At 71.4% G+C, this 42,197-nt stretch carries 45 protein-coding genes, 1 tRNA gene and 2 pseudogenes; 25 read left to right on the forward strand and 23 right to left on the reverse strand.

Going from position 1 to position 42,197, the window contains the following annotated elements; translation table 11 throughout:
* From AB0J66_RS38700 to AB0J66_RS38720, 5 genes are all read left to right on the forward strand, one after another.
* Positions 1-468, forward strand: a 468-nt coding sequence (locus AB0J66_RS38700; protein WP_364671989.1) for a cbb3-type cytochrome c oxidase subunit I, incomplete at its 5' end; no start/stop codon positions are given.
* A 100-nt stretch (positions 469-568) separates the two neighbouring features.
* Positions 569-1,162: a TetR/AcrR family transcriptional regulator gene (locus AB0J66_RS38705; RefSeq protein WP_364671990.1), complete on the forward strand. Its 594-nt coding sequence runs from the start codon at positions 569-571 to the stop codon at positions 1,160-1,162.
* Positions 1,159-1,815 (forward strand): lysophospholipid acyltransferase family protein, encoded by a 657-nt coding sequence (locus AB0J66_RS38710; protein ID WP_364671991.1) that lies wholly within the window; start codon positions 1,159-1,161, stop codon positions 1,813-1,815. Before AB0J66_RS38705 ends, AB0J66_RS38710 begins: the two co-directional genes overlap by 4 nt.
* A 321-nt stretch (positions 1,816-2,136) precedes the next feature.
* Entirely contained in the window at positions 2,137-2,670 is a 534-nt protein-coding gene (locus tag AB0J66_RS38715) for a GrpB family protein (RefSeq protein ID WP_364671993.1), read from the forward strand.
* Between the two features lie 331 nt (positions 2,671-3,001).
* The gene (locus AB0J66_RS38720; RefSeq protein WP_364671994.1) at positions 3,002-3,640 is read left to right on the forward strand and encodes a DUF4241 domain-containing protein; all 639 of its coding nucleotides are present in this window, start codon (positions 3,002-3,004) and stop codon (positions 3,638-3,640) included.
* Here AB0J66_RS38720 and AB0J66_RS38725 read toward each other — a convergent pair.
* From AB0J66_RS38725 to AB0J66_RS38745, 5 genes are all read right to left on the reverse strand, one after another.
* Positions 3,597-4,175, reverse strand: a complete 579-nt coding sequence (locus AB0J66_RS38725; RefSeq protein WP_364671996.1) for a TetR family transcriptional regulator — start codon at positions 4,173-4,175, stop codon at positions 3,597-3,599. The genes AB0J66_RS38720 and AB0J66_RS38725 overlap by 44 nt on opposite strands.
* 269 nt (positions 4,176-4,444) lie before the next feature.
* Complete coding sequence (locus tag AB0J66_RS38730) at positions 4,445-4,756, reverse strand: multidrug efflux SMR transporter (RefSeq protein WP_364671997.1); 312 nt, start codon at positions 4,754-4,756, stop codon at positions 4,445-4,447.
* A gap of 227 nt (positions 4,757-4,983) precedes the next feature.
* Positions 4,984-6,276 carry an MFS transporter gene (locus AB0J66_RS38735; RefSeq protein WP_364671999.1) on the reverse strand — a complete coding sequence of 431 codons (1,293 nt, stop codon included), beginning with the start codon at positions 6,274-6,276 and terminating at the stop codon, positions 4,984-4,986.
* Between the two features lie 61 nt (positions 6,277-6,337).
* Entirely contained in the window at positions 6,338-6,916 is a 579-nt protein-coding gene (locus AB0J66_RS38740) for a nicotinamidase (protein WP_364672000.1), read from the reverse strand.
* Positions 6,913-8,199 (reverse strand): nicotinate phosphoribosyltransferase, encoded by a 1,287-nt coding sequence (locus AB0J66_RS38745; protein ID WP_364672001.1) that lies wholly within the window; start codon positions 8,197-8,199, stop codon positions 6,913-6,915. The genes AB0J66_RS38740 and AB0J66_RS38745 overlap by 4 nt, the downstream gene beginning before the upstream one ends.
* Before the next feature lie 105 nt (positions 8,200-8,304).
* On the opposite strand from AB0J66_RS38745, the gene clpS reads away from it, so the two are divergent.
* The 5 genes and pseudogenes from clpS (at position 8,305) to AB0J66_RS38770 (ending at position 11,049) form a co-directional block, all read left to right on the forward strand.
* Positions 8,305-8,595: an ATP-dependent Clp protease adapter ClpS gene (gene clpS / locus AB0J66_RS38750; RefSeq protein ID WP_364672003.1), complete on the forward strand. Its 291-nt coding sequence runs from the start codon at positions 8,305-8,307 to the stop codon at positions 8,593-8,595.
* A 19-nt stretch (positions 8,596-8,614) separates the two neighbouring features.
* Positions 8,615-9,115 carry a DUF2017 domain-containing protein gene (locus AB0J66_RS38755; protein WP_364672004.1) on the forward strand — a complete coding sequence of 167 codons (501 nt, stop codon included), beginning with the start codon at positions 8,615-8,617 and terminating at the stop codon, positions 9,113-9,115.
* Positions 9,116-9,162: 47 nt separating this feature from the next.
* Positions 9,163-9,653, forward strand: a pseudogene (locus AB0J66_RS38760) (M67 family metallopeptidase).
* 62 nt (positions 9,654-9,715) lie between these two features.
* Positions 9,716-10,078, forward strand: coding sequence for a MoaD/ThiS family protein (locus AB0J66_RS38765; RefSeq protein WP_364672005.1), 363 nt, complete (start codon positions 9,716-9,718; stop codon positions 10,076-10,078).
* A 5-nt stretch (positions 10,079-10,083) separates the two neighbouring features.
* Entirely contained in the window at positions 10,084-11,049 is a 966-nt protein-coding gene (locus AB0J66_RS38770) for a cysteine synthase (RefSeq protein WP_364672007.1), read from the forward strand.
* 19 nt (positions 11,050-11,068) lie between these two features.
* On the opposite strand, the gene AB0J66_RS38775 is transcribed toward AB0J66_RS38770, so the two are convergent.
* A complete protein-coding gene (locus tag AB0J66_RS38775) occupies positions 11,069-11,479 on the reverse strand; it encodes a hypothetical protein (protein ID WP_364672009.1) in 411 nt (136 codons plus the stop codon).
* Positions 11,480-11,741: 262 nt separating this feature from the next.
* Between AB0J66_RS38775 and AB0J66_RS38780 the strand changes: the two genes are divergently transcribed.
* The 6 genes from AB0J66_RS38780 to AB0J66_RS38805 all read left to right on the forward strand — a co-directional run bounded on the left by AB0J66_RS38780 (position 11,742) and on the right by AB0J66_RS38805 (position 16,146).
* Entirely contained in the window at positions 11,742-12,488 is a 747-nt protein-coding gene (locus tag AB0J66_RS38780; RefSeq protein ID WP_364672011.1) for an MBL fold metallo-hydrolase, read from the forward strand.
* A gap of 69 nt (positions 12,489-12,557) precedes the next feature.
* Entirely contained in the window at positions 12,558-13,772 is a 1,215-nt protein-coding gene (locus AB0J66_RS38785) for a glycosyltransferase (protein ID WP_364672013.1), read from the forward strand.
* A gap of 126 nt (positions 13,773-13,898) precedes the next feature.
* Complete coding sequence (gene rph / locus AB0J66_RS38790; protein ID WP_364672015.1) at positions 13,899-14,627, forward strand: ribonuclease PH; 729 nt, start codon at positions 13,899-13,901, stop codon at positions 14,625-14,627.
* A complete protein-coding gene (rdgB, locus tag AB0J66_RS38795) occupies positions 14,624-15,238 on the forward strand; it encodes an RdgB/HAM1 family non-canonical purine NTP pyrophosphatase (protein ID WP_364672017.1) in 615 nt (204 codons plus the stop codon). Before rph ends, rdgB begins: the two co-directional genes overlap by 4 nt.
* Positions 15,239-15,343: 105 nt before the next feature.
* Positions 15,344-15,799 carry a hypothetical protein gene (locus tag AB0J66_RS38800; protein ID WP_364672019.1) on the forward strand — a complete coding sequence of 152 codons (456 nt, stop codon included), beginning with the start codon at positions 15,344-15,346 and terminating at the stop codon, positions 15,797-15,799.
* A complete protein-coding gene (locus AB0J66_RS38805; protein ID WP_364672021.1) occupies positions 15,751-16,146 on the forward strand; it encodes a DUF5615 family PIN-like protein in 396 nt (131 codons plus the stop codon). The genes AB0J66_RS38800 and AB0J66_RS38805 overlap by 49 nt, the downstream gene beginning before the upstream one ends.
* Before the next feature lie 20 nt (positions 16,147-16,166).
* Here the strand turns inward: AB0J66_RS38805 and hutH are convergent, their stop codons facing one another.
* The 7 genes from hutH to AB0J66_RS38840 all read right to left on the reverse strand — a co-directional run bounded on the left by hutH (position 16,167) and on the right by AB0J66_RS38840 (position 24,810).
* Positions 16,167-17,702 carry a histidine ammonia-lyase gene (gene hutH, locus AB0J66_RS38810; RefSeq protein WP_364672023.1) on the reverse strand — a complete coding sequence of 512 codons (1,536 nt, stop codon included), beginning with the start codon at positions 17,700-17,702 and terminating at the stop codon, positions 16,167-16,169.
* Positions 17,699-18,850, reverse strand: a complete 1,152-nt coding sequence (gene hutI, locus AB0J66_RS38815) for an imidazolonepropionase (protein ID WP_364672025.1) — start codon at positions 18,848-18,850, stop codon at positions 17,699-17,701. The genes hutH and hutI overlap by 4 nt, the downstream gene beginning before the upstream one ends.
* Positions 18,851-19,046: 196 nt before the next feature.
* The gene (locus tag AB0J66_RS38820; RefSeq protein WP_364672027.1) at positions 19,047-20,444 is read right to left on the reverse strand and encodes a formimidoylglutamate deiminase; all 1,398 of its coding nucleotides are present in this window, start codon (positions 20,442-20,444) and stop codon (positions 19,047-19,049) included.
* Positions 20,441-21,613, reverse strand: a complete 1,173-nt coding sequence (locus AB0J66_RS38825) for an allantoate amidohydrolase (RefSeq protein WP_364672029.1) — start codon at positions 21,611-21,613, stop codon at positions 20,441-20,443. The genes AB0J66_RS38820 and AB0J66_RS38825 overlap by 4 nt, the downstream gene beginning before the upstream one ends.
* Positions 21,610-23,250, reverse strand: a complete 1,641-nt coding sequence (gene hutU, locus AB0J66_RS38830) for a urocanate hydratase (RefSeq protein ID WP_364672031.1) — start codon at positions 23,248-23,250, stop codon at positions 21,610-21,612. Before hutU ends, AB0J66_RS38825 begins: the two co-directional genes overlap by 4 nt.
* An 11-nt stretch (positions 23,251-23,261) precedes the next feature.
* Positions 23,262-24,086, reverse strand: a complete 825-nt coding sequence (locus AB0J66_RS38835) for a MurR/RpiR family transcriptional regulator (RefSeq protein WP_364672033.1) — start codon at positions 24,084-24,086, stop codon at positions 23,262-23,264.
* A gap of 25 nt (positions 24,087-24,111) precedes the next feature.
* The gene (locus AB0J66_RS38840) at positions 24,112-24,810 is read right to left on the reverse strand and encodes a TioE family transcriptional regulator (protein ID WP_364672035.1); all 699 of its coding nucleotides are present in this window, start codon (positions 24,808-24,810) and stop codon (positions 24,112-24,114) included.
* A 59-nt stretch (positions 24,811-24,869) separates the two neighbouring features.
* On the opposite strand from AB0J66_RS38840, the gene AB0J66_RS38845 reads away from it, so the two are divergent.
* The 6 genes and pseudogenes from AB0J66_RS38845 to AB0J66_RS38870 all read left to right on the forward strand — a co-directional run bounded on the left by AB0J66_RS38845 (position 24,870) and on the right by AB0J66_RS38870 (position 30,690).
* Entirely contained in the window at positions 24,870-26,027 is a 1,158-nt protein-coding gene (locus AB0J66_RS38845; protein ID WP_364672037.1) for an erythromycin esterase family protein, read from the forward strand.
* Positions 26,028-26,056: 29 nt separating this feature from the next.
* Positions 26,057-26,521 carry a MarR family transcriptional regulator gene (locus AB0J66_RS38850; protein ID WP_364672039.1) on the forward strand — a complete coding sequence of 155 codons (465 nt, stop codon included), beginning with the start codon at positions 26,057-26,059 and terminating at the stop codon, positions 26,519-26,521.
* Between the two features lie 150 nt (positions 26,522-26,671).
* Positions 26,672-27,025, forward strand: a pseudogene (locus AB0J66_RS38855) (hypothetical protein); the annotation flags it as partial.
* Between the two features lie 595 nt (positions 27,026-27,620).
* Positions 27,621-28,796: a hypothetical protein gene (locus AB0J66_RS38860; protein ID WP_364672041.1), complete on the forward strand. Its 1,176-nt coding sequence runs from the start codon at positions 27,621-27,623 to the stop codon at positions 28,794-28,796.
* A gap of 23 nt (positions 28,797-28,819) precedes the next feature.
* Complete coding sequence (locus AB0J66_RS38865; RefSeq protein ID WP_364672043.1) at positions 28,820-29,632, forward strand: MOSC N-terminal beta barrel domain-containing protein; 813 nt, start codon at positions 28,820-28,822, stop codon at positions 29,630-29,632.
* A gap of 74 nt (positions 29,633-29,706) precedes the next feature.
* Complete coding sequence (locus tag AB0J66_RS38870) at positions 29,707-30,690, forward strand: expansin EXLX1 family cellulose-binding protein (RefSeq protein ID WP_364672045.1); 984 nt, start codon at positions 29,707-29,709, stop codon at positions 30,688-30,690.
* Position 30,691: 1 nt separating this feature from the next.
* On the opposite strand, the gene AB0J66_RS38875 is transcribed toward AB0J66_RS38870, so the two are convergent.
* Both AB0J66_RS38875 and AB0J66_RS38880 read right to left on the reverse strand, forming a co-directional pair.
* Positions 30,692-31,210 (reverse strand): GNAT family N-acetyltransferase, encoded by a 519-nt coding sequence (locus AB0J66_RS38875; RefSeq protein ID WP_364672047.1) that lies wholly within the window; start codon positions 31,208-31,210, stop codon positions 30,692-30,694.
* A 467-nt stretch (positions 31,211-31,677) separates the two neighbouring features.
* A tRNA-Leu gene (locus tag AB0J66_RS38880) sits at positions 31,678-31,761 on the reverse strand.
* A 448-nt stretch (positions 31,762-32,209) separates the two neighbouring features.
* Between AB0J66_RS38880 and AB0J66_RS38885 the strand changes: the two genes are divergently transcribed.
* Entirely contained in the window at positions 32,210-32,821 is a 612-nt protein-coding gene (locus AB0J66_RS38885; RefSeq protein ID WP_364672049.1) for a helix-turn-helix domain-containing protein, read from the forward strand.
* Positions 32,822-32,964: 143 nt separating this feature from the next.
* On the opposite strand, the gene AB0J66_RS38890 is transcribed toward AB0J66_RS38885, so the two are convergent.
* From AB0J66_RS38890 to AB0J66_RS38925, 8 genes are all read right to left on the reverse strand, one after another.
* Positions 32,965-33,903, reverse strand: a complete 939-nt coding sequence (locus tag AB0J66_RS38890) for a cobalt transporter (RefSeq protein WP_364672051.1) — start codon at positions 33,901-33,903, stop codon at positions 32,965-32,967.
* On the reverse strand, positions 33,900-34,577 hold the full coding sequence (locus AB0J66_RS38895; protein ID WP_364672053.1) for a hypothetical protein: 678 nt from the start codon (positions 34,575-34,577) through the stop codon (positions 33,900-33,902). The genes AB0J66_RS38890 and AB0J66_RS38895 overlap by 4 nt, the downstream gene beginning before the upstream one ends.
* A 105-nt stretch (positions 34,578-34,682) precedes the next feature.
* Entirely contained in the window at positions 34,683-35,321 is a 639-nt protein-coding gene (locus tag AB0J66_RS38900) for a class I SAM-dependent methyltransferase (protein ID WP_364672055.1), read from the reverse strand.
* 131 nt (positions 35,322-35,452) lie between these two features.
* Positions 35,453-35,923, reverse strand: a complete 471-nt coding sequence (gene bcp / locus AB0J66_RS38905; protein WP_364672057.1) for a thioredoxin-dependent thiol peroxidase — start codon at positions 35,921-35,923, stop codon at positions 35,453-35,455.
* Entirely contained in the window at positions 35,920-36,876 is a 957-nt protein-coding gene (locus AB0J66_RS38910; protein WP_364672059.1) for a hypothetical protein, read from the reverse strand. Before AB0J66_RS38910 ends, bcp begins: the two co-directional genes overlap by 4 nt.
* 11 nt (positions 36,877-36,887) lie before the next feature.
* Positions 36,888-37,628 carry a thioredoxin domain-containing protein gene (locus AB0J66_RS38915; protein ID WP_364672061.1) on the reverse strand — a complete coding sequence of 247 codons (741 nt, stop codon included), beginning with the start codon at positions 37,626-37,628 and terminating at the stop codon, positions 36,888-36,890.
* Complete coding sequence (locus AB0J66_RS38920; protein ID WP_364672188.1) at positions 37,625-38,122, reverse strand: MauE/DoxX family redox-associated membrane protein; 498 nt, start codon at positions 38,120-38,122, stop codon at positions 37,625-37,627. The genes AB0J66_RS38915 and AB0J66_RS38920 overlap by 4 nt, the downstream gene beginning before the upstream one ends.
* A gap of 77 nt (positions 38,123-38,199) precedes the next feature.
* A complete protein-coding gene (locus tag AB0J66_RS38925) occupies positions 38,200-38,727 on the reverse strand; it encodes a sigma-70 family RNA polymerase sigma factor (RefSeq protein ID WP_364672063.1) in 528 nt (175 codons plus the stop codon).
* Between the two features lie 118 nt (positions 38,728-38,845).
* Between AB0J66_RS38925 and AB0J66_RS38930 the strand changes: the two genes are divergently transcribed.
* Positions 38,846-40,483 carry a copper resistance protein CopC gene (locus tag AB0J66_RS38930; protein ID WP_364672190.1) on the forward strand — a complete coding sequence of 546 codons (1,638 nt, stop codon included), beginning with the start codon at positions 38,846-38,848 and terminating at the stop codon, positions 40,481-40,483.
* Positions 40,484-40,581: 98 nt separating this feature from the next.
* Positions 40,582-42,197, forward strand: a 1,616-nt coding sequence (locus AB0J66_RS38935; RefSeq protein ID WP_364672065.1) for a hypothetical protein, incomplete at its 3' end; no start/stop codon positions are given.

Genomic DNA, 42,197 nt, shown 5'->3' on the forward strand with positions numbered 1-42,197 from the left:
GTCCACTTCTGGCTGACCTTCCTGGGCTTCCACGGCACGTTCCTGGTGCAGCACTGGCTGGGCACCGAGGGCATGCCCCGGCGGTACGCGGACTATCTGCCCAGCGACGGCTTCACGTTCCTGAACACGTTCTCGACCATCGGGTCGTTCGTGCTGGGTCTGTCCACGCTGCCGTTCATCTACAACTGCTGGAAGTCCTACAAGGTCGGCCAGCTGGTCACGGTGGACGACCCGTGGGGCCACGGCAACTCGCTCGAGTGGGCCACCTCGTCGCCGCCGCCGCTGCGCAACTTCGACCGGATGCCGCGCATCCGCTCGGAGCGCCCCGCCTTCGACGCGAAGTTCCCCGAGCTGGCCGCCGGCGAGCAGTCGATCGCCGGTCCGCCCGAGGGCGGCGCTCGCCCGCTGACCAAGGAGTCCGACGGGGGAGCCACCTACTCCGAGGACACGGACAACAAGCGACACTGATTGATTCGAAGCACTGAAGAGCCCGCCTCCGGTCATCCGGGGGCGGGCTTCTTCTTGTCACGGTGTAGACAGTGTCTACGCCGTTTGGTAGACACTGTCTATGGCCGACGAGGATTTACGGGCCCGGCTCGTCCGGGTCGGCGGCGAACTGCTCGACCAGGAGGGGATCGCCGCCATCTCCCTGCGCGAGATCGCCCGGCGGGCCGGCGTCTCGCACGGGGCCCCGCGCCGGTATTTCCCCACCCACCTCGAACTGCTCTCGGCCATCGCCCGCGAGGGCTTCACCGACTTCGCCGCCCGCGCCGAGGCCGCCCTGGCCGCCGCCCCGGCCGACCCGCGGGCCAAGCTCGGCGTGTTCGCCCGCGTCTACCTCGACTTCGCCGTCGAGCGCCGCGGCCGCTACGAGCTGATGTTCCGCCACGACCTCCTCCGCAGCGGCTACCTCGGCCTGCGCGACATCAGCCTGCCCCTCTTCCACCTGCTCACCGACCTGGTCGCCCAGGCCCGCCCGTCGCCGTCGCCGCCCGCGATCGTGGCGGGGGCGCTGTGGGCCAACCTGCACGGTCTGGCCGAGCTCTGGAACTGGGGGAGCCTCACCCTGGCCACCGGCGCCACCGACCCGGACGCGCTGCTCGAGGCCACCCTCACCGCCCACCTCGGCCCACCCACCTCTCCTCCGGAGGCGACGGCATGACGAGCACCCCACCCCTCTACGGCCTGGCCCACCGCGCGATCGGTGGCTATCTCCGAACGTTCTGGCGCCCCACCGTCACCGGCCTGGAGCACCTGCCCGCCACCGGCGGCGCGATCCTCGCCCCCAACCACCTCTCGATCGGTGACCAGGTCTTCCTCGGCGCGCTCACGCCCCGGCACATCGCCTTCTGGGCCAAGGCCGAGTACTTCCGCGGCGGCGGCCTCCGCGGCGGCCTCACCAAGCAGGTCGTGACCGGCCTGGGCGCCATCCCGGTCGAGCGCGGCGGCGGCCGGGCCGTCCTGACCGCATTCGACGCCGCCATCCCCGTTCTCGAGGCGGGCGGCCTGGTCGCCGTCTTCCCCGAGGGCACCCGCTCACCCGACGGCCGCCTCTACCGCGGCCGCTCCGGCGCCGTCCGCCTGGCCCAGCAGGCCGGCGTCCCGATCATCCCGGTCGGCATCCGCGGCACCGACCACCTGCGCCCACCCGGCCACCGCTTCCCCCGCCGCCACCCGGTCAGCGTCACCTTCGGCCCACCCCTACCCGTACGCGTCGAGGCCAGAACCGACGTCCGCCGCCTGACCGACACCCTCATGGCCACGATCCAGTCCATGACCGACCAGGAGTACGTCCCCCGCTACGCCCGCCCATGACCACACCCCACCCGCCCGCCTCACCTCGCGGCTCCCCGCAGCCGCGACCTCGCCGACCTGTCCGGCCCGCGGCTCCACGCACCCGCGACCCCGCCGACCTGTCTGGCCCGCGGCTCCCGCAGCCGCGACCTCGCCGATCTGACCGGCCCTGGGCTTACGCAGCGCGACCCCGCCGACGTGACCGGCCCGAAGCTCACGCAGTGAGACCCCGCCGACCTGACCGACCCGCGGCCCACGCAGCGCGACCCCGCTGGCCCGGCCCGCCGCTCATGCACCCATGACCGCGATAGCCTGGCCAGCCCGGGCTGTGGAGCTCATTCCATGATCAAAATCGTTGACTACGATCCGGCCTGGCCGATTCAGGCCGCCGCCGCGATCGCTGAGTTCGCGCCGGCGCTGTCCGGGGTGGTCGCGGAGATCGAGCACATCGGGTCCACGGCCGTTCCGGGCCTGGCGGCCAAGCCCACGATCGACCTCATGGCGGCCGCTCCGCTCCTCGGGCCGGTGGCCGCTCGGGCCGAACGGCTGGCTGCGCTCGGCTACCACCCGCACGACAACGGCATGCGGGATCGGCTGCTGTATGTCCGCTTCGACGGGCCGTCTCGAAGCCACATTCTGCACGTGGTCACCCTGGCCTCCTGGCCCACGCGCAACCAGCGCCTGCTCCGCGACTACCTGCGCTGCCACCCCGCCGAGGCCGAGCGCTACGGCCGGCTCAAAAAGGAGCTGGCCGCGGCCGGAACCCATCCGGCCGACTATGCCGCTGCCAAGACCGGCCTGATCCAGGAGCTCACCGACCGGGCCCGCGCCGAGGCCGGCCTGCCATCAATACCCGTCTGGGAAAAAGGTGCCTGACCCGATCATGGGCTCGGGCGGTCGGTTCGGCGTTCTGGGGGATGGGTGTCTGACCCGTCCATCGGCTCGGGCGGTCGGTTCGGCGTTCTGGGGGATGGGTGTCTGACCCGTCCATCGGCTCGGGCGGTCGGTTCGGTGTTGTGGGGGAAGGGCGCCTGACCCGTCCCTCTCGGCCCGGGTGGCCTGCTCGGTGTTGTGGGGGAAGGGCGCCTGACCCGTCCCCCTCGGCCCGGGCGGTCGGTTCGGCGTTCTGGGGGATGGGTGTCTGACCCGTCCACCGGCCCGGGCGTCGGCTCGGCGTTGGAGGTTGGGTGTCCAGTAGCGTCGCGGAGTGGCCTATCTCCCTGATCTGAACGCGCTCATGGTGGAGGGCGCGCGTTTTGAGGGCGCCGGCTCGGCGTACCTCCTGCAAGCCGTTGATCTGGAGCCTGTCGTTCTGCCCAGCGGGCGGGTGGTCGGTTGCGACCCGCTGGTCGGGGCGGACAGTGCGGAGCCGTTCACGGTGGGTGTGCCGCCGGGGACCTATGGGTTGCGGGCCTGGGTGGCGACCGTCAGCTCGGTTCGGGGGCGGCCTCAGACCCGTACGGCCGCCTTGCAGTTGATCGTCGACGAACGGCCGGCCGTGCGCTGGGAGATGGCGTTGATCGACGGGCAGGAGGTGACGGGGCTGGCGGACGACGGCTACCTCGGTTATCCGGTCGACGCCGGGGCCGGCGCGCTGGCCGACGAGGTCGCGGTCCGGGCGGTGAGCGACTGGGGCTACGACGAGGTGGAGGAGCTTTTCATCCCCGACGAGCTTCCGCCGCCGCCGAGCGCGCTGGGCGGCGTGGTCGACAAGCCCACCGGCGCCAACATCGTCTCGGTCAGCACCGGCTGGGGCGACGGCGTCTACCCCACCTATATCGGCTACGCCGCCGACGGCGCGATCACCGGCTTCGTGACCGACTTCCTCGTCGTTCCCCTGGATTGATGCGCGCCAGGCGGCTGATGGTGCGGCTGAGCGACGGCACGTTCACGTCCTCGCCGGTGATCAGGGCTTGCAGCATCACGCCGTCGACCAGGGCGATCAGGTCCCGGGCGGCGGCCTCGTCCAGGTGTGGCTCCAGCAGTTCCCGTAGGCCGTTCAGCCAGGCCAGGGCCAGCGGGCGCAGCGTGACGTCCCGGCCCGCCGCCACGTAGAGCTCGCACTCGATCTGGGCCCGCCGCCGGTCGGCCAGGTAGTCGGCGATCAGCTCGGCCAGCGCCGTCGGCAGATCATCGGCATCGCGCAGCCGCGCACCCCACGTCTCGAGATCGGTCTGCAGGTCCGCGGCGGCCTGCCGCAGCCCGGCCGAGATCAGGTCATCCAGCGTCGGGAAGTAGTAGGTGGTCGCCCCCAGCGGAAGCCCCGCCCGCGCCGCCACCGCCCGATGCGTGGTCCGCCCGATCCCGACCTCGGCGATCACCTCGATCGCCGCGCCGGCCAAGGCCCGCCGCCGTGCTTCCGGATCCCGCGCCCGCTGCACCCGCCGGCCTCCGCCGTTCGCGGGTGGCGTGGACTCGGCGACCGGGACCGCGGGGCCGGCGGGTGGTGTCGCGGGATCGCGAGGCCGGGCCGCGCGGCCGGTAGGCGATGTTGCCGGACTGGCAGGCGGAGCTGCGGCGCCGGCTGGCGGTGTCGCCGGACTGGCAGGCGGAGCTGCGGCGCCGGCTGGCGGTGTCGCCGGACCGACGGGTGGGGCTGTGGCGTCGGCTGACGGTGGCGCGGGATCGGTGGATGGGGTGGACGGGCCGGTCAATGGGCACCGCTCAGGTTGACGATCACCACGCCGGCGATGATCAGGCTCACGCCGATGATTTTGGGCAGGGTCAGGGGCTCGCCGAGGAACGCCGCGCCGATGGCGACGATGGCGGCCGTTCCGATGGCGGACCAGACGGCGTAGACGACGCCTACCGGCAGGTCGCGCACGGTCAAGGCGAGGCAGAGGAAAGAGACCGCGTAGCCGGTCAGGCAGGCCAGCGTGGGCCAGAGCCGGGTGAAGCCGTCGGTCGTCTTGAGCATGCTGGTGGCGGCGACTTCGGATGAGATGGCGAGCAGCAGGAACACGTACGGCACGACGACTCTCCCGACTTGTACGTCTGTACAAGTCGGGACCATACAAGAAGAACATTCATGCGTCTTGAGTGACACCTGCCACTGCCGTCACATGAGCCCCATCGCGCGAGGAACGTCAGGCGCGGCAGGCGGGCGGCGACGAGGGGCAGTCCGCGCCGGGCGGCGAGGGCTGGGTGCCGCGGGCGGCGACGTTGGGGTGCGCCTTGCCGGCGGCAGGGTCAGGGGCGGGTGGCCGGGGTGCGGAGGTCGTCGGCGGGGCCGGCGTAGCCCGAGGCGAGGGTGTCCGGCAGGTCGTCGGGGATGGGCTCGGCGGTGCGCTGAGCCGGGACGGCGGGGGCCGGCGAGCGGCGGTGGCGGAGCTCGGCCGGCAGGACCAGCAGGGCGATCACCACGCCGAGGCCGCCCACGGCGACGAAGCCCCACGGCGGGGACAGCGTGTCCGCCGCGAGGCCGGCCAGCGGGCCGCCGCAGGCGACGCCGACGGTGAGCGCCGAGTTGTGCAGGCCCATGGCCTCGCCGCGGGCGGCGGCGGGGGTCATCCGGCTGACCGCGTCGGCGCTGGAGGTGATCAGCGGGGCGCACAGGGCGCCGGCCGGCAGCAGGAGCAGGGCGATCAGCCACCAGTGGGACGAGCCCAGGCTGACCACCGCGGTGGCCACCGCCATCGGGGCCAGCAGGGCGATCGGGGGCAGGCCGCGGCGGATCGTGCCGTACGCGAAGCCGCCGAGCAGGGAGAAGAACGCCCACAGGGTCATCACCAGGCCGGCGTAGCCGAGCTCGCCGTTCTCCCGGAGCACGGCCACGACCGCCACGTCCGTGCCGGCCAGCACCAGGGTGGCGGCCGACGTGATGGCCAGGATGGCGACGAAGCGCGGGGTGAGCCAGCTGCGGCGGGACACCCGCTCGCCCGACTCGATGGACGCCTCGTGTGCGCCCCGGACCGGCGGGTTGAGCAGCCACAGGCCGACGCCCGAGACCAGGATGCCGGCGCCGATGGCCAGCATGGCCCAGCGCGGGCCGGCGCTCGTCGCGATCAGCACGCCCAGCGCCGGGCCGGTCATGAAGCTGAGCTCGGTGGTGATCGAGTCGAGGGCGAAGGCGGGCAGCCGCTGCGACTCGGGCGTCATGGCCGCGATGGCCTGGCGGGCGACCGAGAACGCCGGCAGGGCCAGGAAGCCGCCGATCAGCGCGAGGCCCAGCAGCACCCAGAACGGCACCGCCTGGGCCAGCGTCCAGAAGATCACCTCGGCCACCGTGGTCAGCACCAGGACCAGCCGAAGCCCGCGCCGGTCGATGAGCCGGCCCATCACCGGCGCGCCGACCGAGCCGCCGATGGTGAAGGCGGCCCCGATCAGCCCGGCCGCGCCGTAGCCACGATCAAGATCGTTGACCACGTGCAGCGTGAGGGTGACCGCGCCGGCGGCGATGGGGATCCGCGCCAGCGTGGCCACCGCCAGCAACGATTTGATGCCGGGCAGGGCGAGCGTGTCGCGGTAAGGCTTGAGTCGCATTTGGTTCCTGACCTCCGCGGGTCATCCTGCCCCGCGGGTGCGACAGAAAACCAACCGATAATCAGCTGGAGACGACTGGTGTGCCCGTTGTCTCAATCGAGGCCGTCCGCATCTCTTCCAGCGCCGCCGCCGTCGTCCCCTCGGCCACCCCGGCCGTCAGCTCGAGCAGCACCGTGGTCGCGAACCCCTCGGCCTTGGCGTCCAGCGCGGTCGCCCGTACGCAGTGGTCCGTGGCGATCCCGACCAGCTCGACCTCGGTCACGTCGCGCGAGCGCAGCCAGGCGGCCAGGGTCTCGCCGCTCTCGGTGTGCCCCTCGAAGCCGGAGTACGCCGCCTTGTGCTCCCCCTTGTGGAAGACCGCCTCGATGCGGTCGGTGGCCAGCTCGGGGTGGAACTCGGCGCCGTCGGAGCCGACCACGCAGTGGGCCGGCCACGTGTCGTGGTAGTCCGGGTGGTCGCTGAAGTGGTTTCCGGGGTCGATGTGCCAGTCCTTGGTGGCGACCACGTGGTCCCACCGGGCGCCGGCCTTGCGCAGCACCAGCGAGATGCCCTTGGCCACCGCGGCGCCGCCGCCGACGGCCAGCGAGCCACCCTCGCAGAAGTCGTTCTGGACGTCGACGATGATCAGGGCGCGTGTCACGGGACCCCCACGATGGTGACGGGAATGGCCGGGTCGCCGGCCGACAGCTTCAGACCCTCCCACGGTATCGAGATCAGGCACTGCCGCAGATGTTCGCGGGATTCCTGCAACGTGGGTGTCTCGAGGATCTCCCCGGCGGCGACGAGCGGGCGCTGCAGGAGCCGGTCGTTCGCGGCATGATCGGGCACACCCTGGGACACGATGATCTCCTCGGTGGCCGTCCCGGTGGGCTTGTGCCGCCGGACCGCGGTCTTGCGGCCGCCCACGGTCGCCTTGTTCTCCGAGCGCTTGACCACCGGTCGGCCCTCGACCTCGACCAGCTTGTAGACCAGGCCCGCGGTCGGCGCGCCGGAGCCGGTGACCACCGCGGTGCCGGCGCCGTACATGTCGACGGGCTCGGCGGCCAGGGCGGCGATCGCATATTCGTCCATGTCCCCCGAAACGACGATTTTCGTCTCGGTGGCGCCCAGCGAGTCGAGAAGCTCGCGCGAGTGCTGGGCCAGCACGGACAGGTCGCCGGAGTCGATCCGTACGGCCCGCAGGTCGGGACCGGCCACGGCGATGGCGTTGCGGATGCCCTGGGCGATGTCGTAGGTGTCGACCAGCAGCGTCGTGTTCTTGCCGAGGGCGGCCACCTGGGACGCGAAGGCGGCCGGCTCGTCGTCGTGCAGCAGCGTGAACGCGTGGGCCGAGGTGCCCGTGGTGGGGATGCCGTAGCGGGCGCCGGCCGCGAGGTTGGAGGTGGACGCGAACCCCGCGAGGTACGCCGCGCGCGCCGCGGCGACCGCGGAGTCCTCGTGCGTACGCCGCGAGCCCATCTCGATGATCGGGCGGCCGCGGGCCGCCGTGACCATGCGGGCGGCCCCGGCCGCGATGGCCGAGTCGTGGTTGAGCACCGAGAGGATGAGCGTCTCCAGCACCACGCACTCGGCGAAGGTGCCCGAGACGGTCAGGATCGGCGACCCCGGGAAGAAGAGCTCGCCCTCCGCGTACCCGTCGATGTCGCCGCTGAAGCGGTAACCGGCCAGCCAGGCGGCGGTGGTCTCGTCGACGATGCCCGCGTTCCGCAGGAAGCCGACCTCGTCCGGGCTGAAGCGGAAGTCGCGGATCAGCTCGACCAGACGGCCGACGCCGGCCACCACGCCGTACCGCCGGCCGCCGGGCAGCCGCCGGGCGAAGACCTCGAAGACGCACTGCCGGTCGGCCGTGCCGTCCTTGAGCGCGGCGCTGACCATGGTCAGCTCGTACTGATCGGTGAGCAGCGCGGGGGCGAAGGAGTTCACCCACCCACCCTATTGCGCCCGGCGGCCCCTTACGAACTGCCCGCTGACCTGCGGTTCGGCGTTCCGGTTCACCGATGCGGCAAATCCGGTGGCAACATGGGGGGCATGGCGTTGCCCCAGGTTGCTCCCGTCGAGACGCCGGAGATCGAAGAAGCACCCGCCGACGACCGGCCGTGGGTGACCATCGTCTGGGACGATCCGGTCAACCTCATGTCGTACGTGACCTGGGTTTTTCAGAAGCTCTTCGGTTACAGCAAGGAGAAGGCCGAAGCCCTGATGCTGGACGTGCACACCAAGGGCAAGGCCGTGGTGAGCATCGGTGCGCGCGAGCGCATGGAGATGGACGCCAATCAGCTGCACGGATACGGTCTCTGGGCGACGGTGGACCGGGCCTGAACACCGCGGGAGAGGGCAGATGTTCCGACGCAACGGCAGCCAGTGTGTGGCCACTTTCCAGGTCGACGAGGTGCGCGTGCTGCGCAAGGTCGCCGGTGAGGTGGTCGGTCTGCTGACCGACGGCATGGATCACGGCGACCCCGTGGTCTCGCGCCTGTTCCCCGACATCTATCCGGATCGGCCGGACGACTCGGCCGAGTTCCGCCTCTACACCGAGGGGGAGCTGAAAACCGGCAAGATCGACACGGCGGGCGCGATTCTCGCGGCCCTGCCGGACGAGGGCGAGGGAGAGGTACGCCTCGACGGCGAGGCGGCCGAGGCCTGGCTGCGCGCCATCAACGACGCCCGGCTCGCGATGGGCACCCGGCTCGACATCAAGGCCGACACCGACCTGAGCGAGGAGCTGGAGACCGCCGTCGTGCACGACCCGGGCTCGAGCCGTGTCTTCCAGCTCAGCGTGTACGCGTACCTCGGTTACCTGCAGGAGTCCCTGCTCAACGCCCTCCCCGAGATAGAGTGAGCCCGGCCACGCTCGACCCGGGGAAATCCCACGGTAATGTGAGAGGCGTGCTGACCATCGACAGCGCGATCGTCGACGCGATCGTCGCCCACGCCCGCCGGGACCACCCGGACGAGGCCTGTGGCGTGGTCGCCGGCCCGATCGGCAGCGACCGGCCGACCCGGCTGATCCCGATGGACAACGCGGCCCGCTCGATGACGTTCTACGAGTTCGACTCCATGGAGCAGCTGCGCGTCTGGCGCGAGATGGACGACAACGACGAGGAGCCGGTGGTCATCTACCACTCCCACACGGCCACCGAGGCCTATCCGTCGCGCACGGACATCTCGTTCGCCGGCGAGCCCGGCGCGCATTACGTTCTCGTCTCCACCCGCGAGCCGGAGTCGGAAGAGATCCGCTCGTTCCGCATAGTGGACGGCGTGGTGACCGAGGAAGAGATCAACATCGTGGATGCGACGGTAGACGCGTGATGGCGAGCGCTGTGCAGTCGTACATGTTCGGGCAGAGCCCGGTGTCGGTCTTCTACGAGTGTCGCTGACGACTCTCGTTGTAGAAGACCCTGCCCACGTTTCGTTCTTTCCTTTGGGAGCATTCACAGCCATGGCTATCGAAGTTCGCGTGCCGACCATCCTGCGCAGCTACACCGGCGGCGCCAAGACCGTCGAGGGCGCCGGCTCGACCCTGATCGAGCTGATCGACGACCTGGACACCAAGCACAACGGGCTCAAGGGGCGGCTGATCACCCCCGAGGGCAACCTGCACCGGTTCGTCAACATCTACGTCAACGACGAGGACGTCCGCTTCCTCGGCGCGCTCGAGGCGAAGCTGAGCGACGGCGACTCGCTGACCATCCTGCCGGCCGTCGCGGGCGGCGCCCTGGGCTTCGCGGCGGCTGCCGCGCTCCTCGGCTCCCGGTACCCGTCCAACCGCCCCGCCGCCGCCCTTAACCGGTCTGAAGGCTAATTCCGATGGCTCGCTTTGAGAGCCTCCTCGACGCTTTGGGGGGCACGCCGCTGGTCGGCCTGCCCCGCCTCTCGCCGGCGGTGCCCGATGGGGCGCCGCCGGTGCGGCTGTGGGCCAAGCTCGAGGATCACAACCCGACCGGCAGCATCAAGGACCGCCCGGCGTTCTTCATGGTGCGCGAGGCCGAGGAGTCCGGCCACCTGCGCCCGGGCGACACGATCCTCGAGCCGACCAGCGGCAACACCGGCATCTCGCTGGCCATGGTGGCCAAGCTGCGCGGGTACCGCCTGGTCTGCGTGATGCCGGAGAACGTCTCGGCCGAGCGGGTCCAGCTGCTCCGCATGTACGGCGCGGAGATCATCTTCTCGCCGGCCGCGGGGGGCTCGAACCAGGCCGTGGCGACGGCCAAGCAGATCGCGACCGAGCACCCCGACTGGAAGATGCTGTTCCAGTACGGCAACCCGGCCAACGCCCGCGCCCACTACGAGACCACCGGCCCCGAGCTGCTGCACGACCTGCCCACGATCACCCACTTCGTGGCCGGCCTGGGCACCACGGGCACGCTGATGGGCACCGGCCGCTTCCTGAAGGAGAAGGTCGAGGGCATCCAGATCGTCGCGGCCGAGCCGCGCTACGGCGAGCTGGTCTACGGCCTGCGCAACATCGACGAGGGCTACGTGCCGGAGCTGTACGACGCCTCCGTGCTCGACCGCCGTTTCTCGGTCGGCACCCGCGACGCTGTGCTCCGTACCCGTCAGCTCGTCGAGGTCGAGGGCATCTTCGCCGGCTTCTCCAGCGGCGCCATCCTGCACGCGGCCCTCGCAGTGGCTCACGAGGCGGTCAAGGCCGGCAAGCGGGCCGACGTCGCCTTCGTGATCTGCGACGGCGGCTGGAAGTACCTGTCGACCGGCGCCTACGGCGGCACCCTCAACGACGCCGAGGACGCCCTCGAAGGCCAGCTCTGGGCCTGAGAACGGTCCCGGGAACGGCTCAGTAGAGCGCGGCGATCAGCACGTCGATCGCCAGCGGTCCCGTGGCGCCCAGAAGCAGCAGCCACGGGAGGACCGGGCGGTGGATCGAGAGGAACGAGCCCACCGCCAGTCCGACGCTGATGAGTCCGAAAAGGGTCAGCACCGGCACGTACCAGAAATCGGCCCCGCCCAGCACCGTGACGAATGCGCGGACCCCGACTCCCATGCCCGCGAGTCCGAGTCCCGCCGCGTAGACGGACAGAATGAGCAATCGTGCCGTTCCCGGCGCGGGGTCGTCCGGGGCCGGGAAGCGAAAGAGTGTTTGGTTATCGCCGGATCCGACAGAAGCCGGTGTAATCTCCCAGCCACCGAACGGCATGATCTCCGCCGCCTCGGTCTGCGTGGTGCGGCTTCTTTCGGCCGTGGTCACGTGTTGCCTCCGACTGTCGCGCGTTGAAAGTCCCTGCTTTGTGCAACGCAAACGACTCACCGGACGTAACGGGAATTGCTTTAATGGCCGAGGTCACGGGCGGTGTGATGTACGTTGTCGATTTAGCGACAAATCGATCAGACGTTTACATGGCGCGCAGGCCCCGGCGTACGCTTCGCACCGTGATTGACTGGTCTGACGACTCCAGCACGGACCGGTCGGGCGGGGCGTGCAAGACCCAGTGTGAGCCAGAGGGACCCGCATGCGACTGACCGTTCTCGGCTGTGCCGGCAGTTTTCCCGGCCCCGAGTCGGCTTGTTCCGCCTATCTCGTCGAGGCCGAGGGCTTCCGGCTGCTGATTGATTTCGGCTCGGGTTCGCTCTCCGCGCTCCAGCGCTACTCGGACATGAACAAGATCGACGCGATCGTCCTCACGCACCTCCACTGCGATCACGTGCTCGACGCCTGCACGTACATCGTGGTCCGCCGCTACGACCCGGCCGGGGCGCTGCCTCCGGTGCCGGTCTACGCGCCGCTCGGGGCGGCGGAGCGCATCTCCTCGGCCTACAGCCAGGAGAACGAGGACATCACCGACGTGTACACGTTCTACGGTCTGCAGCCCGGGACGTTCCCGATCGGCCCGTTCTCGGTCACCGTGGACCGGGTCAACCATCCAGTCGAGACGTACGGGGTCCGGGTCGAGCACGGTGGGCGTGTGCTCGCTTACTCCTCGGACACGGCGCCGTGCGAGCCGCTGCTGCGACTCGCCGCCGGCGCAGATCTTTTTCTGTGTGAGGCGAGTTACGCCGACGGGGTCGAGAACCCTCCCGGCCTGCACCTCACCGGCCGTGAGGCGGGCGAGGCGGCGACCAAGGCGGATGTCGGGAAGCTGTTGCTGACCCATCTGGTGCCCGCGTGGGTCTCGGAGGCATCTATTGTGGATGCCGCCGTGGCCGCATTTGCGGGACCGGTTGAGGTCGTGCGCCCGGGTGCCCGTTACGATCTCTAGGCCCGGGGCCGGGGCGGGGGACGGTCCGAGCGCAGGAGCACCGGCAGATCGTGATCTTGGAGTTGTTGCATGCGCATTGTTCGCCTGGCCAACTTCGTAACTTCCCACACGGGTGGCCTGCGGACCGCACTCCGGAACCTCGGTGAGGGCTATCAGCAGGCAGGCCACGAGGCCGTGCTGATCGTTCCGGGCCGGGAGCGTTCGGACAAGATGACCACCCAGGGCCGGGTGATCACCCTGCCCAGCGCTCCGCTGCCGCGCACCGGTGGCTATCGCGTGATGACCGGCCGCCGGGAGCTGGCCAAGCTCCTCGACGAGCTCGAGCCCGACCGCATCGAGGTCTCCGACCGGACCACGCTGCGCTGGACGGGCGCGTGGGCGCGCCGGCGCGGGGTCGGCGCCATCATGGTGTCGCACGAGAGCCTGGCCGGTCTGCTCGGCGTCTGGGGCATGCCCAAGCGCGACTCGCTGGCCGACAAGTTCAACCTGCGCACCGCCGAGTACTTCGACCAGATCGTCTGTACGACCGCGTTCGCCGCGGCCGAGTTCCGCCGGATCGGCGTGCCCAACCTGGTCGAGGTGCCGCTCGGGGTCGACCTCGACGCGTTCCACCCGAGTCGGGCCGACCCCGCCGTCCGCGCCCGTTACGCCCGCCCGGACGAGACGCTCGTCGCGTTCTGCAGCCGGCTCTCCGGCGTCAAGCGGCCCGAGCTGGCCGTGGACGCGCTGGCCGTGCTGCGCAACGACAAGGTGAACGCCGTGCTCGCGGTGGCCGGGGACGGCGTCCGGCGGGCGGCGCTGGCCTATCGCGCCGCGCGCCTGCCGGTGCGTTTCGCCGGTCACCTCGGCGACCGCGCGGCCGTGGCCGCCCTGATGGCCAGCGCCGACGTGGTCGTGGCGCCCGGGCCGGTCGAGACCTTCGGCCTGGCCGCGCTCGAGGCGCTCGCCTGCGGCACCCCGGTCGTGGTCAACGAGTCGAGCGCGCTGCCCGAGGTGGTGGGCGACGCCGGCCTGGCGGTCGCGGGCACCCCCGAGGCCTTCGCCGCTGGCGTGAAGACCCTGCTGGAGCGCCCCGAGCCGGAGCGCCGGGCCACCGCCCGGGCCCGCGCCGAGCACTTCGGGTGGCCGGCCGCCGTGGACGGCTTCCTGCGCGCGCACGGCGCCCTGCCCGACGTCGCGGTCGCGGGCGTGCCGGCCGGTCGTCAGCGGCCGACCGCGGTGCTGCGCCCGGCCGTGCCCCGGCCCGCGGCCGGGGATCAGGCCTTCACCGGCTGGTTCGGCTGAGGAGTTCATGCCGTCCACCCTTGCGTATCCGGCCGGGAGGGCCTGAGTTATCCACAGTCCCCCCGTTATCCACAGGAGGGCGGGGCGGCTGAGGCGCGCCGGGGGCGCTGCGCATAAGGTTTGGGGATGGCACGACCCGACGGCCGATCGGCCGACCAGCTGCGACCGGTCACTCTCACCCGTAAATGGAGCATCCATCCCGAGGGGTCGGTGCTCGTCGAGTTCGGCGACACCCGGGTGCTCTGCACGGCCAGCGTCACCGAGGGCGTCCCCCGGTGGCGCAAGGGCTCCGGCCTGGGCTGGGTGACCGCGGAATATGCGATGCTGCCCCGCGCCACCAACACCCGCGGCGACCGCGAGAGCCTCAAGGGCAAGGTCGGCGGGCGTACGCACGAGATCTCCCGCCTGATCGGGCGCAGCCTGCGCGCCTGCATCGACCTCAAGGCCCTCGGGGAGAACTCGATCGTCCTCGACTGCGACGTTCTGCAGGCCGACGGCGGCACCCGCACGGCCGCCATCACCGGGGCCTACGTGGCGCTGCACGACGCGGTCAACTGGCTGGCCGACCGCAAGTCCCTGGCCGGCAAGGTGGAGAACGTCATGCACCGCTCGATCCAGGCGGTCAGCGTCGGCATCATCGACGGCGAGCCCCGGCTCGACCTGATGTATCTCGAAGATGTCGCGGCCGAGGTCGACATGAACGTGGTGGCCACCGGCGACGGCGACTTCGTCGAGGTGCAGGGCACGGGGGAGAACGGCGTCTTCCGCCGCGACCAGATGGACGCGCTGCTCGACCTGGCCCTGGCCGGCTGCGTGGACCTGGCCGCGGCTCAGCAGAAGGCGCTGGCGTCGTGAGCGCCAAGCTGCTGCTGGCCACCGCCAACCCGAAAAAGCTGCTCGAGCTGCAGCGCATCCTCGACACCTCGCTCGGCGCCAACCGGATCCAGCTGGTGGGCCTGGCCGACTTCGAGGGCTACCCCGACGTACCCGAGACCGGCCTCACCTTCGGCGAGAACGCGCTGATCAAGGCCCGCGAAGGGGCCCGGCGCACCGGCCTGCCGACGGTGGCCGACGACTCGGGCATCGCGGTCGACGCCCTCAACGGCATGCCCGGCGTGTTCAGCGCCCGCTGGTCCGGCTCGCACGGCAACGACGACGCCAACCTCGATCTGCTGCTGGCCCAGATCAGCGACGTGGCCGACGACCAGCGCGGCGGCGCTTTCGTCTGCGCGGCCGTGCTCGTGCTTCCCAACGGCCGCGAGCACCTCGTCGAGGGCCGCCAGACCGGCAAGATCCTCCGCGCCCGCCGCGGCACCGGAGGCTTCGGCTACGACCCCATCTTCCTCGGCGACGGCCAGACCAGGACCAACGCCGAGCTCAGCCCGGCCGAGAAGGACGCGATCAGCCACCGCGGCAAGGCCTTCCGCGAGCTCTCTAAGGCCATCGCCAAGGAGCTCACGGCCTAACCGACCTCGAAAAGGACCTTCGGAAGCCGCCCTGATGGACGCGGCAACCGGAGGTCCTGTCGTTTCCGGGCGGACGGGTCGACTACGGCTGACTACGATGTAGTCATGACCTCTCCGCGCTCGGTTCGCTTCGATGAGGGGGTGCTGACCCGCTTGGATCGCTACGTCCGGGAACACCCAGGATCGTCCTCGTCCTCAGTGGCCAACATGTTCATCGATGAGGCGTTGAGGTCCTATGAACATCCAGGCGTCATCTTCCGGCCCGGGCCGACCGGACGTCGCGCGGCGCTCGCCGGGGGCCCTGACGTCTGGGAAGTGATCGCGGCGCTGAACGCCGTTCGGGAAGAGGGGACGGAACTCGACCGGGCCTCGCTTCTGTCGGAGCTGGCCGAGGTGACCGGGTTGGCTTCCGGGCAGGTCGCGGTGGCCCTGCGCTACTACGCAGCCTATCCGGACGAGATCGATGAACGGGTGGTCCTCAACAACGAGGTTGCGGATCGGGAGGAGCGGTTGTGGGAAGCCCAGCAGGAGCTTCTGCGGAAGCCGAAGCCCAAGCCCTGACCGGCATCCTGCTCGACGAGATGTATCCACCGGCACTGGCGAAGCAACTGCGCGCCCTGGGCCACGATGTCGTAGCAGTACTCGACGTCGAGGTCGGCCTCGCCGTCAAGACCGACGAGGACCTACTGGCGTGGGCGGGCCGGAACGATCGCTGCGTCGTGACGGAGAATGTCGCTGACTTCGCCCGCCTGGCGCAGCAGGGGTTCGGCCACGCCGGCATCATCTTCGTTTCCAGTCGGCGCTTCCCACGTACGGCATCGGGGTTGGGCCGGATCGAAAAGGCTCTTGCCGAGATGCTGTCGAGAGGCCAGGCGCCTGGTCGCGACGAGGTCGCCTGGCTTCAGTGAGGGCTTCCCGGGCGGCGGCGTCAGCTCAGGGCGCCGATGCTCTTCTCGATCTGCGCGCGAAGCGCGCGGCCGGCGATGACCGCGCGAGCCTCCTCCATGACCGGGGCCAGGAAGAGGTCGGGGCCGGGGGCGCCGGCGGCCGGGGTCAGGGCGGTCACGGCGGCGGCGCCGGCCGGGGACGGGGTGAGCGGGGCGCGCAGCTGCAGGCCGCGGACGGCGGAGAGCAGTTCGACGGCGAGCAGGCTGGTCAGGTTGTCCAGCACGGTGCGCAGTTTCTTGGTGGCGGCCCAGCCCATCGAGACGTGGTCCTCCTGCATGCCGCTGGTCGGCAGGGAGTCGACCGAGGCCGGGGCGGCCAGGCGGCGGTTCTCGGCCACGATGCCGGCCGCGGTGTACTGGGCGATCATCAGGCCCGAGTTGACGCCGGCGTCGGGGGAGAGGAACGGCGGCAGGTCGCGGTTGCGGGTGACGTCCAGGAGGCGGTCGACGCGGCGTTCGGCGATGGCGCCGACCTCGGCCGCGGCGATGGCCAGGAAGTCGGCGGCGAAACCGAGCGGGGCGCCGTGGAAGTTGCCGGTCGACTCGACGCGGCCGTCGGGCAGGACGACCGGGTTGTCGACCACCGAGACGAGTTCGCGGGCGGCCACGGAGCGTACGAACTCGAGCGTGTCCCGGGCGGCGCCGGCCACCTGCGGCGCGCAGCGCATCGAGTAGGCGTCCTGGACCGCGTGCGCGAGGTCGTCGCGGTGCGAATCCATGATGACCGAGTCCTGGAGCAGGCGAAGGATGTTCGCGGCCGAGGCGGACTGGCCCGGATGCGGGCGGATCTCGTGCAGCTCGGGCAGGAACGGCCGCTCCGAGCCGAGCATGGCCTCGATGGCCAGGGCCGCGGTGACGTCGGCCATCGTGAACAGGTGGGCGGCGTCGTCGATCGCCAGCAGCAGCATGCCCAGCATGCCGTCGGTGCCGTTGATCAGGGCCAGGCCTTCCTTGGCGGCCAGCTCCAGCGGCTGCAGCCCGGCCGTGTGCAGGGCCTCGGCCGCGGCATGCCGGGCGCCGTCCTTGCCGATCACCCACCCCTCGCCGAGGAGCACGAGCGCGCAGTGGGCCAGCGGCGCGAGATCACCCGAGGCGCCCAGCGAGCCGTGCTCGGGCACCCACGGGGTGATGTCGTGGTTGAGCAGGTCGGCCAGGCCCTGCGCGAGCACGGGGCGTACGCCCGAACGCCCGAGGGCCAGCGAGCGCAAGCGAAGCAGCATCATGGCCCGGACGACCTCGCGCGGCATCGGCGCGCCGACCCCGGCCGCGTGCGAGCGGATCAGCGCATGCTGCAGCTCGGCCCGGCGCTCCGGTTCGATCCGCGTGTTGGCGAGCGCGCCGAAGCCGGTCGTCACGCCGTAGACGGGCCGGCCGGACGCCTCGATGTTGTCGACGATCGCGCGGCTGGCCTCCATCGCCGCGACGGTCGAGGCGGCGATCGACACCTTCGCGTCGTGGCGGGCCACGGCGATGACGTCGGCGGGGGTGACGCCGGTGGGTTGGACGATGACGCTCATGACACCACTCCGTCGTGCAGAACGGTCTTGATCAGGGGAACGCCCGGCCGGTAGGCCAGGTGCAGGTGGGACGGCGCGGCGAGCACCGTCAGGTCGGCCTTCGAGCCGGGTCGCAGCCGGCCGACGTCGTCGCGGCGCAGGGCGAGCGCGCCGCCGGCCGTGGCCGCGTGCACCGCCTCGGCCGGGGTCATGCGCATGTCGCGCACAGCCAGGGCGATGCAGAACGGCATCGAGCTCGTGTAGGACGATCCGGGATTGCAGTCGGTGGCCAGCGCGACCTTCACCCCCGCGTCGATCAGCCGCCGCGCGTCCGGGTAGGGCGAGCGCGTGGAGAACTCGGCCCCCGGCAGCAACGTCGCGACGGTGTCCGAGCTCGCGAGCGCGGTCACGTCGGCGTCGCTCAGGTGCGTGCAATGATCGGCGCTGGCCGCGCCAAGTTCCACGGCCAGCTGTACGCCCGGACCGGCGGCCAGCTGGTTGGCGTGCAGCCGGGGCCGCAGACCACGTTTCATGCCGGCGGTCAGGATGGCCCGCGCCTGGTCACCGTCGAACGCGCCGCGGTCACAGAAGACATCGACCCACTTGCTGTACGGAACACACGCGTCCAGCATGTCGGATATGACCAGCGAAACGTATTTGTCGGCTTCGTGCCCGGCCGGAACGACATGCGCGCCCAGGAAGGTGGTCTCGTCGGTCAGCTCCCGGGCCAGACGCAACGACCGCGCCTCGTCGACCACGTTCAACCCGTAACCGCTCTTGATCTCGACGGTCGTGGTGCCCTGCCGCCGCATCTCATTCACGAGCCGCGACGCGTTGGCCAGCAGCTGCTCGTCACTCGCGGCCCGGGTCGCCGCCACCGTCGTCCGGATCCCGCCTCCGGTGTAGGGCGCGCCGGCCATCCGCGCCCCGAACTCCTCGGCCCGATCCCCGGCGAAGACAAGATGCGCGTGACTGTCCACAAAGCCCGGCAGCACCGCGCCGCCCTCGGCATCGATCCGCTGGTCGGCGGGCGGCGCTTCACCGCACGGCCCGATCCAGGCCACACGGTCGCCCTCGGCGATCACCGCCACATCGCGCCGCAGCCCGAGCACCCCGTCCCCCTCGTCGTTGGTGACCAGCTCACCGATGTTGTCGATCAGAAGGCTCACAGCGCGACCTCCGTCGTTGCGGCGCGACGGCGCGCTGCGGTGGGGGTGTGGGGGCTGGTGGTGGCGCGAGGGCGCAGGGTTGGCGCGTAGGGGTGGGCGCCAGACGGCCGGCGCGGAGTGGTTCGGGTGCAGGGGTTGGCCTGGCGGGGCGGGAAGGTCGGCGTGCGGGGCTCGGTGGTGGCCTGGTTGTGCCGGCTCATGGCTTGATCGCCTCGGCCAAGGCGGAGGGGACGTCGATCGAGACGTGGCGGCCGTCGGCGACGATCATGTGGCCGTCGGCCATGACGTGGGTGATGTCGGCGGCGGTGGCGGCCAGGACGGCCTGGGCCGGGTCGGTGCCGGCGGTGCGTACGCTGTCGAGCCGGACGCACACCAGGTCGGCCCGATGGCCGACCGCGATGGCGCCGGCGTCGTTCCAGCCCAGCGCCGAGTGGGCGGTCGCCGCGGCCATCAACTGGGCCGGCGCGAACCGGCCGCGCTGCAGCCGGGAGAGCCGCTCGTTCATCTCCAGGCCGCGGATCTCCTCGAACATGTCGATCACCGCGTGGCCGTCGCTGCCCAGGCTCAGCGGGGAGCCGTGCGCGGCGAGCTCGCCGGCCGGCCCGATGCCGTCGGCCAGATCGCGCTCGGTGGTCGGGCACAGGCACACCCCGGTGCCGCTGCCACCCAGCGCCTTGACGTCGCGGCCGGTGAGGTGGGTGGCGTGCACCGCGGTGGTGTTCGGGCCGAGCAGCCCGTGGCGCTCCAGCAGCTCGGTCGGCGTGCACCCGTGCACTGCCCGGCACTGCTCGTTCTCACCCGGCTGCTCCGACAGATGAACGTGGACCGGCCGCCCTGGCACGCCGGAACAGGCAGCGGCACCCGCACCTGCGCCGGCACCGGAGCCAGCCCCCGCGCCATCGCCGATGTTCGCACCTGTGCCGGAGCCGGTGCCCGCGGCGGAGAGGCGGGACCACGCGGCCATCTCGCTGATCGCCGTGGCGGGCACGGCCCGTACCGAGTGGACGGCCGCGCCGATGCGGGCGTGCGGCGGCGCGGAAAGCGCAGCCACCCGGGAGGCCCAGCTGTCGAAGTCGCCGTCGCCGAAGCGGCGCTGCACACCCGAGAGCGGCGCCCCGTCGACCCCCGCGGTCAGATAAAGCGTGTCGAGCAGCGTGATCCGGATGCCCGCCTCGGCCGCCGCCGTGATCAGGGCGTGGCCCATCGCGTTGGGGTCGGCATACGGGACCCCGTCCGGTCCATGGTGCAGGTAGTGGAACTCGCCGACCGCGGTGATCCCGGCCAGCGCCATCTCCGCGTACACGGCCCGGGCCAGGGCCAGGTACGACGACGGGTCGAGGCGCGCCGCCACCTCGTACATCTTGTCGCGCCAGGTCCAGAAGCTGCCGCCGTCGCCATGCGTACGGCCTCGAAGTGCTCGGTGAAAAGCGTGCGAGTGCGCGTTGGCGAACCCCGGCACCACGAGTCCCGGAAGAACCACCTCGGGTGATTTGTCCGAGTCGACAGCGGCGAAGCGCCCGCCGGCGACTTCAATGTGGACATCTTGCGCGAGGCGATCACCCAGCCAGGCGTACGACGCGAAGTAGACCGTCATGTCAGGTCCAGCAGGACCCGGGCCAGGGCCTGGATCCCCTCGACGCAGTCGGCCTCCTCGGCGTGCTCGGCCGGCGAGTGGGAGACGCCGGTCGGGTTGCGGACGAAGAGCATCGCCGTCGGGACGTGGGCCGACAGCACCCCGGCGTCGTGGCCGGCGCCGGTCGGCAGGATCGGCGCGTGGCCCAGCAGTTCGGAGATGCGCGCGGCCAGCGACGTCTCGAAACTGACCTCCTGGCTGAACGACTCGTTGGTCACCGACACCTCGACGCCGTCGCGGGCGGCCCGGTCGTAGGCCCGCTTGATCACGGCCTCGACCAGCGCGTCGAGGGTGCCGGTCTCGGCCGCGCGGGCGTCGAGCCAGCCGCGGACCAGCGACGGGATCGCGTTGGTGGCGTTCGGTTCCACCTCGACCCGGGCCACCGTGGCGTGGGCGCCGGCCAGCCGGGCTTCCTTGTTGGCCGCCAGCACCGTGTAGGCGAAGGTCAGCATCGGGTCGCGCCGGTCGGCCATGCGGGTCGTGCCCGCGTGGTCGCCGTGGCCGGTGAAGTCGAACCGCCAGCGGCCGTGCGGCCAGATCGCGCTGGCCACGCCGACCGGCACCTCCAGGGCCCGGCCCTGTTCGATGTGCAGCTCGATGAGGGCGCCGATCCGGCTGGTCAGGCCGGGCAGCCGGCCGGCCGGGGTGGTGCCGAGGGCCTCGCCGAACGTGATGCCCTCGCGGTCGGTCAGCGCGGCCGCCGTCTCCGGCTCGATCGCGCCGGTGAGCAGCCGCGACCCGAGGCAGGGGAGCCCGAACCGGCCGCCCTCCTCGTCGACGAAGGCGACCACGGCGATGGGCCGGCGCGGGACGTGGCCACGGCGGCGCAGCTCGTCGACGGCGAGGAAGCCGCTGACGATGCCGAGCGGCCCGTCGTACCCGCCGCCGTGCGGCACCGAGTCGAAGTGCGAGCCGGTCAGCACCGCGTCGTGTCCCCACTGCCCGCCCCACCAGGCGAATAGGTTGCCGTTGCCGTCGTCGGTGACCGGCATGTCGCGGCGGGCCGCCTGGTTGCGGAACCAGTCGCGCAGGACCAGTTCCGGTTCTTCCAGGGCGTACCGCTCGTAGCCGTTGGCCACCCGGCCGATCGGGGCGATCTCGCCCCAGAGCTCCGCGAAAGTCGCGCTCACTTGTCTTCCTGTCGCATCGGGATGTGCACCTTCGCGGCCGCCTCCGACTCGTATCCGGCGTCGACGTGCCGGATGACACCCATGCCGGGGTCGTTGGTCAGGACCCGCTCGATCTTCTGCCCGGCCAGCGCGGTGCCGTCGGCCACGCACACCTGACCGGCGTGGATCGAGCGGCCGATGCCGACGCCGCCGCCGTGGTGGATCGAGACCCAGCTGGCCCCGCTGGCCGTGTTGATCATCGCATTGAGCAGGGGCCAGTCGGCGATGGCGTCCGAGCCGTCGAGCATGGCCTCGGTCTCGCGGTACGGCGAGGCGACCGATCCCGAGTCGAGGTGGTCCCGCCCGATCACGATGGGGGCGCTGAGCTCACCGCTCGCGACCATGTCGTTGAACCGGACCCCGGCCACGTCCCGCTCGCCGTAGCCGAGCCAGCAGATGCGAGCGGGCAGCCCCTGGAAGGCGACGCGCTCGCCGGCCATCCGGATCCAGCGGGCCAGGGCCTCGTTCTCCGGGAACAGGTCGAGGATGGCCTGGTCGGTCTTATGGATGTCGGCCGGGTCGCCGGAGAGCGCGGCCCAGCGGAACGGGCCCTTGCCTTCGGCGAAGAGCGGCCGGATGTACGCGGGGACGAAGCCCGGAAAATCGAAGGCGCGCTCGTAGCCGCCCAGTTTGGCCTCGCCGCGGATCGAGTTGCCGTAGTCGAAGACCTCGGCCCCGGCGTCCATGAAGCCGACCATCGCCGCCACGTGCCGGGCCATGCTGGCGCGGGCCCGGTCGGCGAATTCCTCCGGTTTGTCGGCCGCGAAGGCGCGCGCGTCGGCCGGCTCCACGCCCACTGGCACGTAGGAGAGCGGATCGTGGGCGCTCGTCTGGTCGGTCACGATGTCGATTTCGACGCCCTTGACCAGAAGCTCCGGGAAGACGACGGCCGCGTTGCCGACCACGCCGATGGACAGCGCGCGCTTGTCGGATTTAGCCGACATGGCCTGACGTACGGCGTCATCAAGGTTGTCCGCTACGACGTCCAGATAACGGGTCTGGACCCGGCGCTCCAGACGGGTGCGGTCGACGTCGACGATCAGGCACACGCCGCCGTTCATGGTCACGGCCAGCGGCTGCGCCCCACCCATGCCGCCACACCCCGCGGTCAGGGTCAGCGTGCCGGCCAGCGTCCCGTTGAACCGCTTGGCGGCCACCGCGGCGAACGTCTCGTACGTGCCCTGCAGGATGCCCTGGGTCCCGATGTAGATCCACGAGCCGGCGGTCATCTGCCCGTACATGGTCAGGCCGAGCTTCTCCAGCCGGCGGAACTCGGGCCAGGTCGCCCAGTCACCGACCAGGTTCGAGTTGGCGATCAGCACCCGCGGCGCCCACTCGTGCGTACGGAAGACACCGACCGGCCGGCCCGACTGCACGAGCAGCGTCTCGTCGTTCTTCAGCTCGTCCAGCTCGCGCACGATCGCGTGGAAGGAGGGCCAGTCGCGCGCCGCCCGCCCGGTTCCGCCGTACACCACCAGGTCTTCGGGCCTTTCGGCCACGTCGGGGTCGAGGTTGTTCATCAACATCCGCTTGGCGGCCTCTTGCGGCCAGGCCTGGGCGGTGTACGCCGTACCGCGCGGCGCCCGGATCTCCGTCATCGTCGTCCCCTCTACCCCTGAAACAGTTGCCGCCGCTGGGCGGCCGCCTCGAACTCCTCGAGCCGGCGCTGCACCGGCTCCGGATCCGCGTCACACATCGCCTGCAACAGCACCATCGCCATCGCCATCGGGCCGGTGTGCAGGTCGAACACGAGGCGCGTGCCGACCGCGGCGGGCAACACGACGTCGGCGTGCTCGGCGACCGGGCTCACCGCCGAATCGGTGATCGCGACCACCGCGTACCCCATGGTCCTGGCCTCTTTGACCACCTCGAGCGACTCCCGCGGGTAGCGCGGCAGCACCAACGCCAGCATGGCACCGGCGCCCGCCACCCGGGCCTGATCGAGCCGGTCCAGCAGCGAGGTCCCACCGCTGTCCCACACCCGCACATCGGGATGAACCTTGCTGGCGAAATACCCGAAATACCCGGCCAGCGGCGCCGCCGACCGCAACCCGAGCACGGGCAGCGGCCGGCTCGCGACGAGCAGGCTCGCGGCCTGGTGAACGTCGTCGAGGCGGCCGAGCTGATCTTCAAGCTTCTTCAGGTGCTCGGCCTCGGCGGCCACCGCCCGCTGCATGGCGTTGTCGGGCGATTTGTCCCGGCCGGGGTCATGGGTCAGATCGCGCAGGGTGCGGCGCAGCGCGGGATATCCCGGGAAGCCCAGCGCCATGGCGAACCGGGTGACCGACGGCTGGCTGACCCCCGCGAGCTCGGCCACCTCCGCCGCCGACAGCGCGGCCGCCACCCCGGCCTGCTCCACCAGGCAGTGCGCGATGCGCCGTTGCGTGGGAGTGAGCCGCGCTCCGGAGAACAGGTCGAGCACTCCGCCATTCACTACCGCAGACTATGCATAAAAACTTTCAGGGACCAGAGGCCTGGATGTACGCGTTGAGCACACCGCCCCCCAGCAGCATGGCGCGGCCGCGGGCCGTCAGCCGGTCCTGCCATCCGGTCAGCATCGCTTCCAGCGGCTCGACGCCGCCGGCCGCGCGGACCTGGGCGATCAGCGGGGCGATCTGGTCGAGGCGGTAGCCGCCGCGCCTGAGCTGATGAACCATCCGGGCGTCGCGGATGTCGGCCGGGCCGTAGACGCGGTAACCGGTCTGCGGGTCGCGGCGGGGCTGGACCAGGCCGGCGCGTTCCCATTTGCGCAAGGTGGCCGGGCGGAGGCCCAGCTTGCGGGCCAGCGGGCCGACGAAGGTGTCCTTGCCGGCCGGGGAGGCCGGGCCGAGGCCCCGCAGGGCGGCCTCGACGGCGTGGAGCGTGTGGCGGTCGTCGAGCAGCTGGAGATGGCTCTCGTCGATGAGCCGGAGCGCCGCCTCGACGTCGCCCCGGTTGACCGCCTGCATGATCGCGGTCGCCGTCCGGTGGCCGTGCCCGGGAATCAGGGCGAGGAAGGCGCTCAAGGCCTGCGCGTGCCGCGTCGTGTAGGTGCGGTAGCCGTACTCGGTGCGGCCCGCCGAAGGCAGGATGCCGGCCGCTTCGTAGTTCCGTACGGCCTGGGTGGAGAGGCCGTGCTCCCGGGCCAGGTCGACCGGCCTTTTAAGGTTTTCGCTCACTGTCCTGTGCTCATCGCCGAAAAGTCTCAACCGTTGGTTCAACGATACTGTTGAGAGGCGTGACCATCGTGGAACTGCTGCGGCGACGACCGCGGCTGCTGGCCCTCGGCGAACCCACCCACTTCGAGGACGTCCTGCTCCAGACGCGCAACGACCTGTTCCGGCAACTCGTCGAGCAGGAGGGCTACCGGGCGATCGCGATCGAGAGCGACTGCCTGATGGGCCTGATCGTGGACGACTACGTGGTGTCCGGCGAGGGCACGCTGGACGACGTCATGGAGCGCGGCTTCAGCCACGAGTTCGGTCGGTGCCCCGGCAATCGAGCCTTGGTGAGCTGGCTACGCGCGTACAACCAAAGCCGTCCCCCGGCCGAGCGTGTGCACTTCGCCGGCTTCGACGGCCCACTGGAGATCACCGGCGGGGCGAGTCCCCGGCAGGCCCTCATGTCCCTGCACGGTTACCTCGCGGCCCGCGTCGGCCGCCTGCCCTGCACCGCCGGCGAGCTCGACCGGCTGATCGGCGACGACGACCGCTGGCCCAACCCGGCCGCCATGATGAACCCGTCCGAGTCCGTCGGCCGCACCCCCGACGCGGTCCAGTTGAGCCTGCTCGCCGCCGACCTCGCAGCCCTGCTCGAAGCGGAGACGCCGGTCCTCGGCGAGGGCCTGGACCGGGCCCGGCTGTACGCCCGCACGGCCACCGGCCTGCTGCACTACCACCGCTGTATGGCCGACCCGACCCCCGCCCGCCTGAACCGGGTCCTCGACCAGCGGGCCGCGATGATGACCGCCAATCTGCTCGCCGTCACCGCCATCCACGGCCCGGCCATGGCCTTCGCCCAGAACAGCCACCTCCAGCGCGCCCGGAGCACCATCACCCTGGGCGGCCCACCCCTGCACTGGTGGAGCGCCGGCGCCCGAGCGGCCACCCACCTCGGCGACGACTACGCCTTCGCCGCCATGGCCCTCGGCACCATCCCCCACCGCGGCGTCGGCACCCCATCCCCCGACACCATCGAGGGCCTGCTGTACGAATCCCCGTCCGCCCGCCAGATCGTCGACCCCCGCTCCTTGCCCACCAACCTGACCCCGCGCGTCTCCCCATGGTTCGGCTACGCCCCGCTCGACCCGGCCCATCTGCCGACCATCGATGCCCTTGTCTACATAAAGGACTCGCCCGCCCGGGATGACGGTCAGGGCGATAATCATTCAGATTGAGAATTATCTTTGACCGGTATGGTGGCTGTATGGCAAGTGGGAGGCCGCGGACGCCGGTCGGGAGTGTGTCGTTCCGGCTCGGTGTGCTCGGGGTGGCGCAGGAAGCGCAGTTCGCGGCCGGGCTGACGGAGCTCGAGCTGAAACCGAAGCACGTGGCCGTGCTCAGCGTGTTGCGGCTCCAGGGGGCCGAGTCGCAATTGGAGCTCGCCCAGGTCATGCGGGTGGCGCCGAGCCTGGTGGTGTTGCTGGTCGATCAGCTGGAGGCGCGGGGGGCGGTGTCCCGGGTGCGTGACCCGGCCGACCGGCGCAAGCAGCAGGTGCATCTGACCGAGGAGGGTGCGCGGCTGCTGGAGGCGGCGACCGAGGTCACGGCGCGGCTCGACGAGGAGCTGGTCGGCTCGCTCAACGCGGCCGACCGGGCGGCGCTGACGCGAGTCCTCGATCGGCTCGCGGCGGGCGGCGGGCTGCTGGCCGAAGGCGGGCGTCAGGCATAGAGGTTTGCCGCTACCGTGTGCGAGGTGACCGAGCCGTTACCCATTCGCCGGCGGGAGCTGGCCGCGATTCTGGCCGATCTGGACAAGGGGCGCTCGGCGGGGGCGCTGGTGCTCGGCGTCGCCGGGTCGGGCAAGACCGTGCTGGTCCGGATGCTCGGCGACGACCTGCGGCAGCAGGGGCGGGCGGCCTTCCACGTCGACCTGCGGGACCTGCGCCAGCCCGGTGAGGTGGGGGCGCGGGCGGTCGAGGTGGTCGCGGCGGGGCCGGGGCGCACGCTGCAGTCGTCGTCGGGGGCGCCGCCGGTGTCGGAGACGATCGAGATTCTGCGGCTCGCCGGGGAGCGGATGGCCCGGCCGGTGCTGCTGTTCGACGGGCTCGACGAGGCGATCGACCCGGCCGGTACGGCCTCGGCGATCGACGAGCTGAGTCGCGCTTTGCCGCGCTGGTCCTTCGTGGTCAGTTCGCGGCCGCCGGTGACCGGCGGCCTGGAGCAGTTCTCCGCCTTCACGCTGACCCCGTTCACCCGGGAGGAGGCGACGATCGTCCTGCGCCGCCTGGTGTCGTCGGCGGAGATCCCGACCGGCGGCCTGCCGCTCGCCCTGTCGGTCATGGAGGCGGCGCCGCTGGACGAGCTGCGCGATCTGCTGGAGCAGTGGGTCGACGGCGCGATCGCCCAGGCGCCCGATCCGGCCGGGGCGCGGGCCCTGCTCGAGCGGGTGGCGCTGGGCCGGACCGCCGTGCCCGACGGGACCGAGGCCGGGCTGGGCGATCTGCTGCGGTACGACCGGGAAGCCGGCACGGTGACCTTCCCGCACCCGCTGATCCGCGACATCATCGTGTCCCGGCGGCTGCGCGAGCACCCGTTCGAACTGGCCGACCTGCGGTTCGGGGCCGAGGACGCGGAGCGCGACGACCTGCTCGAGGAGAGCTTCGTGCTCTGGCCGAACGTCGGGTCGATCCTCAACCAGCGCCGTTCGATCGTCGTCGGGGACCGCGGGGCCGGCAAGAGCGCGATCTTCCACAAGCTCTCGGCTGTTCAAGGCGGTCGCGCGCAGCAACCCGGCCGACGCCGGTCAGGAGGGCGTCGAGGTCCTGCCGGTGGCCAACCCGAGCGACCTGCTGCAGCGCATCGCCGGGACGAGCGCCCTGGACGCCGACACGCTGCGGGCCGCATGGCTGGTGGTGGTCGCGGCCGTGGTGGCCGCCGCCCTGCCCGAGGACGCACCTCGAAAGTTGCTGCAGGAGGGCGCGGAGTTGCGTACAGCCGTGGGCCTGCCGACCCGGACGATGGGCCGCACCAAGCGGGTCTTCCGGGCCATGGCCCGGCCCTTCGGCGGCACCACGCTGCGGTTCGCCGTCGGGCCGGTCAATCTGGAGGCCGAGCTGCCCACCGGCAGCGCGCCCAGCACGAGCACGGTCGACGTCGAGTCGTTCCTCAACGTCACCGACAAGATCCTGCGGGCCGAGAAGCGGCGGGCGGTGATCCTCTTCGACCGGATCGACGAGCTGTTCAAGTACGACCGGGCGCGCCAGGAGGCCGTCGTTCAGGGCCTGCTGCAGGTGGAGGGGCGGATCAGCCTGCTCGACGGCGTCGACCTCGTGGTCTTCCTGCGGACCGACCTGTTCGAGCTCTACGACATCCAGGAGAAGAACAAGCTGGTCTCGCGCCGGCTCGTGCTCGACTGGTCGGAGGAGGACTGGCTGCAGGTGCTGGTCCGCCGCGTGCTGGTCAACGAGCCGCTGGGCTGGGTGGCCGAGCGGCTCGGGGCGCCGGGCGGCGGCTTCGCGACCCGGCCCGCGCTGAGCGTGCTCTTCCCGGCCACGGTCGAGGGCCGGCCGATCGACCGGTGGCTGGCCGATTCCGTACGGAACGGCAATGGCGACGTCTCACCGCGCCTGGCCGTCCTCCTGCTTTATCTGGCGCGGGAGTACTCGGCCCGGCCGCGTGAGGCCGTGACCTCGCTGCCGCTCTTCTCGGCGGCGGCGGTCGCGCGGGCCATGACCGAGGTGTCGGAGCTGAGCTTCTCCGAGGTCGTCAACGACTTCAAGGTGGCGTCGTCGTTCGTGCTGAACTGCCGGGCCGGCAAGCGGACCCTGTTCAGCCTGGGTGAGGTGGAGGGGCTCTTCGAGCCCGCGGAAGGCCCGGTCAGTGAGCAGGTACGGCTGCTCGAGCGCCTCGGTTTCCTGGAGCGGGTGGTCCGCGACACCGGCGACGGCGCGCGCTCGCTGTTCCGCGTCCCCGAGCTGTATACCCGCTGCTGGGAGGCGTCCTAGGCGGGCGTGAAAGGCTGACCGGCATGCGGATCACGGCCCTGTACTCGTACCCCGTCAAGGGTTGCCACCGGATCGAGCACGACGTGGCGGAGGTGGAACCGTGGGGTCTCGTCGGTGACCGGCGGTGGCTGATGGTCGATCCCGAGGGGGTCGGCATCACTCAGCGCGACACGCCCCGCCTCACTCAACTGCGGGTGCGTCCGCGTCCTGGCGGCCTGGTGCTGAGCGCGCCCGGCCTGCCCGACCTCGACATCGACGAGCCGGGTGACGGGCCGGCCGAGGCCGTACGGGTGTTCCGGCGCAAGAATCCGGTGCCCGGCCGGGTCGCCGAGAAGGAGTGGAGCAGCCGCTTCCTCGAGCGGGACGCCCGTCTCGTCTGGCAGCAGGACACCCGGGGCCGCATGATCGAGACGCACGCGGGGCCGGACGACCGGGTCAGCTTCGCCGACGGCTTCCCGATCCTGCTCGCCAACGAGGGCTCACTCTCCGCGGTCAACGACTGGCTGGCCGAGAGCGGGGAGGAACCGGTCCCGATGACGCGCTTCCGCCCCAACCTGGTCGTCGGCGGGGCCCCGGCCTGGGCCGAGGACGACTGGCTGGGCCGGCGGTTGCGGATCGGCGCGGTGACGTTCCGGGCAGCCAAGTCGTGCGCCCGCTGCGTAGTCACCACGATCGATCAGGAGACCGGCGAGAAGGGCCGTGAGCCGCTGCGGATGCTGGCCCAGCACCGGCGCTTCGACGACGGGTTGCTCTTCGCTATCAACCTCATTCCCGACATGTCCCATGTGTCCATTCAGGTGGGCGATGAGGTGGAGCTGCTCCAGCCGTACGGGTGAAGCCGGCCACCCGAGTCTTAGGAGTGTCTTAGGAAAGTTGCCGCTGCTCCGGGCGGCGTGCAGGGTCGGACAGCGTGACTGGAAGAACTCGCCTGCTCAGCCCGCGCTGGCTCGCCGCCGGCGGCGCCGCCGTCCTCGCCGCCGTCCTGGGGGTCGCCCTCGTGTTCCAGAACAGCGGCGCCGCCTGCGCGGCCCCGCCGTCCACGTCCGCGAGCAAGGGCAAGGCGACGTACTTCTCCCTCGACGGAACGCTCGGTAACTGCTCGTTCCCGTCCGCGCCGGCCGACGACCTGTTCGTGGCGCTCGGGCAGCACAACCAGTACTCCGAGGGCGCCGCCTGCGGCACGTACATCGACGTCACCGGCCCCAAGGGCTCGACCCGGGTCAAGGTCATCGACTCCTGCCCGGAATGCCCGGCCGGTCACCTCGACCTGAGCCTGACCGCGTTCAAGAAGATCGGCGTCCAGTCGGACGGGATCATCCCGATCACGTACAAGACGGTGCCGAACCCGGCCGTGCCCGGCCCCATCTCCGTACGGGTCAAGGAAGGCTCGTCGCAGTACTGGCTGAGCGTGCTGATCGACAACCACGCGAACCAGCTCGCCTCCGTCAAGATCGCCGGGTCGGGTGGCACGTTCAAGGCCGCCACCCACGAGGACTTCAACTACTGGACACTGCCCAGCGGCGCCGGCAACGGCCCCTTCAAAATCAAGATCACGGACGTGTACGGAAACACGGTGACCGTCCCCAACATCAAGCTGTCCGAAGGCACGACGCAGAAGACCGGAGCCAAACTCTCCGGCGGCGGCACCGTCGCCAAGCAGCCGGTCGAGAAGAAGCCGGTCGAGAAGGCCACCACCACCAAGCCGCCCGCGAAGAAGGCCAAGCCCTCGTCGCCCGCCCCCACCTCGGCCGCGCCGGCATCCTCGCCCGTACCGCTGATGGAGCTCCTCGAATCCGAGGCCGCCAAGGCCGCCGCCACCCCCACGACGACCGCCCCCGCCGCCCCGGCCGCGGCGGTCGACCTGGCCGCCGGCACACCGTCCAAATGCGACTGAGCTAAACCAGACCCAGCCACATGTACGTCTCGTCGCGGTCATCCCCGGGCGCCAGCCGCAGCGCGCCCGGGATGCGGCCCACCTCCCGGTAGCCCAGCCGCTCGTAGAACCCCTCGATCCCCAGCCCGCCCCGCACCGTGACCTGCAGCGCCTCCAGCCCCATGTCCCGGCCGAGCGCCTCGGCGGCCCGCATCAGGGCAGCGCCGTAGCCGCGCCCCTGGCTCTTCGGGGTCACCATCACGCGCTTGAGCACCCGCCAGTGCCGCTTCAGCGCAAACCGGTTGTCCACCACGAACAACACCGCGATCAACTCGTCCCCGTCAAAACCGGCCACCATCCGGTCAGGACCATCGGTCACCCCCTGGAGGGCGGCTTCGGCCACGGGCCGTACGGCCTCAGGCCCGACCGGGGCCACAAAGCCGACCGCACCCCCGGCGTTGGTCACGTCGACCCAGAGCGCGACCAGCCGCTCCCTGAGGTCCTCGGTAAGCGGCGGATCAACGACGAACGCGATTCCCATGCCCCCATCTTGACGGCAATTCCCCCGCGAGATCGCTGGCGGCCCGGTCCTCCCGGCCGCCATCAACGCCATGATCCAGCCCGCCGCTCCCGGGCCGCCGTCAACGCCATGATCGGGGCGACTGCTTCCGGGCCGCCGTCAACGCCATGATCGGGGCGACTGCTTCCGGGCCGCCGTCAACGCCATGATCGGGGCGACTGCTTCCGGGCCGCCGTCACCGTCAGGATGGGGCCGCTGCTCCCTGGGCGCCGTCACCGTCACGATTGAGGCCACTGCTCCCGGGCCGCCGCACCAGCGACACGATCGAGGTTCCGGTTCCTGGCCGCTAGCGCCACGGACAGGGCCGCCGCCCCGGGACCGCCGCCTCCAGCCATGATCAGCGGCCGGTTTTCCCGATTTGATCCTATTGCGCCTCGGCTCCGGTCGCCCGACCGGAGCCGGCCTCGGCAAATGGTGATCGAACAGGGTGCGGAAGGGGGGACTTGAACCCCCACGCCCTTTCGGGCACGGGCACCTAAAACCCGCGCGGCTGCCTATTACGCCACTCCCGCTGGGCCGGCCCAGACCATCGAACCGGCACGTCCCCCAGATTCTAGTTGGCGAACGCCGACCACGCTCACCCCGACCCGGCGCGGTCTCGCCCCTGGTCGCCGAGCGCCGCCAGCCGCCCCCATTCGGTTCGTGCCGGCCAGCCGCCGCCCGCCCCTAAGCCGCCGTCAGCTCTCAGCTGTCCCCGGCCGTCGCCATCCGAGTCCTGTCAGTCGGCATCCCCTCGGTTGCCGTCAGCCCACAGCTGGGGTCCCGGCCGTCGCCATCCGAGTCTTGTCAGTCGCCCCCTCGGTCGCCGTCAGCCACAGCTGCGGCCCCGGTCGCCGCCATCCGGTCCGTACTCGCCAGTCGCCGGCGGTCGTCAGCCGCTGGCCGTGAGACGCCGCGAGTCGGGTCGTTTCCACAGTCGGTGATTGACGGAGTGAGTACTCACTCCGTATAGTTGAGGCCATGACATCTACCTCACCTGAACGGCGCCGCGCGCCCGGCATGACCCCCGACCAGCGGCGAGACGCGATCATCAGCGCCGCCCTACCTCTCGTGGCCGAGCATGGTGCCGCCGTGACCACCGCCCAGGTGGCCCGCGCGGCCGGCATCGGCGAAGCCACCATCTTCCGGGTCTTCGACGACAAGGAAGCGCTGCTCAACGCGTGCATCGCCCGGGCCCTCGACCCCGCCAACGTCCTGAGCCAGCTCGCCTCGATCTCCCTCGATCAGCCGCTCGCCGACCGCCTCACCGAGGCCCTCGACGCCCTGGACGCCCACGGCGGCCGCATCGGCGCCGTCATCGGCGCCCTGCGCGCCTCCGGCCTACCCAACCGCCGCCCCCGCACCACCGACGCCGAACGGACAACCCTCTCCACCGCCCGCGATGAATCCCAGGCCGCCACCCGCCAGGCCCTGCTGGACCTCATCGAACCCGACCAGCCCACCCTGCGCCTCCCCGCCGAGGCCGTGACCGACGCCTTCCTCAGCGTCATCACCGGCCGCGGTCGAGCCCCCAGCATCCCCCCAGCCGACCTCGTCGACCTCTTCCTCTACGGCGCCCTGACCCGCCCCTGACCAAGTCGTCAATCCCGGCCCGCCGCCAGTCCGCCCAGCCGAGCCCAGCCCAGCCCTCGCGGAAAAGCGGGGGATCAGCAGACGCCCTGTGGATAACCACCCGGTGGCCTGTGGAAAGCGGCGCCGTCCTTCGCGGGTGGCGCCTAGCTCACGGCGGTGAGATGGACGGCGGCGATGGTGACCAGGCCGGCGCCGAAGAGGGTGATGCCGGAGGCGGCCAGGACCGGGGTCACCTTGGTGGCTCGCGTGAGCAGGGTGAAGGTCCGCGCGCTGCGGGTGACCAGGGAGCTACCGGCCACGGCGAGCAGGCCGACGCCGAAGAGGACTACGGCCATGCCGATGCCGAAGGTCAGGACCAGCAGCAGGGCGAAGCCGGCGCGGCCGAGGAACAACCCTGTGGCGAGCACGAGGAACGCCGCCGGGGAGGGGGTCAAGCCGCCCGAAATGCCCAGCAGCAGCAGGCCCGGCCGGCGGGAGTGATCGTGGCCATGGCCATGGCCGTCCGCGTGCTCATGATCAGCAGCGTGGTCATGAGCAGCAGCGAGGTCATGGCCGACAGCGTGGTCGGAGCCAGCAGCGTGGTCATGGCCGACCGCGTGATCGAGGCCGACAGTGTGGTCATGGCCGACAGCGTGGGCAGGGCCAGCAGCGTGGTCCTGGCCTGCGCCGTGGTCGTGGCTGTGGCTGTGGCTGTGGCTGTGGTGGTGATGGTGGTGACCGCTCAGATGGCGGCGCAGCATCCAGACTCCGGTCGCCACGATCAGCAGCCCCGCCGCCACCTGCAGCCACGTCGTGAGCTGCTCCATACGTACCAGGTCCGACAGTGAGAAGAAGGTCCACGCTATGCCGATGACCAGCACCGAGAAGGTGTGCATGGCCGCCACCGAGCCGCCCAGCCAGGCCGCGTCGCGGACGCGGCCGCGGGAGCCGGCCAGGTAGGCCGCGGCCAGGGTTTTGCCGTGGCCGGGGGCCACGGCGTGACCGGCGCCGGCCAGGAAGGCGATGAGGAAGGCCAGCGGGGTCACGCCGGGGGTGTGGATCAGATCCTGCATCCGGTCCGACAGGGCGGAGAAGTCCATCATGCCGGCACCACCCGGCGGCGGCGCTTCACCAGCAGGAAAGCGGCCAGGACGAGGGCCAGGGCGATGCCGATGACTGCCGTGAGCTGCACCAACGCGTTTTTGCCGGTGCCGGCCGGGCGGGCGCCGACGAGGGTCCAGTCGTACGAGTCGTGGCCGCCCTCGTAGACGTAGCGCTGGCCTTCGGGGCCGGTGGCCAGGGTTCGGTAGGCCGGGTTGAGGTCGGTCAGCATCCGTACCGCCAAGGTGGCCGACCGTACCGGGGAAGCGCAGGCAAAGTCGGCCGTGGCGCCCTTGAGCGCGAGCGCCTGGATCGGCTGCTGGACCGCGCCGGTGCAGGCCTGTGTGCCGTTGCTGACGGCGATCCGCTGCAGGAAGTAGTCGGCGAACTGCGCCGACGCGCCGACGATGCCGGGGTCGGTGTAGCGGTAGTCGACGGTGCCGTCCGCCTTGACCCGGTCCTTGGGCAGCAGGCCGAGCGTGACCCCGAGCAGGGTCAGATCGTCGGGGCCGCCGACCCGCCACTTCACGTGGACGACGTCGGGCTGCTGCTCGTCGAGCGAGATGACCACCGTCTGCGGATCACCGAACGGGTGGGCCGGCGCCGGCGACGGCGCGGCGACCGCGGCGCCGATGACCGCCAAGGTCACCAGGGCGCGTGTGCTGTGCGAAACCACGGGACTGAACTCCTAGCGCGAAACAGCCCCCAGTCTGCGGACCACCCCGTACACGCACAGGTCGTTCTCGGTGATCTTGAAGAGTCCCGCACGTGAACATCACGGTCACTCTCTTTTGTGGGCGATTTTGTGGGCGATCAGGAAGGCGGCCTGGCGGCCCTCGTCGCCGATCTCATGGAGGGTGGTCGCGAGCAGGCGGAACCCGATCTTGGTGAGGAGGGCGGCCACCTCTTCCGGGCGGCGGCGGTGGATGGTCAGGTCGACGTCGTCGTGGCCCCAGGCCGACGTGTAGTGCACGGCGATGTCACCGGCCTGGAAAGCCAGCAACAGCGGGGCGCCGGGGGTCAGGACGCGGTGGAACTCGGCGAAGACTGCAGGCAGCTCGGCGTCGGGGATGTGGATGGTGGAGAACCAGGCGTTCAGGCCGGCCAGGCTGCCGTCGGGGTGGTCGAGGGCGGTCATCGAGCCGACCTCGAAGCGGACCGCCGGATGGTTGGCCCGGTCCTGGGCGATCATGCCGGGGGAGAGGTCCACGCCGAAGACATCCAAGCCCTGCTCGTGGAGGAACGCCGTCACGTAGCCGGGGCCGCAGCCGACATCAGCCGTGGGGCCGGAGGCGAGCTCGGCGAACAAGCGGAGCATGGCCCGCTTGACCGGCTGGGTGGGGAGGTCGTCGGCGAACAGGGTGGAATAGCTCGCGGCCACGGTGTCGTACGAGGTGCGGGTGCGCTCGAGGAAGCTCATGGCCGCCGAATCTAGCGGCTGGGCACAGCACGGCGGCCGCCTCGCGGATCCAGCCGCGTGACGGCCGCCGTGGGAATGGGGACCGGGGCCGGTCGCCCTAAGCATCGGCAGGATCGGGCCGGACTGAAGGATCAGTCGACGGCGAGATCGCGGCGGAGCTTGGCGACGTGCCCGGTGGCCTTGACGTTGTAGAGGGCGCGCTCGATCTTGCCGTCCTCGTCGATCACGAACGTGGAGCGGATCACCCCCATGACCTTCTTGCCGTAGTTCATCTTCTCGCCGAACGCGCCGTACGCCGTCAGCACGCTCTTGTCCTCGTCGCTGACGAGCGGGAACGTGATCGCGTCGCGCTCGCGGAACTTGGCCAGCTTGGCCGGGGCGTCGGGGGAGATGCCGACCACCTCGTAGCCGGCGGCCTGCAGTGAGCCCAGCGAGTCGCGGAAGTCGCACGCCTGGGTGGTGCAGCCGGGCGTCATCGCGGCCGGGTAGACATACAGGATGACCTTGCGGCCGCGCAGGTCGGAGAGGGTGAGCCGGTCGCCGTTGTCGGTCGGCAGCGAGAACTCGGGAGCGGCGTCGCCGGCCGAGAGTCGGTCAGTCATGCTGCGACGATAGTCCGCTCCGGCAGGGCGGCGCGCAGCCGGAGCACGCCGGTCAGCGCCAGCCCGGTCCCGGCGCCCAGAGCCACCGCAACGGCCACGCGGCTCCAGAAATCGGAGGAAGCCGGCAGCACCGCGGCGTCGAAGACCCCGGTCGAGTTGAAGCCGGCGAACAACGCCACCACGGCCCCGGCCAGCGCCAGCATGAACGGCGGGTGCCGGTAGGCGGCGGCCAGCCCGATCAGCCCGGCCACGATCAGGACCGGGGAGGGGCTGCCACCGTCGAGGGCGGTCGTCACCGCGTACAGCAAGGGCGCGGCACCGGTGATCAGCGCGAGCGGCCGCACGGACCTGGGCCAACGCCTCGCCGTGGCCGCAGTGAGAAGGCCGATCAGGCCGGCGGCGAGCCACCAGAGCCAGGCCCGCGGCGGCGGCTCCCAGTCGAGCGTGCCGCGCAGCTCGAACGGGCGGACCTGCTCGCGCAGCGGCACCACCCAGTCACGCAGGCGATGCGCGCGGGAGGGGTCGGCCTGCGCCTGCGGCGGCAGACCGGGGCTGAGCCAGTGGGTGCGCTGGTCGTGCCACCGCACGGTGGTCGAGGAGGAGATCTTGCGCCAGGTGGGGGGCGAGGTCGGGTCGGCGTACGCGGGCACGGGCGTGTCGCCGTTGACGGTCTCGTTGAGGTACGCCGCGGGGGAGCTCGTGTTCTGGTAGGTGCCGTCCGGGCGTACGTCGAGGTAGGGCTCGCCCGAATAGCCCAGCACCTCGACCGAGTGGCCGGTCTCGTTGCTCAGCTCGAGCCGCGCTCCCGCCTCGACCGTCCGGACCGACAGCCCCTTCTCGGGCGTGCTGAAGCCGGTGATCGTGGTCCGGTAGGCCGTCGCGTCGGGCGTGTCGCCGGCGTGCGCGAACGCGGGCGTGGCCGGCGTCAAGACGCCGGCCACTGCCAAGATCACGAGGAGCCGTCTCACCCTTCGGCGGCCTGCACTGCCTGCTCGAAGACGGCCGTGGTGGGCAGCGTGTTGTTCGGCCCCTCGACCTGCTTGCCGTTGACGACGATGGTCGGCGTGCCGTTGAAGCCACGCGACGCGAACGTGTCGGTGACCTTGGTGGCCCAGCTGTCGTACGTCTTGTCGTTGACCGCGGTCTCGAAGCTCGACCCCAGCCCGACCGACTTGCCCAGCTCGATCAGCTTGGCGTTGTCGGGGCCGGAGCTGTTCTCCTCGGGCTGGTTGGCGTAGAGGACCTTGTGGTACTCGAGGAACTTGCCGTCCTGGGCCGCGGCCGCCGACGCGCCGGCCGCGCGGGTCGAGTACTTCGTGCCGTTCGACGCCCCGTCGAGGATCGCCACCGGGTGGTAACGCACCGTCACCCGCTTGTCGGTGACCATCTTCTCGATCGTGCCGCCGGTCGACTGCTCGAACTGGTTGCAGATCGGGCACATGAAGTCCTCGTACAGGTCGACCGTGACCGGCCCGGACCCGACGGCGAAGGCCGTGCCCTCGTCGACCGCGACGCTCGGCGTCGTCACCGTGCCCTTGTCCTGGTTGGCCATGATGCCCCAGCCGATGCCGCCGGCCACCACCAGCACCAGGACGACCGCCACGGCCGTCCAGAGGGTGACCTTGCGGCGTCTCTCGGCCGCTTTCTGCTGCTCGACGATCCGCCGCGCCTGCGCGGACTTGCGGTCCCGGGTGCCCTTGCTCATCTCTCTCCCAACAACAGGCCGTCGAGCGAAAACTTGGTCCGCGGCTTCCACAGCAGGATGCCGGCGAGCACGAGGAAGCCCACGTCACGCGCGATGTCCAGCCCGTACTCGGCGGTCCGGCCGCCGGTCAGCTCCCCGCCCTTGCTGAAGCAGCCGCAGTCGATCTGCAGCCCCCTCGCCCAAGCCGAGATGATGCCGCCGATGAAGATCACCAGCACGACGGCGGCGATCGCCGCGCTCAGCCGGGTGGCGATGCCGATCAACAGCAACAGGCCCAGCGCGATCTCCAGGAACGGTTGTACGGCCCCGACCACCTTCGCGGTCTCCCAGGACATCAGGTCGTACGCGTTCACCGCGCGGCCCGAGGCGGCCAGGTCGGTCACCTTGAGCCCGCCGGAGATCAGGAAGACCACCGCCAGGCCGAGCCGTGCGAGAGTGGAGATCCAGGGCCAGGCCGCGGTCAGCCGGGTCGGCTGCTCCTGCTTCAAGTCCATGCTCACGCCCACTTAGTCGATGCCACTGTCCCGCCGGTTCCCCTTATTGTGCTGGGGTTTCGCTGGGAAAAGGCTGACTAGACGGCGCGAGCCTCGGCCACAGCGGTCACGAGCTCGTCACGCGCCCGGGCCACCCGGGAGCGGATCGTGCCCACCGGAACATCCTCCACCTGGGCCGCTTCGGCATAGGAGAGGCCAAGGACCTGTGTGAGCACGAACGCGGTGCGGCGCTCGTCACTGAGCCGGCTCAGCAGGTCGGCCGTGGTCAGCCGATGGGCCGGATCGGGCGACGGCAGATCGGTCCAGGCCTGGGCGGCCAGCCGCACGTCGAGCCGGCGCCGGCGGACCACCGCCCGCAGGTGATCGGCGCAGGTGCGGCGGGCGATGCCGAGCAGCCAGGTGCGCACGCTGGAGCGGCCCTCGAAGGAGTTGAGGGCCTTGAACGCGCGCAGAAACGTCTCCTGGGTCAGGTCGTCGGCCGCGCCCGGGTCGACCAGGGCCGCGCAAAACCGCCAGACCTCGGCCTGGGTGGCCCGGACGAACGCCGCCTGCGCGGCGGGATCACCCGCTCGGGCAAGCTCCGTCGTCTCCTCCAGGCCGTCCATGGCGGTCATCGTACGCGGAGTGGGGTCCATCTATGTGTGCCGACCACCCAGGAGCACCCCGGCAGTGGGCGTTCAGGTTGAGATCGGGCAGCATGTCTGCGTGACTATTCGGCGGCGCATGCGCGTGTACGGGGCCCTGGCCGGTCTGCTGGTCGGGTTCTTCGCGGTCCTGCTCGGCCCGGCCGCGCCCGCGAGCGCGCACGCGGCCCTGGTCAACAGCGATCCTGCCAACGGCACGATCGTGCCCGACGCGCCGAACAAGGTGACCCTCACCTTCAGCGAATCGGTCCAGCTGCTCTCCGGCAAGATCCAGGTGCTGGCCCCGGACAGCAGCCGCGCCGACCAGGGCGACCCGTCGGTCGACGGCGGCACGGTGACGATCCCGCTGCGCTCGGGCGGCAGCCGGGGCACCTATCTGGTCAGTTACCGCGTCATCTCGGCCGACAGCCACCCGGTCGGCGGCACCATCACCTTCTCGGTCGGCGCCGCCTCGACGCCGCCGTCGGCGGCGATCGACGACACCAAGGTCAACCCAGTGGTACGGGCCCTCATCCCGGTCGGCAAATACCTGGGGTACGCGGGACTCGTGCTGCTCGTCGGCCCGGTGCTCGTGCTCGCCCTGCTCTGGCCGCACCGGCTCAGCCGCCGCGGGCCGGCCAAGGTGATCTGGACCGGCGTCGGGCTGGTCACCGCGAGCACCTTGATCGCCCTCTGGCTCCAGGCGCCCTACTCGACCGGCTCCTCGCTTTTCGACGTTCGCATCGGCGACCTCCGCGACGTCCTCGGCAGCACGTTCGGCGCGGTCATGCTGGTGCGCCTGGGCGTGATCTGCGCGGCCGCCCTGCTGCTGCGCCCGCTGCTCAAGGGCAACGGCACCGAGTCCAAGGCCGACCTGGCGCTGCTCGGCGTGCTCGGCGTGGCCGCGCTCGCGACCTGGCCCCTCACCGGCCACCCGACCGCCTCGCCGGTGGCCGGGGTGTCGGTCGTGGTCGACGCGATCCACCTGGCCGCCATGGCCGTCTGGCTCGGCGGGCTGGTCATGCTGGTCGGCTTCCTGCTGCGCCAGGCCGACGAACGCGAGCTCGGGGCGATCCTGCCGATCTGGTCGCGCTGGGCCGCGACCGCGGTGAGCGCGCTGATCGTGGCCGGCGTCATCCAGGCTCTCATCGAGGTCTCCTCGCTGAAAGGGCTGGTCGACAGCACGTACGGCCAATTGATCCTGGTCAAGGTGGCGCTCGCGGGCCTGGTGCTCGGCGTGGCCTGGTGGTCGCGACGGCTCGTACGGTCGAAGTCGGCCGAGACCGAGCCGCGGGGCCTGCGCAAGGTGGTGATCGTCGAATTGGCGATCACCGCGGTGATCCTCGGGGTGACCTCGGCCCTGGTGCAGATCTCGCCGCCGCGCACGGCCGAGGCCGCCTCGTCGGCCGGCGCCAGCACGACCGTGACCAAGACCCTGACCGACCCCAAGATGGCCGTTCAGATCGACATCTTCCCGGCCCAGGTCGGCAACAACTCGATCCACCTGTACGCGTTCACGCCGGACAACAAGCCGCTGACCGTCGTCGAGTGGAAGGCCACGGCCTCGCTGGCGGCCAAGGGCATCGAGGGCATCGAGATCCCGCTGCTGCGGATCACCGACTTCCACGCGGTCGGCGACATCGCGCTGCCCCAGGCGGGGGAGTGGACCTTCAAGATCACGGCCCGGACCAGCGACATCGACCAGTCGACGCTGACCACCACCGCCACGATCAACTAGCTTTTTCCTGTCAGTGATTCGCCGCTGTTTGACCACTTTGGGGGTATTTGGCTCTGTATGGTCGGGCGCAGTTAGTCCTGCGACAGGGGGAGAAGCTGATGCGGGTGTTCCGCACCATCCTCGGGATGCTGCTGCTGGCCATCGGCCTGCCGTCGCTGCTCGCCGGCGCCGGCCTGTGGGCCGCCATGCAACACCGCGACCAGGGCGGCGCCTTCAGCGGTGAGCTGCAACGCCTGTCCACGCCCGGCTACGCCTTCGTCGTCCCCGACGTCGACCGGCTGCTGCGCGCCGACGCCTCCTTCACCCGCATCGGCGACACCCAGCTGCGGTTGCGGGCCTCGACCCCGGACGGCCCGGCCTTCGTCGGGCTGGCCCCCACGGCCGAGGTCCAGCGCTACCTGACCGGCGTGCCGTTCTCCGTGATCCGCACGGTCGACATCGGCACCGGCGCCCTCCCCGTGGCCACCAACTTCAACCGCGGCCGTACGGCTCCCGCGACCGACCCCGGCCAGGCGAGCTTCTGGACCCGGTCCGGCGCCGGCCAGGTCGCCTGGACCCCGGGCGAGGTCACCGGCGGCCCGTACAGCCTGGTCGTGATGAGCGCCGACGCCCGCCCCGGCCTGCAGGTGTCGGCCACCGCCGAGCTCCGCCCCGGCTGGCTCAACTCCAGCACCTGGGGCCTGCTCACCCTCGGCACCCTCCTTCTGATGATCGGCCTGATCACCCTGGCCTGGCCGGCCCGCCGCCGCGAGATCGTCTACGTGGTCGAGCCCAGCCAGGTCCCCGATTTGATGGCCGCCATCGGCGCCCCCCTGCCCACGCCGGCCCTACCGGCCCGGCGCCCCGGCGGCGGCGCCCACCGCCCCCGAACCCTGGCCGACACCCGCACCCCGGCCCGCGCCGCCCTGCCCCCGGCCGACCCGCAGTTCGACTGGCCCCCGGCCGCCGAGCCGGCCCTGGCCCACTCCCTCCCGGCCGGCCATTCCGCTTCGCCCCGGTCCGGAGCCGGATCACCTTCAGCAGCGCCTTTGTCGCCGGCCGCGCCGTCTGACGGTGCGGGGGGCGTCGGCGCTTCCACGTCGCCCGTGGGTGCCGGGAGCCGGCCGGCTGCCCACTCGGAGCCGGTCGCGCTCTCCGGCCCGGCCCAGGGCGGTTCGGCTGCGCCCGCCGGCTCGGCCTCGTCGCCCGCCGGCCTGGCCTCGCAGTCCGCTGGTCTGGCCTCTCCGGCCGGCCTGGCGTCATCCGCGGGCCTGACCTCGCCGCAGGCCGGTCCCGGTTCGCCGGCGGGTCGCCAGCCGGTCGCTCCGCCCACCGCCGCCGAGTATGCGGCCGCCACCGCGATCCCGGCCCGCACGCCGGGCCCGCACGGCCAGCGGACCCCCGCCCCCGGCGAGCCCCTGACCTTGATCGGCGCCCAGTCCGCCCCGCCCACCCCCGACCCGCTGTTCGGCGGCCGCCCGGAACGCAACCCCCGCCGCCAGGCGCCCGCCCCCACCGACATCCCGATGTTCCGCGCCTCCGCGGTCGGCGCCTGGGTGGCGGAGACCGCCCCCGCCCGTGCCCGCGACACCGAGGCCCAGGCCGCAGCCCGGGTCGCCGAAGCCGCCCGCCGCCGAGCCGCCGCCATGGAGGGTGCCGTGCAGGCTGGGGCTCCGGGTGTTGCGCAGGCTGGGGCTCCAGGTGTTGCGCAGGCCGCGGCGCCGGGTGTCACGCA

The sequence above is a fragment of the Actinoplanes sp. NPDC049598 genome, assembly GCF_040675435.1.
GTDB lineage: Bacteria > Actinomycetota > Actinomycetes > Mycobacteriales > Micromonosporaceae > Actinoplanes.

What these genes read in the sequence shown, in the direction of transcription:
- bcp (WP_364672057.1), bottom strand. Translation starts at nt 35,923, where the DNA reads ATGACTGACCGACTCTCGGCCGGCGACGCCGCTCCCGAGTTCTCGCTG.
- AB0J66_RS38865 (WP_364672043.1), top strand. Translation starts at nt 28,820, where the DNA reads ATGCGGATCACGGCCCTGTACTCGTACCCCGTCAAGGGTTGCCACCGG.
- AB0J66_RS38900 (WP_364672055.1), bottom strand. Translation starts at nt 35,321, where the DNA reads ATGAGCTTCCTCGAGCGCACCCGCACCTCGTACGACACCGTGGCCGCG.
- AB0J66_RS38850 (WP_364672039.1), top strand. Translation starts at nt 26,057, where the DNA reads ATGGCAAGTGGGAGGCCGCGGACGCCGGTCGGGAGTGTGTCGTTCCGG.
- AB0J66_RS38705 (WP_364671990.1), top strand. Translation starts at nt 569, where the DNA reads ATGGCCGACGAGGATTTACGGGCCCGGCTCGTCCGGGTCGGCGGCGAA.
- AB0J66_RS38755 (WP_364672004.1), top strand. Translation starts at nt 8,615, where the DNA reads ATGTTCCGACGCAACGGCAGCCAGTGTGTGGCCACTTTCCAGGTCGAC.
- AB0J66_RS38925 (WP_364672063.1), bottom strand. Translation starts at nt 38,727, where the DNA reads ATGGACGGCCTGGAGGAGACGACGGAGCTTGCCCGAGCGGGTGATCCC.
- AB0J66_RS38710 (WP_364671991.1), top strand. Translation starts at nt 1,159, where the DNA reads ATGACGAGCACCCCACCCCTCTACGGCCTGGCCCACCGCGCGATCGGT.
- rph (WP_364672015.1), top strand. Translation starts at nt 13,899, where the DNA reads ATGGCACGACCCGACGGCCGATCGGCCGACCAGCTGCGACCGGTCACT.
- AB0J66_RS38920 (WP_364672188.1), bottom strand. Translation starts at nt 38,122, where the DNA reads ATGGACTTGAAGCAGGAGCAGCCGACCCGGCTGACCGCGGCCTGGCCC.
- AB0J66_RS38785 (WP_364672013.1), top strand. Translation starts at nt 12,558, where the DNA reads ATGCGCATTGTTCGCCTGGCCAACTTCGTAACTTCCCACACGGGTGGC.
- AB0J66_RS38915 (WP_364672061.1), bottom strand. Translation starts at nt 37,628, where the DNA reads ATGAGCAAGGGCACCCGGGACCGCAAGTCCGCGCAGGCGCGGCGGATC.
- AB0J66_RS38780 (WP_364672011.1), top strand. Translation starts at nt 11,742, where the DNA reads ATGCGACTGACCGTTCTCGGCTGTGCCGGCAGTTTTCCCGGCCCCGAG.
- AB0J66_RS38885 (WP_364672049.1), top strand. Translation starts at nt 32,210, where the DNA reads ATGACATCTACCTCACCTGAACGGCGCCGCGCGCCCGGCATGACCCCC.
- AB0J66_RS38735 (WP_364671999.1), bottom strand. Translation starts at nt 6,276, where the DNA reads ATGCGACTCAAGCCTTACCGCGACACGCTCGCCCTGCCCGGCATCAAA.
- AB0J66_RS38765 (WP_364672005.1), top strand. Translation starts at nt 9,716, where the DNA reads ATGGCTATCGAAGTTCGCGTGCCGACCATCCTGCGCAGCTACACCGGC.
- AB0J66_RS38715 (WP_364671993.1), top strand. Translation starts at nt 2,137, where the DNA reads ATGATCAAAATCGTTGACTACGATCCGGCCTGGCCGATTCAGGCCGCC.
- AB0J66_RS38820 (WP_364672027.1), bottom strand. Translation starts at nt 20,444, where the DNA reads ATGACGGTCTACTTCGCGTCGTACGCCTGGCTGGGTGATCGCCTCGCG.
- AB0J66_RS38800 (WP_364672019.1), top strand. Translation starts at nt 15,344, where the DNA reads ATGACCTCTCCGCGCTCGGTTCGCTTCGATGAGGGGGTGCTGACCCGC.
- hutH (WP_364672023.1), bottom strand. Translation starts at nt 17,702, where the DNA reads ATGAGCGTCATCGTCCAACCCACCGGCGTCACCCCCGCCGACGTCATC.
- AB0J66_RS38890 (WP_364672051.1), bottom strand. Translation starts at nt 33,903, where the DNA reads ATGATGGACTTCTCCGCCCTGTCGGACCGGATGCAGGATCTGATCCAC.
- clpS (WP_364672003.1), top strand. Translation starts at nt 8,305, where the DNA reads ATGGCGTTGCCCCAGGTTGCTCCCGTCGAGACGCCGGAGATCGAAGAA.
- AB0J66_RS38770 (WP_364672007.1), top strand. Translation starts at nt 10,084, where the DNA reads ATGGCTCGCTTTGAGAGCCTCCTCGACGCTTTGGGGGGCACGCCGCTG.
- hutU (WP_364672031.1), bottom strand. Translation starts at nt 23,250, where the DNA reads ATGACGGAGATCCGGGCGCCGCGCGGTACGGCGTACACCGCCCAGGCC.
- AB0J66_RS38930 (WP_364672190.1), top strand. Translation starts at nt 38,846, where the DNA reads ATGCGCGTGTACGGGGCCCTGGCCGGTCTGCTGGTCGGGTTCTTCGCG.
- AB0J66_RS38875 (WP_364672047.1), bottom strand. Translation starts at nt 31,210, where the DNA reads ATGGGAATCGCGTTCGTCGTTGATCCGCCGCTTACCGAGGACCTCAGG.